This is a genomic window from Duganella sp. BJB476 (genome assembly GCF_003416895.1).
GTDB lineage: Bacteria > Pseudomonadota > Gammaproteobacteria > Burkholderiales > Burkholderiaceae_D > Rugamonas.
In genome coordinates this window covers 1-55,980 of record NZ_QVIO01000005.1, presented here as the reverse complement: position 1 = coordinate 55,980, position 55,980 = coordinate 1, and the positions used below count along the sequence as shown (strand labels likewise).

The 55,980-nt window shown below is 63.5% G+C and carries 53 protein-coding genes (1 of these 53 only partly in view); 33 read left to right on the top strand and 20 right to left on the bottom strand.

The genetic code is table 11. The annotated features are described in order from the left end of the window. From D0T21_RS20060 to D0T21_RS20050, 3 genes are all read left to right on the top strand, one after another. On the top strand, positions 1–176 hold the final stretch of the coding sequence (locus tag D0T21_RS20060) for an ABC transporter permease (protein WP_116991124.1). It extends 751 nt beyond the left edge of the window; 176 of the gene's 927 nt are visible here — the last part of the coding sequence; its start codon lies off the left edge, out of view; the stop codon is at positions 174–176. 196 nt (positions 177–372) lie between these two features. Further along, positions 373–2,019: a PAS domain-containing methyl-accepting chemotaxis protein gene (locus tag D0T21_RS20055; RefSeq protein ID WP_116991123.1), complete on the top strand. Its 1,647-nt coding sequence runs from the start codon at positions 373–375 to the stop codon at positions 2,017–2,019. A 42-nt stretch (positions 2,020–2,061) separates the two neighbouring features. Then, positions 2,062–2,376, top strand: coding sequence for a 2Fe-2S iron-sulfur cluster-binding protein (locus D0T21_RS20050; RefSeq protein ID WP_116991122.1), 315 nt, complete (start codon positions 2,062–2,064; stop codon positions 2,374–2,376). Here the strand turns inward: D0T21_RS20050 and D0T21_RS20045 are convergent. After that, positions 2,309–3,223 carry an AraC family transcriptional regulator gene (locus D0T21_RS20045; protein WP_116991121.1) on the bottom strand — a complete coding sequence of 305 codons (915 nt, stop codon included), beginning with the start codon at positions 3,221–3,223 and terminating at the stop codon, positions 2,309–2,311. The two genes, D0T21_RS20050 and D0T21_RS20045, sit on opposite strands and share 68 nt — an antisense overlap. A 110-nt stretch (positions 3,224–3,333) precedes the next feature. On the opposite strand from D0T21_RS20045, the gene D0T21_RS20040 reads away from it, so the two are divergent. Then, positions 3,334–3,870 (top strand): carboxymuconolactone decarboxylase family protein, encoded by a 537-nt coding sequence (locus tag D0T21_RS20040; protein ID WP_116991120.1) that lies wholly within the window; start codon positions 3,334–3,336, stop codon positions 3,868–3,870. On the opposite strand, the gene D0T21_RS20035 is transcribed toward D0T21_RS20040, so the two are convergent. Continuing rightward, positions 3,867–4,187 carry a hypothetical protein gene (locus D0T21_RS20035; protein ID WP_116991119.1) on the bottom strand — a complete coding sequence of 107 codons (321 nt, stop codon included), beginning with the start codon at positions 4,185–4,187 and terminating at the stop codon, positions 3,867–3,869. The genes D0T21_RS20040 and D0T21_RS20035 overlap by 4 nt on opposite strands. A gap of 88 nt (positions 4,188–4,275) precedes the next feature. Here D0T21_RS20035 and D0T21_RS20030 point away from each other — a divergent pair, with 88 nt between their 5' ends. Then, positions 4,276–4,545, top strand: coding sequence for a MoaD/ThiS family protein (locus D0T21_RS20030; RefSeq protein ID WP_116991118.1), 270 nt, complete (start codon positions 4,276–4,278; stop codon positions 4,543–4,545). A 1-nt stretch (position 4,546) separates the two neighbouring features. Then, positions 4,547–5,635 (top strand): exo-alpha-sialidase, encoded by a 1,089-nt coding sequence (locus tag D0T21_RS20025; RefSeq protein WP_116991117.1) that lies wholly within the window; start codon positions 4,547–4,549, stop codon positions 5,633–5,635. A 1-nt stretch (position 5,636) separates the two neighbouring features. Here D0T21_RS20025 and D0T21_RS20020 read toward each other — a convergent pair whose 3' ends face one another. Next, a complete protein-coding gene (locus D0T21_RS20020; RefSeq protein WP_116991116.1) occupies positions 5,637–6,242 on the bottom strand; it encodes a TetR/AcrR family transcriptional regulator in 606 nt (201 codons plus the stop codon). 87 nt (positions 6,243–6,329) lie between these two features. Here D0T21_RS20020 and D0T21_RS20015 point away from each other — a divergent pair, with 87 nt between their 5' ends. Beyond that, complete coding sequence (locus D0T21_RS20015; protein WP_116991115.1) at positions 6,330–7,394, top strand: MBL fold metallo-hydrolase; 1,065 nt, start codon at positions 6,330–6,332, stop codon at positions 7,392–7,394. Between the two features lie 3 nt (positions 7,395–7,397). Here D0T21_RS20015 and D0T21_RS20010 read toward each other — a convergent pair whose 3' ends face one another. Continuing rightward, the gene (locus D0T21_RS20010; protein ID WP_116991114.1) at positions 7,398–7,739 is read right to left on the bottom strand and encodes a hypothetical protein; all 342 of its coding nucleotides are present in this window, start codon (positions 7,737–7,739) and stop codon (positions 7,398–7,400) included. 134 nt (positions 7,740–7,873) lie between these two features. Beyond that, positions 7,874–10,348 (bottom strand): TonB-dependent receptor, encoded by a 2,475-nt coding sequence (locus tag D0T21_RS20005; RefSeq protein WP_116991113.1) that lies wholly within the window; start codon positions 10,346–10,348, stop codon positions 7,874–7,876. Positions 10,349–10,577: 229 nt separating this feature from the next. Between D0T21_RS20005 and D0T21_RS20000 the strand changes: the two genes are divergently transcribed. From D0T21_RS20000 to D0T21_RS19980, 5 genes are all read left to right on the top strand, one after another. Continuing rightward, positions 10,578–11,585, top strand: a complete 1,008-nt coding sequence (locus D0T21_RS20000) for a LacI family DNA-binding transcriptional regulator (protein ID WP_116991112.1) — start codon at positions 10,578–10,580, stop codon at positions 11,583–11,585. Positions 11,586–11,681: 96 nt separating this feature from the next. Continuing rightward, positions 11,682–14,006, top strand: a complete 2,325-nt coding sequence (locus D0T21_RS19995) for a glycoside hydrolase family 65 protein (RefSeq protein WP_229211568.1) — start codon at positions 11,682–11,684, stop codon at positions 14,004–14,006. Continuing rightward, positions 14,003–14,644, top strand: a complete 642-nt coding sequence (gene pgmB, locus D0T21_RS19990; RefSeq protein ID WP_116991110.1) for a beta-phosphoglucomutase — start codon at positions 14,003–14,005, stop codon at positions 14,642–14,644. The genes D0T21_RS19995 and pgmB overlap by 4 nt, the downstream gene beginning before the upstream one ends. 31 nt (positions 14,645–14,675) lie before the next feature. Then, positions 14,676–15,944, top strand: coding sequence for a sugar MFS transporter (locus D0T21_RS19985; protein ID WP_116991109.1), 1,269 nt, complete (start codon positions 14,676–14,678; stop codon positions 15,942–15,944). Positions 15,945–15,954: 10 nt separating this feature from the next. Beyond that, positions 15,955–16,962: a substrate-binding domain-containing protein gene (locus tag D0T21_RS19980; protein WP_116991108.1), complete on the top strand. Its 1,008-nt coding sequence runs from the start codon at positions 15,955–15,957 to the stop codon at positions 16,960–16,962. Here D0T21_RS19980 and D0T21_RS19975 read toward each other — a convergent pair. Beyond that, entirely contained in the window at positions 16,955–17,353 is a 399-nt protein-coding gene (locus D0T21_RS19975) for a RidA family protein (protein WP_116991107.1), read from the bottom strand. The two genes, D0T21_RS19980 and D0T21_RS19975, sit on opposite strands and share 8 nt — an antisense overlap. A 69-nt stretch (positions 17,354–17,422) precedes the next feature. On the opposite strand from D0T21_RS19975, the gene soxR reads away from it, so the two are divergent. Further along, on the top strand, positions 17,423–17,860 hold the full coding sequence (gene soxR / locus D0T21_RS19970; protein WP_116991106.1) for a redox-sensitive transcriptional activator SoxR: 438 nt from the start codon (positions 17,423–17,425) through the stop codon (positions 17,858–17,860). A 20-nt stretch (positions 17,861–17,880) separates the two neighbouring features. Here the strand turns inward: soxR and D0T21_RS19965 are convergent, their stop codons facing one another. Then, on the bottom strand, positions 17,881–19,767 hold the full coding sequence (locus tag D0T21_RS19965) for an NHL repeat-containing protein (RefSeq protein ID WP_158568027.1): 1,887 nt from the start codon (positions 19,765–19,767) through the stop codon (positions 17,881–17,883). Positions 19,768–20,007: 240 nt separating this feature from the next. On the opposite strand from D0T21_RS19965, the gene D0T21_RS19960 reads away from it, so the two are divergent. Both D0T21_RS19960 and D0T21_RS19955 read left to right on the top strand, forming a co-directional pair. After that, positions 20,008–20,739, top strand: coding sequence for an SDR family NAD(P)-dependent oxidoreductase (locus D0T21_RS19960; protein ID WP_116991104.1), 732 nt, complete (start codon positions 20,008–20,010; stop codon positions 20,737–20,739). Beyond that, the gene (locus D0T21_RS19955) at positions 20,739–21,386 is read left to right on the top strand and encodes a DsbA family protein (RefSeq protein ID WP_116991103.1); all 648 of its coding nucleotides are present in this window, start codon (positions 20,739–20,741) and stop codon (positions 21,384–21,386) included. Before D0T21_RS19960 ends, D0T21_RS19955 begins: the two co-directional genes overlap by 1 nt. A gap of 46 nt (positions 21,387–21,432) precedes the next feature. Here D0T21_RS19955 and icmF read toward each other — a convergent pair whose 3' ends face one another. The 3 genes from icmF to D0T21_RS19940 all read right to left on the bottom strand — a co-directional run bounded on the left by icmF (position 21,433) and on the right by D0T21_RS19940 (position 29,554). Beyond that, positions 21,433–24,720 carry a fused isobutyryl-CoA mutase/GTPase IcmF gene (icmF, locus tag D0T21_RS19950; protein WP_116991102.1) on the bottom strand — a complete coding sequence of 1,096 codons (3,288 nt, stop codon included), beginning with the start codon at positions 24,718–24,720 and terminating at the stop codon, positions 21,433–21,435. A 106-nt stretch (positions 24,721–24,826) separates the two neighbouring features. Next, complete coding sequence (locus D0T21_RS19945) at positions 24,827–28,393, bottom strand: indolepyruvate ferredoxin oxidoreductase family protein (protein WP_116991101.1); 3,567 nt, start codon at positions 28,391–28,393, stop codon at positions 24,827–24,829. 228 nt (positions 28,394–28,621) lie between these two features. Further along, positions 28,622–29,554, bottom strand: a complete 933-nt coding sequence (locus D0T21_RS19940; protein WP_116991100.1) for a LysR substrate-binding domain-containing protein — start codon at positions 29,552–29,554, stop codon at positions 28,622–28,624. Between the two features lie 132 nt (positions 29,555–29,686). Here D0T21_RS19940 and D0T21_RS19935 point away from each other — a divergent pair, with 132 nt between their 5' ends. Then, entirely contained in the window at positions 29,687–30,907 is a 1,221-nt protein-coding gene (locus D0T21_RS19935) for an HD-GYP domain-containing protein (RefSeq protein ID WP_116991099.1), read from the top strand. 12 nt (positions 30,908–30,919) lie between these two features. Here the strand turns inward: D0T21_RS19935 and D0T21_RS19930 are convergent, their stop codons facing one another. Next, positions 30,920–31,963 carry a GGDEF domain-containing protein gene (locus D0T21_RS19930; RefSeq protein ID WP_116991098.1) on the bottom strand — a complete coding sequence of 348 codons (1,044 nt, stop codon included), beginning with the start codon at positions 31,961–31,963 and terminating at the stop codon, positions 30,920–30,922. Positions 31,964–32,428: 465 nt separating this feature from the next. Here D0T21_RS19930 and D0T21_RS19925 point away from each other — a divergent pair, with 465 nt between their 5' ends. The 11 genes from D0T21_RS19925 (at position 32,429) to D0T21_RS19875 (ending at position 42,482) form a co-directional block, all read left to right on the top strand. Beyond that, entirely contained in the window at positions 32,429–32,608 is a 180-nt protein-coding gene (locus D0T21_RS19925; RefSeq protein ID WP_116991097.1) for a Flp family type IVb pilin, read from the top strand. Between the two features lie 55 nt (positions 32,609–32,663). Continuing rightward, a complete protein-coding gene (locus D0T21_RS19920) occupies positions 32,664–33,194 on the top strand; it encodes a prepilin peptidase (RefSeq protein ID WP_116991096.1) in 531 nt (176 codons plus the stop codon). Positions 33,195–33,294: 100 nt separating this feature from the next. Then, positions 33,295–34,659 carry an ATP-binding protein gene (locus tag D0T21_RS19915; protein WP_116991095.1) on the top strand — a complete coding sequence of 455 codons (1,365 nt, stop codon included), beginning with the start codon at positions 33,295–33,297 and terminating at the stop codon, positions 34,657–34,659. After that, positions 34,656–35,492, top strand: a complete 837-nt coding sequence (cpaB, locus tag D0T21_RS19910; protein WP_116991094.1) for a Flp pilus assembly protein CpaB — start codon at positions 34,656–34,658, stop codon at positions 35,490–35,492. The genes D0T21_RS19915 and cpaB overlap by 4 nt, the downstream gene beginning before the upstream one ends. Positions 35,493–35,499: 7 nt before the next feature. After that, the gene (locus D0T21_RS19905; RefSeq protein WP_116991093.1) at positions 35,500–37,005 is read left to right on the top strand and encodes a type II and III secretion system protein family protein; all 1,506 of its coding nucleotides are present in this window, start codon (positions 35,500–35,502) and stop codon (positions 37,003–37,005) included. Between the two features lie 13 nt (positions 37,006–37,018). After that, complete coding sequence (locus D0T21_RS19900; protein ID WP_116991092.1) at positions 37,019–37,297, top strand: hypothetical protein; 279 nt, start codon at positions 37,019–37,021, stop codon at positions 37,295–37,297. Positions 37,298–37,306: 9 nt separating this feature from the next. Continuing rightward, positions 37,307–38,479, top strand: coding sequence for an AAA family ATPase (locus tag D0T21_RS19895; protein ID WP_116991091.1), 1,173 nt, complete (start codon positions 37,307–37,309; stop codon positions 38,477–38,479). 23 nt (positions 38,480–38,502) lie between these two features. Next, positions 38,503–39,855, top strand: a complete 1,353-nt coding sequence (locus D0T21_RS19890; RefSeq protein ID WP_116991090.1) for a CpaF family protein — start codon at positions 38,503–38,505, stop codon at positions 39,853–39,855. A 4-nt stretch (positions 39,856–39,859) separates the two neighbouring features. Continuing rightward, positions 39,860–40,837 carry a type II secretion system F family protein gene (locus tag D0T21_RS19885; RefSeq protein WP_116991089.1) on the top strand — a complete coding sequence of 326 codons (978 nt, stop codon included), beginning with the start codon at positions 39,860–39,862 and terminating at the stop codon, positions 40,835–40,837. A 10-nt stretch (positions 40,838–40,847) separates the two neighbouring features. Then, positions 40,848–41,783, top strand: coding sequence for a type II secretion system F family protein (locus tag D0T21_RS19880; RefSeq protein WP_116991088.1), 936 nt, complete (start codon positions 40,848–40,850; stop codon positions 41,781–41,783). Between the two features lie 9 nt (positions 41,784–41,792). Continuing rightward, the gene (locus D0T21_RS19875) at positions 41,793–42,482 is read left to right on the top strand and encodes a LytR C-terminal domain-containing protein (protein WP_158568026.1); all 690 of its coding nucleotides are present in this window, start codon (positions 41,793–41,795) and stop codon (positions 42,480–42,482) included. A 57-nt stretch (positions 42,483–42,539) separates the two neighbouring features. On the opposite strand, the gene D0T21_RS19870 is transcribed toward D0T21_RS19875, so the two are convergent. The 3 genes from D0T21_RS19870 to D0T21_RS19860 all read right to left on the bottom strand — a co-directional run bounded on the left by D0T21_RS19870 (position 42,540) and on the right by D0T21_RS19860 (position 44,580). Next, positions 42,540–43,313, bottom strand: a complete 774-nt coding sequence (locus D0T21_RS19870) for a GIN domain-containing protein (RefSeq protein ID WP_116991424.1) — start codon at positions 43,311–43,313, stop codon at positions 42,540–42,542. A 36-nt stretch (positions 43,314–43,349) separates the two neighbouring features. After that, entirely contained in the window at positions 43,350–43,553 is a 204-nt protein-coding gene (locus tag D0T21_RS19865) for a hypothetical protein (protein ID WP_116991086.1), read from the bottom strand. Between the two features lie 124 nt (positions 43,554–43,677). Then, on the bottom strand, positions 43,678–44,580 hold the full coding sequence (locus D0T21_RS19860) for a LysR family transcriptional regulator (RefSeq protein WP_116991085.1): 903 nt from the start codon (positions 44,578–44,580) through the stop codon (positions 43,678–43,680). Between the two features lie 167 nt (positions 44,581–44,747). On the opposite strand from D0T21_RS19860, the gene D0T21_RS19855 reads away from it, so the two are divergent. Both D0T21_RS19855 and D0T21_RS19850 read left to right on the top strand, forming a co-directional pair. Continuing rightward, the gene (locus tag D0T21_RS19855) at positions 44,748–45,599 is read left to right on the top strand and encodes an alpha/beta fold hydrolase (RefSeq protein WP_116991084.1); all 852 of its coding nucleotides are present in this window, start codon (positions 44,748–44,750) and stop codon (positions 45,597–45,599) included. A 107-nt stretch (positions 45,600–45,706) separates the two neighbouring features. Then, positions 45,707–46,435: an ABC transporter substrate-binding protein gene (locus tag D0T21_RS19850; RefSeq protein WP_229211566.1), complete on the top strand. Its 729-nt coding sequence runs from the start codon at positions 45,707–45,709 to the stop codon at positions 46,433–46,435. Between the two features lie 9 nt (positions 46,436–46,444). On the opposite strand, the gene D0T21_RS19845 is transcribed toward D0T21_RS19850, so the two are convergent. Both D0T21_RS19845 and D0T21_RS19840 read right to left on the bottom strand, forming a co-directional pair. Further along, a complete protein-coding gene (locus tag D0T21_RS19845) occupies positions 46,445–47,329 on the bottom strand; it encodes a dienelactone hydrolase family protein (RefSeq protein WP_116991082.1) in 885 nt (294 codons plus the stop codon). A gap of 124 nt (positions 47,330–47,453) precedes the next feature. Next, positions 47,454–48,092, bottom strand: a complete 639-nt coding sequence (locus tag D0T21_RS19840; RefSeq protein ID WP_116991423.1) for a TetR/AcrR family transcriptional regulator — start codon at positions 48,090–48,092, stop codon at positions 47,454–47,456. Between the two features lie 54 nt (positions 48,093–48,146). On the opposite strand from D0T21_RS19840, the gene D0T21_RS19835 reads away from it, so the two are divergent. After that, positions 48,147–49,673, top strand: a complete 1,527-nt coding sequence (locus D0T21_RS19835) for an FAD-dependent oxidoreductase (protein WP_199538508.1) — start codon at positions 48,147–48,149, stop codon at positions 49,671–49,673. A gap of 12 nt (positions 49,674–49,685) precedes the next feature. Here the strand turns inward: D0T21_RS19835 and D0T21_RS19830 are convergent, their stop codons facing one another. The 4 genes from D0T21_RS19830 to D0T21_RS19815 form a co-directional block, all read right to left on the bottom strand. Beyond that, positions 49,686–50,462 (bottom strand): LytTR family DNA-binding domain-containing protein, encoded by a 777-nt coding sequence (locus tag D0T21_RS19830; RefSeq protein WP_116991080.1) that lies wholly within the window; start codon positions 50,460–50,462, stop codon positions 49,686–49,688. After that, positions 50,459–51,571: a sensor histidine kinase gene (locus D0T21_RS19825; protein WP_229211565.1), complete on the bottom strand. Its 1,113-nt coding sequence runs from the start codon at positions 51,569–51,571 to the stop codon at positions 50,459–50,461. The genes D0T21_RS19830 and D0T21_RS19825 overlap by 4 nt, the downstream gene beginning before the upstream one ends. 40 nt (positions 51,572–51,611) lie before the next feature. Continuing rightward, positions 51,612–52,022, bottom strand: coding sequence for a hypothetical protein (locus D0T21_RS19820; RefSeq protein WP_147328138.1), 411 nt, complete (start codon positions 52,020–52,022; stop codon positions 51,612–51,614). 66 nt (positions 52,023–52,088) lie between these two features. Continuing rightward, positions 52,089–53,123 (bottom strand): lipopolysaccharide assembly protein LapB, encoded by a 1,035-nt coding sequence (locus D0T21_RS19815; protein ID WP_116991078.1) that lies wholly within the window; start codon positions 53,121–53,123, stop codon positions 52,089–52,091. Between the two features lie 321 nt (positions 53,124–53,444). On the opposite strand from D0T21_RS19815, the gene D0T21_RS19810 reads away from it, so the two are divergent. Genes D0T21_RS19810 through D0T21_RS19800 form a run of 3 tightly spaced genes read left to right on the top strand, consistent with a single transcriptional unit; the run spans position 53,445 to position 55,681 of the window. Beyond that, positions 53,445–54,425 carry a PHB depolymerase family esterase gene (locus D0T21_RS19810; protein ID WP_116991077.1) on the top strand — a complete coding sequence of 327 codons (981 nt, stop codon included), beginning with the start codon at positions 53,445–53,447 and terminating at the stop codon, positions 54,423–54,425. Between the two features lie 40 nt (positions 54,426–54,465). Next, positions 54,466–55,209, top strand: coding sequence for a DUF2306 domain-containing protein (locus tag D0T21_RS19805; protein ID WP_116994467.1), 744 nt, complete (start codon positions 54,466–54,468; stop codon positions 55,207–55,209). 40 nt (positions 55,210–55,249) lie between these two features. After that, positions 55,250–55,681, top strand: coding sequence for a hypothetical protein (locus D0T21_RS19800; RefSeq protein ID WP_147328137.1), 432 nt, complete (start codon positions 55,250–55,252; stop codon positions 55,679–55,681). Positions 55,682–55,980: the final 299 nt, after the last annotated feature.

Sequence of the window (55,980 nt, the reverse complement as noted above, 5' to 3'; positions counted from 1 at the left end):
GCGTGACGGTGTTGCAGTTCCACGGGCAGGGCATGGGGCTGGACATCCCGTCGGAGTTTTTGTCGATGCTGCCCTACCTCGCTACTATCGTGGTGCTAGTCATCATTTGCCGAAATCCGCAAACAATCCTGCTGAATAAACCAATGTCTCTTGGCCAAAACTTCAAGCCGGACTGACAGTTGTTGCGTTCATGCACAGCAAAATTGATGTAGATCAAAAACGGACAATAAAAACCAGCAGTAAAAATTCCCTGCGACAATTGGTGACTTTGTTGCGGGGAAAACCTAACTATTCTGGACTCGTTGGCCACTGGCCGATGGCGCTCCCCAAACCCCGGCACGCCCTTTTCCCAAATATAAAAAAGGAACGGCCATGCGCATCAACAGTCCAATCACTCAAAACGAATACCTGATGGACGATGGCAAGACCATCGTCTCCAGCACGGATTTGCAGGGCAACATCAACTACGCGAATCCCTATTTCATCGAGGTCAGCGGCTTCACGGAGCAGGAACTGATCGGCGCGCCGCAGAACATCGTGCGTCATCCCGACATGCCGGTCGAAGCCTTTGCCGATTTGTGGCGGACCATCCGCGACGGCATGCCGTGGACCGGCCTGGTGAAGAATCGCTGCAAGAACGGCGACTACTATTGGGTGATGGCGAACGTCACGCCGGTGATCGAGCAGGGCAAGCCGGTCGGCTACCTGTCGGTGCGGACCAAGCCCAGTCGCGAGCAGGTGCGCGAGGCGGACGAGCTGTATCGCCAATTCAAGGCGGGCAATCCGCGCCGGTTGCGCATCGTCAACGGGCGCGTGGTGGCGACCGGCATTGTGGCGCGGCTGATGGGCATGCTGAAGATGCCACTGACGCGTCAGATCGGTGCGGCCACGCTGCTGACTGGCGGCGTGCTGGCCTTGCTGGCCTTTGCCTTGCTGGGTTTGGACGATGCGGGCATCAACGCGGCGCGCAGCTGGATGGGGGCGCTGGCGCTGGGCGCCATGCTGGGCATGGTGTGGTTTGGCCGCAGCCTGTATCTGAACCTGGCGCTGCCGCTGCGCGAGGCGACGCGCGCGGCGCGCATGATGGCGGGCGGCGACCTGACGGCGACTTTCGCGATCCAGCGCGACGACGAAATGGGACAGTTGTTGGCGGCGCTGCGGCAGACCAATATCAACCTGCACAGCATCATCGGCGACGTGCGCGCCAACTTCGACGAGATCTCGGTGGCGACCGGCGAAATCGCCGACGGCAATCTCGATCTGTCGGGGCGCACCGAGTCGCAGGCCTCCAGTTTGCAGCAGACCGCGGCCAGCATGGAGCAGCTGACGTCGACCGTCCAGCAGAGCGCCAGCAATGTGGCCAGCGCCAATGAACTGGCCGAGCGCGCGTCGGCGGTGGCGGCGCAGGGCGGCAGCATCGTGTCGCAGGTGGTGTCGACGATGGTCGACATCAGCGCCTCGTCGAACAAGGTGCTCGACATCATTGGCCTGATCGACGGCATCGCGTTCCAGACCAATATCCTGGCGTTGAACGCGGCGGTGGAAGCGGCGCGCGCCGGCGAGGAAGGACGCGGCTTCGCCGTGGTGGCCAGCGAGGTGCGCAACCTGGCGCAGCGTTCGGCCACGGCCGCCAAGGAAATCAAGGTGCTGATCGACCAGTCGATCCTGAAGGTGCAGGCCGGCACGGCACTGACCACCAGCGCCGGCATGACGATGAGCCAGGTGATCGAATCGGTGGACCGGGTGTCGCGCGTGATGGAGGAGATTTCGAACTCGACCCGCGAGCAGAGCGACGGCATCGTCCAGGTCAACCAGGCGGTGATACAGATCGACGACATCACGCAGCAGAACGCGGCGCTGGTGGAGCAGGCCGCCGCCGCCGCCGGCAACCTGGCGCAGCAGACGCGTTGCGTGTCGCAGGCGATGGCGGTGTTCAAGTTGCAGGGCGGGCTGGCGGTTCGGCGTCCCGCTGCGGCGCCGGTGAGCCAACCCAAGCCGAGGCTGAAGCTGCTGGCCTGAGGGTTTATCATGCTGGTTTGACACGGCAATTCGGGAACCAGCATGGAGCAAGCGGTACGGGTAACACTGGCGGGACAGGGATGGAGCTTCGACGCGCAAGCGCCGGCGACGGTGTTACAAAGCGCCGACCGCGCCGGCGTGCGCCTGCCCAGTTCCTGCCGCAACGGCACCTGCCGCACCTGCATCTGCCTGAGCACCAGCGGTACGGTGCGCTACCTGATCGAGTGGCCGGGCCTGAGCTTCGACGAAAAGCGCGAAGGCTACATCCTGCCGTGCGTGGCCATCGCCGTCACCGACCTGGTGATCGAGGCGCCCGCCGCCTCCAGGCTCCCGGCCCCACCTGATACTGGCGTTTGAAGGCGCGGCTGAAGGCCGCTTCCGATTGATAGCCCACCGCTTCGGCGACGTCGCCTGCCTGCCGGCCGGCGTCCAGCAGGCGCGCGGCTTGCGCCATGCGCAGTTGCGTCAGCACGGCGGCCGGTGGGGCGCCGGCCGCTTGTTTGAAGAGGCGCGCAAAGGTGGCGCGCGACATATGGCATGCCGTCGCCAGTTGGTCCAGCGTCCACGCCCGCTGTGGCGCGGACAGCATGCCGTCCAGTGCAGCCAGCAGGCGCCGTTCCCCCAGCACCGCGAATAATCCCGGTATCGTCATCGACTGCTCCAGCCAGCTGCGTATCAGCAGCGCAAACAACGCGGAGGCCAGTTGCCGCACGATGGCTTCCGAGCCTGCGCGCGGCGTCTCGGCTTCCGCCTGCAGCATGGCGATCAGGTGGTTCAGGCCTTGTGCGTCGGCGCGGTCGGCGCTGCGCACCACCAGCATCGGCGGCAGCGCGGCCAACAGGCCGTTGGCGCCGTCGTCATCGAAGCGGAATTCGCCGCACAGAATATCGGTGCTGGGACCGTCGCCGACGTTGCCTTCGTAGCGCAGCAGGCCCGGCGCGCTGTGCATGGCCGACGCCTGCGCGGGATCGCCGATGTAGAGGCGGTGCGCGCCGCCGTGCGGGAAGACGATCAGGTCGCCCGCTTGCAGCGTCAGGCCGTCGGCGCCGTCCACCAGCGCCGTGCCGCGCGCGATCAGGTGGTAGGGCGCGATGCCGCTGGCGGTCGCCGCGTGATCCAGCACCCACGGCGCGCCGAAGTGGCAGCGCGTGTCCAGTGCGGTGCGCATCGGGTACAGCGAGAGCAGGTGGCTGAGGGTATCCATGGCAAGCTTGGTTGAGACGAATAAGCAAATTATAGCGATGTTTGAGCATTCATCATCTCATCGGGTGGCCGTAGACTGTTTCCATACCAACTCACCTGAAAGGAAACATCATGTCCCGTCTGACCACTCAAGCTGTCTCGGAAGCCACCGGCCACGCTGCGCAATTGTTCACCGCCATCAAGGGAGCGATCGGCAAGGTGCCCAACGCCTATGTCACGCTGGGCACGAACAGCCCGGTCGCGCTGGAAACCGCGCTGAATATGGATGCCGCGCTGCGCAAAAGCAGTCTGGCGGCGAAGGAGGTGGAGGTGGTCAAACTGGCCGTGAGCCAGGATGCGCAGTGCGACTACTGCCTGGCCGCGCATACGCTGGCGGGAGGCAAGTCCGGCTTGAGCAGCGAGACGATGCTCAACGTGCGCCACCGTCAGGTCAGTGGCGACGCGCGCATCGATGCGCTGGCGGTTTTTGCGCATACCGTTTTCACCACCAGCGGCGAGGTGCCGGCGGAGGTGGTGGTGGCGGTCAGACAGGCCGGCTACAGTGACGCGCAGATCGTCGACACGCTGCTGGCGATTGCCACCATCACGTTCACCAACCTGTTCAACCGCGTCAACGCGACGACGCTGGATTTCCCTGCCGCGCCTTAAGTTTTTGGGCCGTCGTCGCGTTTGCGCAGGCGGCTCAGTAGCGCGTCGGTCGACTCGCTGAGCGGCACGCCGTGGCGCCGCATCAGCTGGATGTTCAGCACCATGTTTTCCAGCACCAGCTTGGCCGCCACGGCCAGCAGGGTCAGGTGTTTGTCTTCCTCGCTGAAGCTCTCCATCGCCTCGGCCATCTCGCACAGGTGGTTGGAGATCAGGCCGCGCAGATCGTGCTCGTCGAACGGCAGGTCGGCGAAATCGATCGGATCTTCCTTTTCCACTTCCTCCATCAGCAGTTCCAGCTCTTGCGGTGTGATCGTCATGCAGTGCTCCGTTAGTTGAGGCATTTTCATTTTAGGCCAAACCGGAATAGAATCGCTAATCCCGTCGATCAAACCAACAAGCATAACGATGGCGCAACTTGTTTTTACCCAGCAACTGGGCCGCTTCATGACCGTGCCGCAGGTGGAGACCAGTGCGGCCGATCTGCGCAGCGCCCTCGACGCCGCCTTTGCCGACCATCCCCGGCTGCGCGGCTACGTGCTCGACGAGCAGGGCCAGCTGCGCGAGAACGTCGTCATCTTCATCGACGGACAACGCACCCGTGAGCGAAAAATATTGAACGATGCGCTCGCGCCGCATTCCAAAGTCTATATCTTGCAAGCTCTTTCTGGAGGTTGACATGTCTGACCGCGCCTACATCGGCACTCGCAAAGGATTGTTTGAAATCTACCGTACGCACGAGGCGTGGCATATCGACCAGCAGCATTTCCTGGGCGATCCGGTGTCGATGGTGCTGTCGGACCGGCGCGACGGCACGTTGTACGCGGCCCTGAACCTGGGCCACTTCGGCGCCAAGCTGCACCGGCGCGATGCGGGCAGCGACAGCTGGGTGGAGGTGGCGGTGCCGGCGTTTCCCGTCAAGCCGGCGGAGTCGGCCGATCCGGTGGAGTGGACGATGAAGCAGATCTGGTCGCTGGCGGCGGGCGGGCCGGACCAGCCGGGCGTGCTGTGGGCGGGCACCTTGCCGGGCGGCCTGTTCCGCTCGAACGACCGGGGCGACAGCTGGCAGCTGGTGGAGTCGCTGTGGAACGTGCCTGAGCGCGCGCAGTGGATGGGCGGCGGCTACGACGTGCCGGGCATTCACAGCATCTGCGTCGATCCACGCGACAGCAAGTCGGTGCTGGTCGGCATCTCCTGCGGCGGCGCCTGGCTGACCACGGACGGCGGCGAAAGCTGGGCCATGCGCGCCAAGGGCATGGTCGCCAGCTACATGCCGCCGGAGCTGGCCGAGGTGCAGCAGGTGCAGGACCCGCACCGCATCGTGCGCTGCCCGGGCGAGCCGGACAAGCTGTGGTGCCAGCATCACAACGGCATCTGGCGCTCGGTGGACAACGGCGCCAACTGGACCGAGGTGCACAGCGCGCCGCTGTCGAATTTCGGCTTCGTGACGGCGGTGCATCCGCAACATGGTGAGACGGCGTGGTTCGTGCCGGCCGAGGCGGACAGCAAGCGCTTCGCCGCGCATGCGGCGCTGGCGGTCACGCGTACCACCGACGGCGGCAAGACTTTCACCGCCTGGCGCGGCGGCCTGCCACAGCAGCATTGCTACGACCTGGTCTACCGTCACGGGCTGGCCGTCAGCGATTGCGGACAGATCCTGCTGATGGGGTCGACCACTGGCGGCGCCTGGCTGTCGGAGGATGGCGGCGGCCAGTGGCAGACCATCTCCACCACCTTGCCGCCGATTTACTCGGTCAGTTTCGCCTAGCTTACCCGGCGTAGGCCAGGAACATATCGACGGTCGCTTCGACCACTTTTTTCTGCATGGCCGCGTCCAGCGGCGGCTGGTTCAGCGTCACTTGCGGCCAGAAGGCGAAGGTCTTCAACTGGCCGGTCAGCATTTGCGGGGCCAACACCGGGTCGGCCTTGAGCAGCTTGCCGTCGGCCTGGGCGGCGCGCAGCCAGACCACGGCTTCTTCTTCCTTGCGGGTCAGCCGCGTCACCATCTCCTGCGCCCGCTCGGGCGAGTGGATGGATTCGGCAATCGCCACCCGCGCCAGATCCAGGAAGTAACTGTCCTGGAGCATGGCCATCTTTTTCCACAGCAAAGCCAGTAACTGCTCGCGCATGGGCACGGCCGCATCGTAGGGCTGCTGTTCCTGCGCCATCGAACTATTCCACAACTCATGCAATATCTGCGCGAACAATTCGTCTTTACTGGGGAAGTGGTTGTACACCGTGCGTTTGGACACGCCGGCGGTGGCGGCAATCTTGTCCATGCTGGTCGATTCGAAACCGCTGACGCGGAATTCTGCGATGGCGGCTTCGACGATGGCCTGGCGTTTGCGGTCGGTCAGTTTGAGGGGCGTGTTCATGGCTTTATTTTACACCGACTAGTTTACTTTTCAAAAAATAAGAACTACACTGTGTAGTGTACATTCTAAACCCTGGAGTCGCCCATCATGACTTATCAATCCGTTATCGCCGAATCCGACCTCGACGGCCTGTCCGTGCCCAGCGCGCCGCGTACCCGCGACGGCAAGTTCCGCAATCCGGTCAAGATGCATCAGATGGGCTTCTTCAAGTCGCTGGGCGTCATGCTGCGCTTTGCTTTCGACAAACCCAAGGACACCGTGCCGCGCCAGGCCATCCCCGTTCATGCGATCACGCAGCAGCAGTTATTGGATGCTCCGGATCGCAGCCTGTTCCGCCTCGGGCACTCGACGGTGCTGCTCAAGCTCAACGGCCATTTCTGGCTGACCGATCCCGTGTTTTCCGAGCGCGCGTCGCCGGTGCAGTGGGCCGGGCCGCAGCGTTTCCACCAGACGCCGATCAGCATCGAGGAACTGCCACCGATCAAGGGCATCATTCTGTCGCACGATCATTACGACCATCTGGACTACGCCGCCGTGATGAAGCTGGCCGCCAAGACCGAGCACTTCATTACGCCGCTGGGCGTGGGCGACCGTCTGATCGCCTGGGGCATCCCTGCCGCCAAGGTGCAACAGCTGAGCTGGTGGCAGTCCACCCACGTGGCCGGGCTGAAGCTGGTGGCGACGCCGGCCCAGCACTTTTCCGGCCGTGGTTTGAGTGACCGCAACAAGACGCTGTGGGCGTCGTTTGTCATCGAAGACCGGGACGTGAAGGTGTTTTTCAGCGGCGATAGCGGCTATTTCGACGGTTTCAAGGAAATCGGCCGCCGCTATGGTCCGTTCGACCTGACGATGGTGGAGACCGGCGCCTACGATCCCCAGTGGCCGGATGTGCACATGCAGCCGGAGGAATCCTTGCAGGCGCACATCGACTTGCGCGGCAAGGTGATGCTGCCGATTCATAACGGCACGTTCGACCTGTCGCTGCACGCCTGGCATGACCCGTTCGACCGTATCGCCGAGCTGGCTGCGGAACGCCGCTTGCCACTGGCCACGCCGGAAATCGGCAAGGCGCTCGACATCCGCCTGCCGCTGGCAGATGGCCGCTGGTGGGATGGCGTGAAGGAACTGGAAGCGGCGATGCAGGCCGCCTGAGGCTCAGGCGACGACGTTGATCAGCTTGCCGATGGTCTCGCCCTGCGCGTTGATCTGCGGCTTGGGCGGCGCCTGCAGGTCGGCCGGCAGCACTTGCTCGGCGCGGGATGGTCTTTCAATCGCATTATTCAAATTCGGGGCTGGCGCCGCCTTCAACGGCGGCGCGGACGCCTGATCGCTCTCTTGCTGGCTATCGCTCAGCGTCTGCTTATCCTTGGTCAGCTGCACCCGGCTTTGTTCCAGCCGGCTGGCGTCCTGGTTCACGCGTGACTGGTCCGTTTGCACCTGCCTTTCGGCCTGTGCAATCGATGCTTGCAGCGCGCTGACGGACGTTACGGAAGCCACGATCTAACCCCTAAGCAATAATTCTAGGCATGATAAGGCAGGATCGTGATGAGCACGATCTGTTTCAGATTAGGCCAGAAAAACAAAAAAGGCAAGGCTAACTGCGCCTTGCCTGTGAGGGAGGGAACTACAGCTTAGAAGCGGTACAGCAACGACGCTTCCCAGGTACGGCCAAACAGCGGACGTGCGTTGATCGGACCGGTGCCGCCGGCGGTCAGGCGGGAGTTGCCTTCCGTCAGGCCCAGCGCGTTGTTGAGATTGGTGCCAGCCAGGCGCACTTCGATCTTCTCACCCAGCGAGAACAGCACGCCGGCATCGATGGTGCGGTAGGACGGCAGGTATTGCTGGTTGGCCTGGTCAGCCCAACGCTCGCCGATCGAAGTGTAGGTGCCGTAGATCTTGGCCGAGTTGCCGTCACCCAGAGGAATCTTGTAGGTCGGCGTGAAGCGGAATTGCAGCTTCGGCTGACGCTGGACGGTTTTGCCTGCGGTATCCGGATTGTCGCGGTATTCCGATTTCTGGTAATCGCCGGTCAAAGCCAGTTGCAGGTTGGCGATAGGACGCACCGCCAGTTCGAATTCCAGGCCATTACCCTTGGAGCCGCTGATCGAATGCAGCTCGCGGCCGTCGGCCAGCACCTGCGAGAAGGCGATGCCGTCGAATTCCGTGTGGAAGGCGTTGATGTAGGCGCTGTACATCTGGGTCGCCGTCTTGAAGCCGATTTCGTACTGGCTTACTTTCGGCGTCGGCAGGATGCCGCGGTCATCGACCGATTTCTGGTTGCCGGCGCCGCGCAGGTCGTCGAAGGAGATGAAGGTGTGGCCGCGGTTGGCGCGCACGAACACCGCCGTATCCTTGGCCAGCTTGTAGTTGCCGCCGATGGTGAAGGAGTTGGCGCTGTCGGTGCGGCTCAGGTAGGTGTTGGAGCCGTCCGGCATCGAGGTGCCGTTGTTGTACACGGTCAGCGGATTGTTGTCGGTGTCGGCCGAGGTCAGGTTGGAGATCGTGCCGCTGATCTTCTGCTGTTCATGGCGCATGCCGAAGTCGACCTTGATGCGGTCGTTGACCTTCCACTCGTCCGAGATGAAGGCGGCGGTGTTGCGGCCGTCATACGAAGCGACCGGCGCGTAGAACACATTGCCGTCGGTACCGTTCTTTGACACGATCACGCCGTTGTTCAGGGTCACGTTGATCAGGCTGGCTTGCGGCACGGCCGACATCAGGTGGCTGTTGCCCAGGTACCAGACATCGCGCGACGAGTAGTCGGCGAAGTAGCCGCCCACGGTGACCGTGTTGTCCTTGCCGATTTCCTTGCTGACGCGCAGTTCGTCGGTGAACGAGGTCAGTTTCTTTTCCACCGACCACAGGCCAGCTTGCACCACCTGCTGGTTGCCGTCGACCGCGCCGCCGTGCACATAGGTGGCGGTGCCGGCCGTGGCCAGCTTGCCGCCAGCCGCCGCGACGGTTGCCGCGTTGCCGTTGGCCGAGCTGATGGCCGCGTTCAGGTAATCGTTCATCGACAGCGGGTTGTTACCGGTGAACATGGCGTTGGTGTTCAGGTCGCCATCGAAGCGGTTGAACTTGTTCGATACGCTCCATTCGCCGATCTTCTGGTCGAAGTCCGCGCCGAACACGGTGGCTTTGAGGCCGCGGCCGTCCGCCAGGTCGCGGTTCAGCGTCTTGCCGGGCGCCGCTTCGATGGTGAAGTTGCGCATTTCACCGCTCATCAAGGTGCCGGTCAGCGGATTGAAGCCGGGGAATTCCGAGATCGTGTGGCCGCCATTGCTGGAGATCAGCGGTACGCCGGTGTAGAAGGCGTTCTTGTCGTCGGTGTTGCGGACGTACATGGTCAGCTTGCCGTCGTCGAGCTTGCGGGTCAGCGTGGCGGTCAGCTGGTGGCCGTCGTCCGCCGGGAAGCCGGCGTCGCGCACGCCGTCGGTCTTGCGGTAGAAGCCGCCGACCGAGCCGTACCAGCCGTCGCTGATTTTGCCGCCGTAGTACATGTCGACGCGGCGCAGGCTGCCAGTGCCGGTGGTGAAGCGCACCGAGCCTTCCGGCGTGTCGCTGCCTTCTTTGAGGATGAAGTTCATGGTCGCGCCGGGCTGGGCGTTGGACCAGATAGTGGACGGGCCGCCGCGCAGCACTTCAACCCGCTCGACGGTGTCGTCCAGGCGGAAGGCCGACGAGCCTTCGAAGAACGACAAGGTAGGCGGCGGGAAGATAGGGTTGCCCATCAATTGCACCGAGACGAAGGGTGAATCGCTGCCGGAAGGGAAGCCGCGCACTTCGATGTTGGCGCCGGACTGGCCGCCGGTCGATTCCGCATACACGCCCGGCACGAGTTTCATGATGTCGGCGGTGCTGCTTGGGGAGGCCTGCTTCAGCTGCTCTTCGTTGGCGGTGGTGATGGAGAAGGCCGAGTCGACCTTGCGCACGCCGCGCGCCGAGGCGACGCCGGTGACGACGACTTGCTGGACTTCGGCGGCGACTTCCTTGGAGGTGGAAGGTTCAGTTGGGGCGGCGCTTTGGGCTTGCGCGGCGGTCTGGTTGACGAGCGTGAGGACGGCAGCCGTGACTGCGGATAACAAGAACGGATTCTGGCTTTTCATGTGGTCTATGCTTTCTTATGGTGTAAATCGTCTCCTGGACGGCGCGCCACCAGCCAAAACAGCTTCCGGTAGTTCCATCCCCATCTTCCACGATTCGTGAAGATGGGTCATTGAAACAAGAAATGATATCGATGTCAATCGAAATGTTATCGATGTCATTTTTCGCGACAAACGAAAAATTTCTGTCATAATGCGTGCGCACCCCCTGTTTTCAACCTATGAGCGATCAATGCCTTCGAATAAGTCTGTAGCCCGCAAAGCCGAAACAGCATTGACGATGGAAGACCTGGCCAAGCTGGCCGGCGTCTCCAAGATCACCGTTTCCCGCGCGCTGCGCGATAGTCCGCTGGTGACGGCGGAGACGCGCGAGAAGATCCGCGTCCTGGCGAGCGAGCAGGGCTACCGCTTCAATGTGAGCGCGCGCAATCTGCGCATGGGCCGCAGTTATTCGGTGGCGGTTGTGGTGGAAATGACACCCGTGCGCGGCCGGCCGATGTCCGATCCGTATCCGCTGGAGCTGTTGGGCGGCATTACGCAGGAACTGACGACCGCCGGCTACAGCGTGGTGCTGACGTCCAAGCAGTTGATGAACACGGCGCCGGTGCAGGGCGCCGATGGGCTGATCCTGCTGGGCCAGGGCTCGCACGGCGAAGCGGTGCGCACCTTGCAGCAGACCGGCATGCCGCTGGTGGTGTGGGGAGCTCCGGAAGCCGACACCGACTACATCGTGGTCGGCTCGGACAACAGAAAGGGCGGCATCAGCGCCGCCGAGCGCTTCATCGCGCAGGGCCGGCAAAAGCTGGTGTTCCTGGGCGACGTCGACCACGCCGAGGTGCAGGAACGCTGCGCCGGTTTCATCGACGCGATGGGCGGGCGGGCGACGGTGCACATCATCCGTCCCAAAGCCTTCACCTTCGAGGCGGGCTTCGACAGCATCTCGGCGCTGTTGAAAAAGAAGGGCGCCAATTTCGACGGCGTGTTTGCCGCCAGTGACTTGCTGGCCATGGGCGCGATCCGCGCGCTGGCCGAGAAGAATTTGCGGGTGCCGGAGAATGTCTCCGTCATCGGCTACGACGATACGCCCGGCGCGGCCAGTTTCGTGCCGCCGCTGACCAGCGTGCACCAGTACCTGCGCGACGGTGGCGTGTTGTTGGCCAAGAAGATGTTGGGCCTGATCGAAGGCCACCCGGTCGCGTCCGAAATGCTGCCGACCACCTTGATGGTACGCCAGACCTAGTTTCCCCCGTTTCCCCTGAATAAAGCCAAAAACGTCAATAAATCGGCTTTTTTTAAAATTCAAACCGCTTTGAATCGCATTTTTAAGGAATACGCTGTGCAACAACACACCTATCCCCTCGAAGCCTGGTGCATCCGCGAGACCAGTTTCGACACCGACTCCCACTTTCTCGACGAGACCCTGTTCGCGCTGGGGAACGGCTACATCGGCCTGCGCGGTACCGGCGAGGAGGGCTACGGCGGCCCGGCCGGCACCTCGCTCGACGGCACCTACCTGAACGGCTTCTACGAATCGGAGCCTATCCAGTATCCGGAAGCGGCCTACGGCCTGGCCAAGGTGAACCAGTTCATGCTGAACGTGCCGAATGCGAAGGGCGTCGAGCTGTGGCTGGAGGATGAGCGCTTCGATTTGCTGAGCGGCTCCGTGCAGTCGTATGAGCGGGTGCTGGACTTCCGCACCGGCGTGCTGACGCGCTCCGTGGAATGGACCTCGCCGCAGGGCCGCAGCGTGAAGCTGCACAGCCGCCGCCTGGTGTGCTTCGAGAACAAGCATCTGTTCGCAATCGAGTTCGCGGTGACGCCGCTGAATTTCACGGGCCGCGTGCGGCTGGTGTCGGCGCTCGACGGCGCGGTGAAGAACCAGGAGGCCGGCGACGATCCGCGCGTGGGTTCGGCGGTGTCGGGCCAATCGCTGCACATGGTCGGCCACGAGCAGAACGTCGGCTTTGCGGCGCTGGTGCAGCGCACGCACAACAGCGGCTTCATGCTGGTCAGCGCCACCGATACCGAACTGACTGGCGCCGATGCGACCATCGAGATCGCGCAGGTGGAGCAGCGCCTGACGCAGACATTTGAACTGCAAGCGCAGGCCGGCCAGACCATCACGCTGAACAAGTACGGCAGCTATTTCTCGTCGCGCGACTACGCCGAGGCGGAGCTGATGTGGCGCAGCAAAGACACGCTGGCCACCGCCAAGGCGGCCGGCTTCGACGACCTGCGCCTGGCGCAGGAGCAGTACCTGGCCGATTTCTGGCAGCAGGCCGACGTGCAGATCGCCGGCGACGACGCGCTCCAGCAAGGCATCCACTTCAACCAGTTCCACCTGCTGCAATCGGTGGGCCGCGACGGCAAGACCAACATCTCCGCCAAGGGCGTGACGGGCGAGGGCTACGAAGGCCACTATTTCTGGGACACGGAGATCTACATCTTCCCGTTCTTCCTGTACTCGAAGCCGGAAATCGCCCGCAAGCTGCTGGAGTACCGCTACGCCGGCCTGCCGAAGGCGCGCGAGCGCGCGCGCCAGATGTCGCATGCGACCGGCGCGCTGTACCCGTGGCGCACCATCGCCGGCGACGAATGCTCTGCCTACTTCCCGGCAGGGACGGCGCAGTATCACATCAACGCTGATATCGCTTACTCCATCAAGCTGTACATGGAAGCGACCAACGACCAGGAATACCTGGTCAAGCATGGCGCGGAAATCGTCATGGAGACGGCGCGCATCTGGATGGGCATCGGCAGCTACGACCGCGAAGGCCGCTTCTGCATCAACCAGGTGACGGGGCCGGACGAATACACGGCGCTGGTCAACAACAACTACTACACCAACGCGATGGCGCAGATGCACCTGAACTTTGCGGCCTCGATCGCGGAGCAGTTGCAGGCGCGGGAGCCGGCGGAGTTTGCGCGCATCGCCGCAGCCACGGTGTTGGATGTGAGCGAGCCGGCCGCATGGCGCCGCGCCGCATCGCTGATGAATCTTCCTTACGACAAGGCGCTGCAAATCCACGCGCAGGACGACAGCTTCCTATCCAAGAAAGTGTGGGATTTCGCCAACACGCCGAAAGAGAACTACCCGCTGCTGCTGAACTACCACCCGATGGTGATCTACCGCCATCAGGTGTGCAAGCAGGCGGACGTGGTGCTGGCGCTGTTGCTGCTGTCCGACCAGTTCACGCTGGAAGACAAGCGCCGCGACTTCGACTACTACGAGGCGGTGACGACGCACGATTCGTCGCTGTCGTCCTGCATCTTCAGCATCATCGCGGCGGAAGTGGGCTATCAGGACAAGGCCTACGACTACTTCATGGAGACCGCGCGCCTCGACCTGGACGACACCCACGGCAATACGCATTACGGCGTGCACACGGCGGCGATGGCCGGTACGTGGATGGGCGTGGCGTATGGCTTCGCGGGCATGCGCGTGGTGGGCGGCGAACTGCATTTCGCGCCGTCGGTGCCGAAGCAGTGGCAGCACTACACGTTCAAGATTCATTTCAAAGGCGCTCTGCTGGAGGTGCACGTGGAGCCGGGCCGCGCGGACTATCGCCTGCTGCAAGGCGAAGCGCTGAACTTTACCCACGGCGGCGAACCTGTCGCACTGACGCTGTCGCAACCGACGCAATCGAGGAGTTTTGCATGAGCCGCTTTAAAGCCGTTATCTTTGACCTGGACGGCGTCATCACCGACACCGCCCACTATCACTACCTGGCCTGGAAGCGCCTGGCGGAATCGCAGGGCGTGCATTTCGACCACGCCTTCAACGAGAACCTGAAGGGCATCGACCGCATGGGGTCGCTGGACCTGATCCTGGCGTCGTCCAAGCGGGCGTACACTAGGGAGGAAAAGCTGGCGCTGGCCGACGAAAAAAACCTGCATTACCAGGAGCTGATCTCCACCATGTCCGCAGCCGATCTGCTGCCGGGCGCGGTGCGGGCGCTCGATACGGTGCGCGCGCGGGGTTTGCGCATCGGCCTGGCGTCGGTCAGCAAGAACGCCTTTACGGTATTGGGCCGCCTGGGCATCACCGATAAATTCGATTACGTGGTCGATGCGGCGACCATCGCGCGCGGCAAGCCGGACCCGGAGATCTTCCTGAAGGCGGCGCGGGAACTGGGCGTGGCGCCGGAGGACTGCCTTGGCGTGGAGGATGCGGTGGCGGGCGTGGCGTCGATCAAATCGGCCGGCATGTTCGCACTGGGGATAGGCCATCCCTTTGTGCTCACTCAGGCCGACGTGGTCATCACGAGCCTGAGCGACTTCAATCTCGAATCATACTAAATAATATAAATTATAAAAATTCGGAGACAGTATGAAGAACAATCGCATTCTATTTGCGCTATTTCTGATTTACTTTGTTTTTGCGATCCTGCTCAATAGCGTGGGCACGGTCATCCTTCAGGTCATCAACAACTACGGTATCAGCAAATCCAGCGCCAGCGTGCTGGAAGGGTTCAAGGACTTGCCGATTGCGGCGGTATCCTTCCTGATCGCGTCCTTCCTGCCGCGCCTTGGCTACAAGAAGGCCATGCTGACCGGGCTGGCCATCGTCACCGCCGCCTGCGTGGCGATGCCGGTGCTGCCGTCGTTCGCCACCACCAAGCTGCTGTTCTTCTGCGTCGGCGTGTCGTTCGCGCTGGTGAAGGTGTCGGTGTATTCGACGCTGGGACTGATCGCCGCCGACCGCAAGCAGCACGCCAGCATCATGAACCTGCTGGAAGGCTTCTTCATGGTCGGCGTGTTGAGCGCCTACTGGGTGTTCGGTTACTTCATCGATTCGTCCGATCCCTTGTCGCGCAGCTGGTTGCAGGTGTACTGGGTGCTGGCCGTGCTGTGCGCGGTGACGTTCGCGCTGTTGCTGACGACTCCCTTCAACGAGGATATGGCGGCGTTGCCGCAGGGCCGCAGCATCGCGCAGGATTTCGCCGCGATGCTCAAGCTGTTCTTCAAGCCGCTGGTGTGCGTGTTCGTCATCACGGCATTTTTGTATGTGCTGATCGAGCAAAGCGTGGGCACCTGGCTGCCGACGTTTAACAATGAGATTCTGAAACTGCCGGCGGCGATGAGCGTGCAGGTGACCAGCATCTTTGCCGCCTGCCTGGCGATCGGGCGTCTGTCGGCCGGCGTGTTGATGCGCAAATTGAACTGGTATCCGGTGATGAATGCCTGCGTGATCGGCATGGCGGCGATGGTGCTTCTTGCGCTGCCGTTGACGCACAACGTGGTGGCCGATCCGAACATCAGCTGGTCCAGCGCGCCGTTGGCGACCTTCCTGTTCCCGCTGATCGGATTGTTCATGGCGCCGATCTACCCCGGCATCAATTCGGTGATGCTCAGCTCTTTGCCGAAGAACCAGCATTCGGCCATGACCGGCCTGCTGGTGATTTTTTCGGCACTGGGCGGCACCACCGGCTCGCTGATCACCGGCTACGTATTCGGCAACTTCAGCGGCCATTTCGCCTTCTACCTGACCCTGGTGCCCATTTCTATCGTCTTGATTATGTTGTATTTTTTCAAAAAAGCAGTAGATGACGGTGGTGGTGGTTTCGACCCGTCCGCTATAATCAGCGGTCAACATTGAGCACTTGTCTATGAACCTGGAGCGTCTCGCGAACTTACTCGGCATGTCGAAAACCACGGTAAGCCGGGCGTTAAACGGTTACCCCGAGGTCAACGGCCGGACCCGCGAGCGTGTGCTGAAGGCGGCCAAGGAGAACGGCTACCAGGCCAATCCGATGGCGCGCTCGCTGGCGCTGGGGCGCACCAATGTGTTCGGCATCATCTATCCGCTGCTGCCGGCGGACCTGGGCGATCCGATGTTCCTCGACGTGGTGGCCGGCATGTCGGCCGCGCTGGAGCAGGTCAGCAAGAACCTGATCATCGCGCCGGTGTCGCCGGCGGCGGAGCAGCCGTCGTACCAGCAGATCGTGCGCGGACGGCGCGTGGATGGCCTGGTGGTCAGCCGCACGCTGGTGCGCGACGAGCGCATCGCGTTTCTGAGTAAATCAAAATTCCCCTTTGTCGCGCATGGCCGCACGCAGCTTGATGCGCCGTATGCGTGGTTCGACTACGACAATGCGGCGGGCATCCGCATGGCGATGGAGCGCTTGCTGGGATTGGGCCATCAGCGTGTGGCGCTGGTCAGCGCGCCGCTGGAATTGAACTTCGCCCGCCAGCGCAAGGACGCCTTTGTGGCGGCGATGGCGTCGGCCGGGCTGGAAGTGGATACGCGCTACCTGATCGACAACACGCTGGACCGCCGCAGCGGCTACCAGGCGATGCAGCAGTTGCTGGCGTGTTCGCCGCGTCCAACTGCGGTTATCGTCGACAATCATCTGTCCGGCGTTGGCGCCGTGCGCGCGCTGCTCGATGCGGGCATCGATATCGGCAAGGAGATGTCGGTCATCGTCTGGGGCAGCATGGCCGACACGCTGGCCGGCGTCGACGTCACCACGATAGACCAGCCAGACGCGCACAAAGCCGGCGCCCGCATGGTCGAGATGCTGCTGGCGCTGGTGGACGGCAAGCCGGCCGGCGAACTGCAAGAGCTGTGGCAGCCGGTGCTGCTGGCGGGATCGACCGTCGGCGCACCTACTTAGCAATAACCGCTGTTGCTTCGATCTCGAACAGCATGCCGTCCAGCGCCAGGCGTGGCACAGGGATCAGCGTGCAGGCCGGGGTGGGATGCTCGCCCCAGGCGGCGCGCAATGCGTTGCTGAAGATGCCCAGGCGTTCTTCGTTGTGATCGACGATCAGTGCGGTGACTTTGGCGACGTCGCTCAGGCGTGCATCGGCGGCGGCGAGGGCGGTTTGCAGATTGGCCAACGCCTGCCGGACCTGCGCTTCAAAACTTTCCGACAGTACGCCATCGATATTCTCGCCGCCCTGGCCGGCGATGTAGATGATGCGCGCAGGTGCTTCGGCGACGACGACGTGGCTGTAACCGTTGGGGCGGGGATCGTATAGACCGGTGGGGTTGATGAATTTCATGGTGTCCTTCAGGTGGTGTGTGTGAAGACACTATAAAATCTCAACTTAACTTGAGGTCAAGGATTTTATATGGCATCTCCTCCGAAAGAACTCGGCGTCGGCGAGCTGGCCGAGCGGGCCGGCGTGGCGGTATCGGCGTTGCATTTTTATGAGGCCAAGGGACTGATACATTCGGTCCGCTCCAGCGGCAATCAGCGCCGTTATGCGCGTTCGGTGTTGCGTCGCCTTGCGGTGATCAAGGTCGCGCAGCGCGTCGGCCTGCCGCTGGCGGCGATCGCGCAGGCATTGGATGCCCTGCCGTCAGGGCGAACGCCCACCGTGGCCGACTGGCGCCGTCTGTCGGCTGCGTGGAAACTGGAACTGGAAGAGCGCATCAAGACGTTGACGCAGTTGCGCGATCAGCTCGACGGCTGCATCGGCTGCGGATGCCTGTCGCTAAAGGCCTGCCCGCTGCGCAACGCGCAGGACGCGCTGGCGCAGGCAGGCGCGGGTCCACATTTCAGATAGCGCCGGCAGCGACCTGACGCTCAGGGCTGCTCGATCTTCAGCACGGCCTGGGGCGTCGACACGTAGAGCACGCCGTCCGGGCTGGAGGCGATCTGCCGCGGGTTGTCCAGTGTGCCGGGCAGCACGCCCAGGCTGATGCCGAGCACACCGCTTTTGCCCGCCACCGTCGTGACGACCCCGGCCGCGCTGATCTTGCGCACGGTTTGATTGTCGACATCGGCCACATAGAGGTTACCGTTCTTGTCGATGGCAATGCCGCGTGGATGGTTGAATCTGGCGCTGGCGCCGCTGCCGTCCTGATAGCCCGAAGCCGCATCTCCCGCCAGAGTACTGACCTTGCCATCCGAACTGACCTTGAACACGCGGTTATCACCGGTGAAGAACAGGTTGCCGGCGGCATCGCGCGCAATGCCGACCGGATAGGGCGCCTGGCCGGACGATGGACTCACCACGGTCGTCACCACACCCGCAGGGGTCACTTTGCGGATGGCGTTATTGCCGCTATCGGCGACATAAAGGTTGCCGGCAGCATCGATGGTGAGCGCCTGCGGATAGTTGAACGCGGCGTCGGCGCCGACACCGTCGCGATAATTGAGCCGGTCGTTGCCGGCCAGCGTAGTGATCGTGCCGTCAGTCGCGACTTTGCGGATGAGGGTGCCGGTGATCATCAGAACATTGCCGGCCTGGTCGACAGCGATGCCCTGGGCGCCGCTGTTGCCGGTATTTGCTATCGTGGCGGTCACGCCGGCAGGCGTAATCTTGCGCACCCCATTGCCGCCGTTGGTGACGAACAGATTGCCGGCGGTGTCCAGCGTGATGCCGCCGATATAGTCGAAGCGGGCGGCGGCGCCGGTGCCGTCGGCGCTACCGGATTCGCCGGCCATGCCGGCCAGCACGGTCGCGACGCCCGCCGTGACGCGGCAGACCACATTGCCGGCGCCGATCACCAGCTTGCCCGCGCCATCCAGGCCCACGCCAGTCATGCCGGTGGCGCAGCTGCTGGCGCTCTGGTCGGCGGGTGTCAAGGCCATCGCCGATACGCTGCCATCGGCGGAAATTTTGCTAATGCCGCTGGCGGACGTGGCGAGCAGCGCGCCGGATGCATCCAGCAGCAGCGCGTTCGGCTTGGGGAGCCGCGCATACACGCTCGCCGTGCCGTCGGGGGCGATTTTACGGATGCGGTCATCGGCTGTTTCGGCCGCATAGACGTTGCCGGCGGCATCGACCGCCACGCCGCGCTGGCCGTTGTAGTTATAGCCTTCGCCGATCGTCACCACCGTATCTGGCGAACCCAGCGAAACAGGGAGAGTGCTGGCTACACCGGCCGGCGTAATCTTGTGGATGTGATGGGCGCCGGTATCCGACACGTACACATTATCGTCCTTGTCGATGGCGAGGTTGTTGGCAATACTGAACTGGAAAGCGGTATTGTTGCTGGCGAATAAGGTGCTGACGTTGCCGGCCGGGGTGATCTTGCGGACGCTCTGCGGTTCAAGGACCAACAGGTTGCCCTTGCTATCTATCACCAGATCGCTCGGATAGCTCAAGCGTGCTGCATCGCCGGCGCCGTCTGTGCTGCCGCTCTGGCCCGCTTTGCCGGCGAGGGTGGTGACATCGCCGCCAGGCGATATTTTTCGGACGGTGTGGTTGCCGAGGTCGGTAACGTAGATGTTGCCGGCGCTATCAGCGACCGAGCGGTTGGCAAAACTAAAACGCGCTGCCGTTCCTTTGCCGTCCAGCGTACCGCCGCCGCCGATGCTGCCGGCCAGCAGGGAAAGGCTGCCCAGTTTGACTGATGGCACATCAGGAAGCGGCGGCGTGACAGCGCCACTGCCGGAACCGCCGCCGCAAGCCGCCACCATTAAGACCATCGCCAAGGCACCAGCTGCCAACAGTCGTTTTTTCATAACCATCTTTCACAAAAATGTAATATGAGCAAAGATATCATATTTAGAACTTTCCAAGGGGCGAAGAGAACTAATGTGTCGCAGAAGGTAATAATTTACTGTTATTTCAGGTTTATTCATTACATTATGTAACTACTTTCTGTCCACCATCCGTATTTATCTGCCTCCACCTCCAGCGTACAGTGCCTCCATCCGATCGACAGAGGTCGGATTAAACCGACCACTTACTTGGAGAGCATCATGAGCCAGCAACAACAAAAAACCATCATCGTCACCGGCGCGTCGCAGGGCATAGGCGCGGGTGTCGTCAACGCTTTCCTGGCACGCGGCTACAACGTCGTCGCCACCTCGCGCAACATCAGCAAGAGCGCGACGTTTGCGCCCTCGGACCGGCTGGAGCTGGTCGATGGCGATATTGCCGAACGAGCGACCGCGGTCAGCATCGTCGATATCGCCATGAAAAAATTCGGCGGCATCGATGGTCTCGTCAACAACGCCGGCATCTTCATCGCCAAGCCCTTCCTGGAATACACCCAGGATGATTTCAACGCGCTGGTACGCACCAACCTGGATGGCTATTTGCACATCAGCCAGTTGGTGATCCAGCAGATGCTGGCCCAGAAGCGCGGCGGCAGCATCGTCGGCATCAGCAGCACGCTGGTTGATGCGCCCAACGCGGCCCTGACGGCGGCCGTGCCGATGATTACCAAGGGCGGCATCGATGCCATCAGCCGCAGCCTGGCCTCGGAGTTCGCCAAGGATGGCATCCGCGTCAACGTAGTGTCGCCCGGCTCGGTCGACACGCCGCTGTTGAAAGGCATTCCGCAAGACTTCCTGAAGTCGCTGCACCCGATGGGAACCATCTCCAACGTCGAGGACATCGCCGATGCGGTGGTGTACCTGACCGAGGCCAAGCAAGTCACCGGCGAAGTGCTGCGGGTGGACGGCGGCGCACACAACGGCAAATGGTAATGAAGCTGCTCTTTGTTGGTGATCCCATGTGCTCGTGGTGCTACGGCTTCGGCAAGGAAATGACGGCCTTGTCGGAACGCCACCCGGAACTGCCGGTGGAGATCCTGGTCGGCGGCTTGCGCGCCGGCGCCACCGATGTGCTGGACGACAGCGGCAAGCAGTTCCGCCTCACGCACTGGGCGCGCGTCGAGGAAAGCAGCGGTTTGCCGTTCAACCGCAAGGCCTTGATGGCGCGTGAGAACTTCGTCTATGACACTGAGCCGATTTGCCGCGCGGTCGTGACGGCGCGCCGTGTGGCGCCGGGCGCTGATCAACTGGCGGTGTTTCGCGCGCTGCAAAGGGCGTTCTATGTCGACGGCCAGGACACCACCGACGGCGCGGTGCTGGCCCAGGCGGCCGTGGCCGAACTGCAGGGGCAGGGCGTTGCGATGGAGGCCGCCGCCTTCCTGGCGGCGTGGTCGCATCCCGCGACGATCGCCGATGCGCAGGCCGAATTCGCCGCAGTACGGGCGATGGGCATCCGCAGCTTCCCGGCGCTACTGCTCGAAGCCGATGGCCGGCGGATCGGCATCAGTCCCGGTTATGCAAACGTGGATCAACTGGAGCGCCAGCTTGATGAGGTGCTGCGGACGCTGGCGGAGGCCTGAGGTAGAAGCAAACAAGGGGGCGATGATCCGCCCCCTTGTCGCAGTCTTACATATTGCGGCGGTACTGGCCGCCGACTTCGAACAGCGCCGTCGTGATCTGGCCCAGCGAGCAGACGCGCACGGCGTCCATCAGCTTTTCAAACACGTTGGCGTTGTCGATGGCCGCTTGCTGCAACGCTGCCAGCGCTTGCGGCGCGTGCTCCGCATTGCGAGCATGGAAGTCGTCCAGGCGCGTGAGCTGCGACTGCTTCTCGTCGTCGGTGGAGCGCGCCAGTTCGATCTTCTGCGGCTCGCCGGTCGCCTTTGGATTGCGGAAGGTGTTGACGCCGATGATAGGCAGCGTGCCGTCGTGCTTCTGGTGCTCGTACAGCATCGACTCTTCCTGGATCTTGCCACGCTGGTAGCCGGTCTCCATCGCGCCCAGCACGCCGCCACGTTCGGCGATGCGTTCAAACTCCTGCAACACCGCTTCTTCCACCAGGTCGGTCAGCTCTTCCATGATGAACGAGCCCTGGTTCGGGTTCTCGTTCTTGGCCAGGCCCCATTCGCGGTTGATGATCAGCTGGATCGCCAGCGCGCGGCGCACCGATTCATCGGTCGGCGTGGTGATCGCTTCGTCATAGGCGTTGGTGTGCAGCGAGTTGCAGTTGTCGTAGATCGCGATCAGCGCCTGCAGCGTGGTGCGGATGTCGTTGAAGTCGATCTCCTGCGCGTGCAGCGAACGGCCCGACGTCTGCACGTGGTACTTGAGCTTTTGCGAACGGTCGTTGGCGCCGTATTTGTCGCGCATCGCCACCGCCCACAGGCGGCGCGCCACGCGGCCCAGCACCGTGTATTCCGGGTCCATGCCGTTCGAGAAGAAGAACGACAGGTTCGGTGCGAAGTCGTCGATGTGCATGCCGCGCGCCAGGTAGGCTTCCACAAACGTGAAGCCGTTCGACAGCGTGAACGCCAACTGCGAGATCGGGTTCGCGCCCGCTTCGGCGATGTGGTAGCCGGAGATCGACACCGAGTAGAAATTGCGCACCTGGTGGTGGACGAAGTATTCCTGGATGTCGCCCATCACCTTCAGCGAGAACTCGGTCGAGAAGATGCAGGTGTTCTGGCCCTGGTCTTCCTTCAGGATGTCGGCCTGCACGGTGCCGCGCACGTTCTGCAGTACCCAGTCCTTGATCTTGGCCGCTTCGTCGGCGCTAGGCTGGCGCTTGTTCTCTTCGACGAATTTTTCAACCTGCTGGTCGATGGCGGTGTTCATGAACATCGCCAGGATGGTCGGCGCCGGGCCGTTGATGGTCATCGAGACCGAGGTGCTCGGGCTGCACAGGTTGAAGCCGTCGTACAGCACCTTCATGTCGTCCAGCGTGGCGATCGACACGCCGGAGTTACCGACCTTGCCGTAGATGTCAGGACGCAGCGCAGGATCGGCGCCGTACAGGGTTACCGAGTCGAACGCGGTCGACAGGCGCTTGGCGTCCATGCCGGTGGAGACCAGCTTGAAGCGGCGGTTGGTGCGGAAGGCGTCGCCTTCACCGGCGAACATGCGGGTCGGGTCTTCACCTTCGCGCTTGAAGGCGAACACGCCGGCCGTGAACGGGAAGGAGCCCGGCACGTTTTCCAGCATCAGGAAGCGCAGCACTTCGCCGTGGTCCTCATAGCGCGGCAGGGCGACCTTGCGGATCTTGGTGCCGGACAGCGTGTGCTGGATCAGGCGGGTGCGAATTTCCTTGTCGCGGATTTTGACGACGTAATCGTCGCCGGCATACGCGGCCTGCATGTCCGGCCACTGGGCCAGCAGCTTCTTGGCGCCACCGTCCATCTCGGCATCGCGTTCGGCGATCAGGTCGTCGAAGTCGGCGGTCTTGTGGGCGATGGCCAGCATGCGTTTCGATTCGGTCAGCTGCTGGCGTTCGCGCGCCAGCGTGACCTGCTTGCGCGTGAAGCGGTGGTAGCCGCGCACGGTGTCGGCGATCTCCGCCAGGTAGCGCGCGCGTGCCGGCGGCACGATCACGTGTTTGCCGCTGGAGAAGCGCACATCCACCGGCGCCAGCTTGCCTGGCTTGGCCTTCAGGCCGAATTGCTCCAGCTTGGGCAGCAGGCCCTGGTACAGCGAGGTGACGCCGTCGTCGTTGAAGCGCGATGCCTGGGTGCCGTAGACCGGCATTTCTTCCGGCCGCTTGCTCCACATTTCGCGGTTGCGCTGGTACTGCTTGGCGACGTCGCGCAGCGCGTCCTGCGAACCCTTGCGGTCGAATTTGTTGATGGCGATGAAGTCGGCGAAATCGAGCATGTCGATTTTTTCCAGCTGCGATGCGGCGCCGAATTCCGGCGTCATCACGTACATCGACACGTCGACGTGCGGCACGATGGCGGCGTCGCCCTGGCCGATGCCGGAGGTTTCGACGATCACCAGGTCGAAGCCCGCCACTTTGCAGGCGGCGATAACGTCAGGCAGCGCCTGCGAGATTTCGGAGCCCGCTTCGCGCGTGGCCAACGAGCGCATGAAGACGCGGGTCTGGCCGTTCCATGGATTGATCGCGTTCATGCGGATACGGTCGCCCAGCAGCGCGCCGCCGGATTTGCGGCGCGACGGGTCGATCGAGATGATGGCGATGTTGACGGCGTCGCCCTGGTCGAGGCGGATGCGGCGTATCAGTTCATCGGTCAGCGAGGATTTACCGGCGCCGCCGGTGCCGGTGATACCCAGCGTCGGCACGGCCAGGCCTTCTGCGGCGGCCAGCAGTTCGGCGCGCAGGGCAGGGGAGGCTTTATCGTTTTCCAGCGCGGTGATCAGCTGGGCCAGCGGGCGGTGGCGGGCGGCGATGTCGCCGTCTTTCAATGGCGCCAGCGTGGTAGGCGAATAGTTGGACAGGTCGATGTCGCACTGCTGCACCATCCACTGGATCATGCCGACGAGGCCCATGCGCTGGCCGTCTTCCGGGCTGAAGATCTTGGTGACGCCGTAGGCATGCAGGTCGGCGATTTCGTCGGGGACGATGACGCCGCCGCCGCCGCCGAATACCTTGATGTGCGCACCGCCGCGCGCGCGCAGCAGGTCGATCATGTATTTGAAGTATTCGACGTGGCCGCCCTGGTAGCTGGAGATGGCGATGCCTTGCACGTCTTCGGCCAGCGCCGCGGTGACGACTTCGTCGACCGAGCGGTTGTGGCCGAGGTGGACCACTTCGACGCCGTTCGATTGCAGGATGCGGCGCATGATGTTGATCGAGGCGTCGTGGCCGTCGAACAGCGAGGCGGCGGTGACGAAACGGACTTTATTGTTCAGGCGCGGTTGATCCGGCACGGCTACAACTTTCGGAGCGGAGAGGTCGTTCATGGTGTCCCTTGGGCTTTTTTGCTTTGTTCGGTTCATTATATGACGTTTACGTTAACGTCAAGTCAAGCGAATTGTTGGGGCAGGCCGCAGCCTGCCCCAGGTTGCCTTACGCTGCGCGCTGTTGGCTGAATTGCGCCAGCAGGCGCGCCTTCTCGGTACGGAAGGTGGCGACGGCCTTTTCCTTCACGTGGCCGAAGCCGCGCACTTTCTCCGGCAGGCCGGCCAGTTCCACAGCGGTGGCGTGGTTTTCCGGCGACAGCTTGTCCGTCAGCGCGGTGACCATTTCACGGTACTCGACGATCAGCGCGCGCTCCATCTTGCGCTCCTCGGTGTAGCCGAAGATGTCGAACGCGCCACCGCGCAGGCCTTTGAACTTGGCCAGCAGCTTGAACGCGCTCCACATCCACGAACCGAATTCCGCCTTGACCAGGTGGCCCTTGGCGTCCTTCTTGGCGAACATCGGCGGCGCCAGGTTGAACTTGACCGAGAAGTCGCCTTCGAACTGCTGCTTGAGCTGCTCGACGAAACGGCCGTCGGTGTACAGGCGCGCCACTTCGTATTCGTCCTTGTAGGCCATCAGCTTGAAGGCGTACTTGGCGACGGCGGTGGACAGCTTGTTGCCCAGGCCCAGAGCGGTCTCCTTCGCGCGCACCTGCGACACCAGCTGCTCGTAGGTGGTAGCGTAGGCGGCGTTCTGGTACGCGGTCAGGAACTCGACGCGCTTGTTGATGACGTTCTCCAGGCTTTGCGGCATCTGCATCACGATCGCTTGCGTAGGCGTGGCGACGCGCTCGACGCGCTTCAGGTCCACGGCGGCGCGGCGGCCCCACAGGAAGCTCTTCTTGTTGGACGCGATGCCGACGCCGTTCAGCTCAATCGCGCGCAGCAGCGATGCTTCGGTCAGCGGGATGCGGCCCTTCTGCCATGCATAACCCAGCATGAACAGGTTGGCGGCGATGGAGTCGCCCATCAACGCGGTGGCCAGCTTGGTGGCGTCGATGAAATCGGCGGCGCCGGCGCCGACCGATTCCTCAATCAGCGCGCGTACTTCTTCCACCGGATACTGCCAGTCGGCGTTCTGCGCGAAGGTGCCTGGCGGCTGTTCGTGCAGGTTGACGATGGCCAGCGTGCGGCCCGGACGCATTTTCGATACCGCGTCGGCGGCGCCGGCGGTCAGCATGTCGCAGCCGAGGATAACGTCCGCTTCGCCGGTGGCGATGCGTTGCGCTCGCAGGTGGGCCGGGGTCTTGGCGACTTTGACGTGCGACGTGACCGAACCGTTTTTCTGCGACATGCCGGTCATGTCCAGCACCGAAGCGCCTTTGCCTTCCAGGTGAGCGGCCATGCCCATCAGCGCGCCGACGGTGATCACGCCGGTGCCGCCGATGCCGTTGATCAGGATGTTGTACGGCTGCTCGCACGATGGCAGCGCCGGTTCCGGCAGGGCGCCGAAGCCGTCGTGGGCGTTATCTTTCGTCACGCCGGTCTTGGTCTTCTTCAGCGATCCGCCTTCGACGGTGACGAAGCTCGGGCAGAAGCCTTTCACGCACGAGTAGTCCTTGTTGCAGGACGACTGGTCGATGGTGCGCTTGCGGCCAAACTCCGTTTCCTTCGGCAGGATGGAGGTGCAGTTGGACTGGATGCCGCAGTCGCCGCAGCCTTCGCACACGGCTTCGTTGATGACCATGCGCTTGGCCGGGTCGGGGAACTCGCCTTTTTTCCGGCGACGGCGCTTCTCGGCCGCGCAGGTCTGGTCGTAGATCAGCACCGATACGCCGCCGATTTCGCGCAGCTCGCGCTGGACTGCGTCCATGTCCTTGCGGTCGTGAAGGCTGACGATGGATGGCAGGGCGCTGCGGTCGGTGTAGCGGCCCAGGTCTTCGGTGACCAGCGCGATGCGTTTGACGCCTTCGGCCGCCATCTGCTGTGCGATCATCGGCACCGAGGTGATGCCGTCGACCGGCTGGCCGCCCGTCATCGCCACCGCGTCGTTGTAGAGGATCTTGTAGGTCATGTTGACCTTGGCCGCCACGGCTGCGCGGATCGCCAGGTAGCCGGAGTGGAAGTAGGTGCCGTCGCCCAGGTTCTGGAACACGTGCGGGATCTTCGAGAACGCGGCCTGGCCGATCCACGGTGCGCCTTCGCCACCCATGTGCGTGGTCAGCTTGTTGAACTCTGGGTAGATCGAGGTCGCCATCACGTGGCAGCCGATGCCGGCCAGCGCCAGGCTGCCCTCAGGGACTTTGGTCGAGGTGTTGTGCGGGCATCCGGAGCAGTAGAACGCTGGACGGAACGGGGTGTTGATGGCTTTCTTCAGCACCGCGTCTTTGGCGTCGAGGAAGGTCAGGCGGGCCTTGATATGGTCGCAGGTGACCGGGTCCGAGATCAGGCGCTTGACGCGCGAGGCGATCACGCGCGCCACTTGCGACACCGAGAAGTCGGCCTTGGAAGTCAGCAGCCATTCGCCGCGAGGGGCGACCCATTCGCCTTTTTCATCGAACTTGCCGATCACGCGCGGACGCACGTCGTCGCGCCAGTTGTACAGCTGTTCCTTCAACTGGTACTCGACGATCTGGCGCTTTTCCTCGACCACCAGGATCTCGTCCAGGCCCTGCGCGAATTCGCGCACGCTGTCCGGTTCCAGCGGCCATGGCATCGCGACCTTGAACAGGCGCAGGCCGACGTCGGCCGCCATCTTCTCGTCGATGCCCAGTTCTTCCAGCGCTTCCAGCACGTCCAGGTAGGACTTGCCGGAGGCGATGATGCCCAGCTTGGCGTTCGGGCTGGTGATGGTGGTGTGATTCAGTTTGTTCTCGCGCGCATAGGCCAGCGCGGCGTAGATTTTGTAGTCCTGCATCAGCGCTTCCTGATTGCGCGCCTGCTGGCCCAGCGGGATGCTGGACAGGCGTGCATTCAGGCCGCCTTCCGGCATGACGAAGTCCTGCGGGATCTTGACCTCGACGCGGAACGGATCGGCGTCGACCGAGGCCGACGATTCGACCGTATCGGCCAGCGCCTTGAACGCCACCGTGCAGCCGGAGAAGCGCGACATGGCCCAGCCGTGGATACCCAGGTCCAGGTATTCCTGCACATTGCATGGATACAGCAGCGGGATCATCGAGGCCGAGAACAGGTGGTCCGACTGGTGCGGCAGCGTCGACGAATAGGCGCCGTGGTCGTCGCCGGCCACCAGCAGCACGCCGCCGTGCTTCGAAGTGCCGGCGTGGTTCATGTGCTTGAAGACGTCGCCGCAGCGGTCCACGCCCGGGCCCTTGCCGTACCACATGGCGAACACGCCGTCGTACTTGGCTTCGCCGATCAGGTCGACCTGTTGCGAACCCCAGACGGCGGTCGCGGCCAGATCCTCGTTCACGCCCGGCACGAATTGCACGTGGTGCGCTTCCAGGTGCGGCTTGGCTTTCCACAGGTTTTCATCCAGGCCGCCCAGCGGCGAGCCGCGGTAGCCGGAAATGAAACCGGCGGTGTTCAGGCCGGCCGCCTGGTCGCGCACGCGCTGCATCATCGGCAGGCGCACCAGGGCTTGGATGCCGGACAGGAAGATGTCGCCCTTGATGGCTGTGTATTTGTCGTCGAGGCTGACGGTGGTCAGGCGGGATGGGGCGGTGGCGTCTCTGGTGGACGTTGCTGGGCCGTTTGCCGTGGTATCGGGCATGGTGGTGTCTCCGGTTTTGTGTCAGATCGCGCCCAAACTTGGTGGCGCCGGGTAGGCGCGCCAGGATCAGGCCATGGGCCGCATGGTTAGCGGCGTTGCAGGTATTTTAGGCTTAAAAAACCCGCTTTGTAGCAGAGTATGGGCGCTAGTTGACGTATACGGAAATACGGATTGCCGATGGGGGTATAAGAAAAAGTGATGACTAAGGCGAGGTACGTGGGCGATGAGTCAGCCGATGGCGGTCGCGCCCGGCCAGGTGTCGCCGGCGCACAACTGCGCGCTCACTTGCTGCACCAGCCGGCTGACCGCCGCCGCGGCATTGGTCAGCGGAATGTTCTTGGAGGCGCACAACACCACCGTGCGCGAAATCGACGGGCTGTGGATGCGGTGGGAGCGCATGGCGCCGCGCTCCAGCTCGTCCAGGACAGGCGCCGACGGCAGGATGGTGGCGCCCATGTCGGCCAGGATGGCGGACTTGAGGATGGCGATGGAATTGATCTCGATGACGTTTCCCAGCGTCAGCCCGGCCTCGCGCGCCACGCTTTCGATGCGCGGGCGCACGCCGTGTTGCAGGCCGGGCAGGATCAGCGTGGTTTTCAGCGTCTGCGTCAATGTGAGTGCCTGCTCACCTTGCGCATAAGTCGCATCGGCGCGACAGATGAAGCGCAGTTCCTCCTCCACCAGCGGCGTGGTGGCGAACTGGGCCAGTTGACCGTCATCGAACAGCACGGCCAGGTTGACGCGGCCGGACTTGAGCTGCTCGCTCAGGTTGCCGGTCAGTTCTTCCGTCAGTTGCAGGGTAATTTCAGGATATTGGGCACGTGTTGCCGTCAAAAGCGGCAGCGCCAGCGCGCCGGAAATGCTGTGCGGCAGCCCCAGCGTGACGGCACCGCTGGGGCGCTCGGCCGACTGCGCCACGGCCGAGCGGGCGTCCGCCACCTGCTTGAGGATGGCTTGCGCATGTTCGTAGAAGATCTTGCCGGCATCCGTGCTGAGCACGCCTTGCGCCGAGCGGTGCAGCAACTGCACGCCCAGCTCTTCTTCCAGTTGCCGTAACTGTTGCGTTAGTGCCGGTTGCGCAACATGCAGCACCACGGCCGCCCGTGACAGCGAACCGTGGTCTACTATGGCTACAAAGTAACGAAGTTGGCGTAATTCCATAGTTTTTTGGGGTAGTGTTAGCCTAGACAAACAAATGGTAGCACCTGTAAATCTAATCCTGATGGGAAACTATTTGCTATACTGGCATCAGCGCTTTCCGCTGCTTCCAGCCTTTGAAAAGTGGGTACCAGTATGTTAAAGAAAGTCGACTCTTCGCAGCTAAAAGTGGGCATGTACATTCATGACCTGAGCTGCGACTGGATGACCCATCCGTTCGTCCGCAATCGTTTCCTGATCTCCAGCGAAGATGAAATCCGCAAGATCATCAACGCCGGGATCCATGACGTTGTCATAGACAGCGGCAAGGGACTGGACGTGCAGGACGCACCGACGCTGGACGAGGCGCAGGCGGCCACCGAACGCGAAATCGTCGAAATCGTCGCCAAGGCGCCCGTGATCACCCGCGTATCGCTGGGTGAGGAGATGAAGCGCGCGGTTCAGATCCGTCACCAGGCATCGACACTGGTACGCACCGTGATGCAGGATGCGCGCCTGGGCAAAGCCATCGAACTCGATCAAGTCCAGCCAGTGGTGCAGAATATCACCGAATCCATCTTGCGCAATCCGGGTGCGCTGGTCGGTTTGCTGCGCATCAAGAACAAAGACGATTACACCTTTTTGCACTCGGTTAGCGTCTGTACGCTGCTGGTTGCGTTCTGTCGTTCGCGAGGCTTCGATGCCGAAACCACCCACCAGGCCGGCCTCGGCGGCTTGCTGCACGACACCGGCAAGGCGCTGGTGCCGGACGCCATCCTGAACAAGCCCGGTCCGCTGACGGACGAGGAATTCGCCATCATCAAGCGCCATCCCCAGGATGGCTACAACATCCTGCTGCAATCGCCGGAAGTCGGGCCGATTCCGCTGGACATCACGCTGCACCACCACGAACGGCGCGACGGCAGCGGCTATCCGAACAAGCAAGCCAACGATGAAATCAGCGAATTGGCGCAGATGGCTGCGATTGTCGACGTGTACGATGCCATTACGGCGGACCGCTGCTATCACAAGGGCATGTCGGCGGCGGCGGCCTTGCGCAAGATCTATGAATGGAGCAAGTTCCACTTCAATCCGCAGTACGCGCAGGAATTCATGCGCTGCGTAGGGATCTATCCGGTTGGAACCATGGTGATGCTGGAGTCGGGACGCCTGGGTGTGGTGATTGAACCACACGAGACCAACTTACTGGCGCCCAAGGTCAATGTTTTCTTTAACACCAAGAAAAATCTCTACATCAAGCCGGAAACCATCGATTTGTCGCGTGGTCTGGGCTTTGGCGGCGGCGACAAGATCGTCGGCCACGAATCGCCCAGCAAGTGGAATGTCGATCCGATGCGTTTCCTGACCCTGGCCTGAGGCCGGGGGTTTTTAGAAGAACTCGGCGGTATCGTTGGATTCGATGGCTTGCAACATACCGCCATCGACCAGCTCGTCGTAGTGGCAGGCCAGGTTGCGGCCGTGGCTTTTCGCGTAGTACAGCGCCTGATCGGCGTGTCCCAGGATGATCACCGGCGCCTCCAGCGCGCTGATGCTGACAAACCCCACACTCACAGTCACCTTGCCCACTTGTGGGAAATCATGCGACGCCACGTTCATGCGGAAGCGGTCGATGATCTTCTTGGCGTTGTCCAAGGTGGTCGAACGCAGCAGTACGACGAATTCCTCGCCGCCGAAACGGAATACGCGGTCTTGCGCGCGGAACGAGGAGGTGAGCAGGTTGGCGATCAGGATCAGGACCTCATCGCCGTATAAATGGCCGAAACGGTCGTTAACGTGCTTGAAATGGTCGACATCGACCACCGCCAGCCATTGCTTTTCCTGCTCGTGGTGGCTGCGCCGCTCCGGCTCGCCCGGCAAGGTGAGGGCATCCTGCTCGGTGCTGGCGGCCAGCATCTTGGCCAGCTGGTCGTCGAAGGTCTTGCGGTTGAGCAGGCCGGTCAGCGAATCGCGTTCGCTGTAGTCCAGCAAGTTCTGGAAGTTGCGGTAGACGCTGACGATGCCGCCGATGACGTGGATGGTGTCGCTGGTGTACGGGGTCGGGTTGACGATTTCCAGGCAGGTGTCGGCCTTGTCGCCCAGCCAGATTGGCAGCCACAGCGTGTGCTCGCCCGCCTCGTTGGCGACGTCGGCGCCCGATTCGTGGGTGGCGATGCAGTGGGCCAGGGCCGGGAAGTTCTCGATGGGTTCGCCGGGATTGTGCAGGTCCGTGGTATCGACCATGCGCGCCGCTTCGCCGGCGCAGATGATGGCGCGCGGCCGCACGAAGGTCTTGCCCCTGACTGTGGCCAGCGTCAGTACGCGGGCCTGGCTGGCGCGGGCAAGCTCCTGCACCGCCGAGATCACGGAGATGTCGAGCATCGTGTGATCGCGGTGGCCGGTCATGTCCACCATGTGTTTCAGTAGGGAATCCATTTTCTTCTCTGGAAAATAATCACACAACCTTGTGTCTAGCCACGTTTGGTTCACGCCTATCAAGCCAATCTCTTTGATAGTCAGGCGCACAGTGAAGCTGCAACACGGGGCCTTTCCAAAGAACAGCTAAGCAGGATAATAGCTTTTTGCAATCAAGGCAATTCATGTGTGCGAAAAAAAACATTCCTTGCAACTGTATGCGACCTTTTTCCGACAGCTGGAACAGCCCTTCCAGCTTATCGGCCGGGAAACTGATGCAGTTTGACATAAGCCAGCCGTGAAGTGTGCTTCGCACGCACATTTTCATCATACCCGTAAAATAAATGCCGCATGGAAAACTTGCGTCACGTCAACTCTCGGAAAACTCCGATCCGTATAGTAGGCCTTAATGGCAGGGCACTGGCGATTTGATAGTCCGCCAACCGCGCCAGGGGTACTTTTTTGACTTAATCCAAGGAGTAAATCATGAACTCGCTTATTGCAGCTGCAAAGGTGTTTGCGCACGACGAAGACGGGATTACCGCCATTGAATATGGCTTGATCGCGGCGACGATGGTAACGGCGGTCAGCGCCGCCTTTGTCTTGTTGGGGCCGGCACTGCTCGCCGCGTTCACCAACATCGCGGCCAAGATCACCGTGCCTTAAGCAGCAGGCTTTCCAGCCGTAGTCGGCTGGAAAGCCTTTCATCGGAGAGACCGTCATGTTGAATGCGATCGAAGTGATATTGATCTGCCTGGTTGCGCAGGCGGCCGTGACCGATCTGGCCTTGCGCAAGATCCCGAATGTGCTGATCCTCAGCGGCCTGCTGCTGGCATTGATGCTGCACATGTTGGGTAACCAGCACTGGGCGCCGCTGACGCAATGGGTGGCCGGCAGCGTGGCCGGCCTTTTTTTATTCCTGCCCCTGTATCTGCTGCGCGGCATGGCCGCCGGCGACGTCAAGCTGATGGCCATGGTCGGCAGCTTCGTCGGGCCGCTGATGGCGCTGAAGGTGGCGGTGCTGGCCACGCTGATCGGCGGCTTGATGGGCCTGCTGATGCTGTTGTTTAACGGCCGCTGGCGCGACGGCTGGCGCAACGTGGTGACGATCTGCAAACCGCTGCTGCTGCGCAGCCTGGGCATGCCCTTGCAAGCGGTGCCGCTGGCGCCGGGCGCCAGCGTCGGCGGCATTCCCTATGGCCTGGCGATCGCGCTGGCCACCATGGCGATGCTGGCGTTCGCACATCGCTAATCGCTTGCTAGCCACGAATTTGCTGCGCGTCAATATCCACAAAACGTGGGCCGATAGACTTGATTCCTCAACGTAACTAATTCCACCGCTGGAGATCGCCATGCTCGCCGTAGAATCGCCTTCCACCGCCATCCATGCCGATCCCGCCGAGCTGTTGCCGGCCCAGCCCAAGACGGTGCGCGACAGCGGCTTGTCGCAACAGATCATCGTCGAACTGATCGCCAAGACCATCTTCATCAACGGAAAAATCCACCTGCCGGTGCTGACCACGCGGCTGCACCTGTCGATCAATGTGCTGCGCGAAGCGCTGGAGTTCATGGTGGCCGAGCATGTGGTCGAAGTGGCCTGGCGCGGCGAGTCGGACATTGACGTGCAGTACCAGCTGACGTCGGCCGGCCGCCTGCGCACCAGCGCCTGGATGGACCGCAGCCCCTACGTCGGCCCGGCGCCGGTGACGCTGGATGCCTACCGCGCCGTGGTCGAACGCCAGGCCGGCCAGGCGCCGCAGCTATGTGCCGAAGAACTGGCCGCCGAATTCGCCGACGACTTCCTCAGCCCCGCCGTGCAGCGCATGCTGGGCGCGGCCATGCATGCGGGCCGCACGGTGCTGCTGCATGGTCCATCGGGCAGCGGCAAGTCGGTGCTGGCGCGCCGGCTGGGGGACCTGCTGCAAGGCGTGATCGCGGTGCCGCATGCGCTGGTGGTGGGGCAGGAGATCATCCAGGTCTACGACGCGCTGGTGCACCGCGCGCCGGCGCCGCCGCATCTGCGCCAGCTGCGGCAGGCGCAGGAACGCCGCAGCAGCGATCCGCGCTGGGTGCTATGCGCGCGGCCCGTGGTGGCGCTGGACGCCGACCTGAGTGCCGACATGCTGGAGCTGCAGGCGGACAGCCATAGCGGCTGTTATCGCTCGCCGCCGCAGCTGAAGGCCAACAACGGCTTGCTGATCGTCGATGACCTGGGCCGGCAGCGCATGGCTGCCGCCGATCTGCTGAACCGCTTCTCGCAGGCGCGGGAACTGGAACGCAGCCAGCTGGCGCTGGCCGGCGGCTATCACTTCAGTGTGCCGTGCCGCATGCAGCTGGTGTTCGCCACCAGCCTGGCGCCGGAGGCGCTGCTGGACGCGCCGGCGTTGCGCCGGGTCGGCTACAAGATTCCGGTCGGGCCGCTGGATGTGGCCAACTACCGCACCTTGTTTCGCCAACAGTGCGTAGCCGCCGGCGTGGCGTTCGACGAGGCAGCGCTGCGCTACCTGATCGAAGAGCTGCATGCAGGCGCCGGCCTGCCGCTGCTGGCCTGCTACCCTCGCGAGATCATCGGCCGCATCAATGATTTCGCCGGCTTCCTCGGCGAGTCCGCGCGCGTCAGCGTGGAGACGTTGGAGCAAGCCTGGATCAGCATGTTCGCCACCGGCGTTGCGGCGCCGGCCGACGCCATCGACCAACTGCAACGGCACATAGCATGAACAACCGTCGCGCACTGATGATGATGGCGCTGGCCATCGTACTGGGACTGGTGGCGGTGGTGCTGGCCTCGCGCTGGCTGCTGCGCCAGACGCCGGCATCGGCCAACAAGATCATTGTCGCCGCCACCGATGTGAACCTCGGCCAGCGGCTGACGCCTGAGATGTTGAAGGCGATCGACTGGCCAGCCGACAACCTGCCTCGCGGCGCCATCCGCGACGGCTCCAAGCTGGTGGGACGCGTGCTGAAAACCAGCGTGCTGCGCGACGAGCCTTTGAGCGAGGCCAAGCTGGCGCCGGCCGGCACGCTGGGCGGCTTGTCGGCGCTGATCTCGGAAGGCAAGCGGGCCATCACGGTGCGCGTCAATGACGTGGTGGGCGTGGCCGGCTTTGCGCTGCCGGGGAATTTTGTCGACATCCTCGTCAACACGCAGGCCGCCGCCACCGGCAACGAGAACGCGATTTCCAAGATCGTGCTGGAACGGATACTGGTGCTGGCAGTGGCGCAGGAAGTGGGACGCGACGAAACCAAGCCGCGCGTGGTCAACGCCGTCACGCTGGAGGTGACGCCGGCGCAGGCCGAGAACATCGACCTGGCGCGCAGCGTGGGCACCTTGTCGCTGGTGCTGCGCAACCAGGTCGATCCGCGTCCGGGCGTGACGGGCGGCGCGACCAAGACCAGTTTGCTCGGCATCGCCAGGCCGCCGGTGGCGCCGCCGGCGGAGACGCCCGCCGCCGTCGCCAAGCCGCGCGCGCAGTTGGCGCAGGCCGCGCCGCGTGCCCGCGCCTGCGTCGGCGTGATCGCCGGCGTGCAGCGCACGCAGGAATGCTTGTGAGCCGCCCATGACGACGCTACGACGCGCGGCGCTGTTGTTGGCGATGGCTAGCTTCGGGCCGGCCGCCATCGCCGCCGCACTGCCCTCCGCAGCCGTGCCGGCTGTGGCGCCGTCCGGCGCCGCCCCCGTCCGCGCCGGGACGGAGGCGGCGCAGCCAGTGCAGGGTCGCGACACCGGAAACCTGCGGTGCAGCGGCCAGGCCGCCACGCCGGGCAGCCTGACGCTCGCGCTGGGCAAGTCGACGCTGATGCGCATGCCGGAAGCGGTGCAGGCGCGCAGCGTCGGCAATCCTGCCGTGCTGCAGGCGATGCTGGTGGCGCCGGACACGCTGTATGTGGTTGGCGTCGACATCGGCAGCAGCAATATGATCGTGCGGGGCCGCAGCGGCGTATGCAATGTTATCGAGGTGGTGGTCGGCGTCGATCCGGTGGCGCTGCAAAGCGCGCTGGCCGCGCTGATGCCCACGCAAAAAGACATCCAGGTCAGCGCCGCCGGCGATACGCTGGTCCTCAGCGGCACGGTCGACGACGCGCAGACCGCCGCCCGCGTGCTGGAGCTGGCGGCCGCATTTGTGCGGCGTCCGGCGCAGGCGCTGGAGGCGGCCAAGGGCGACAAGGGCGGCGCGGCGACGCCAACGCCGCCGGCATCGGCATCGGCGGCCGGCGGCGCCGCGCGCATCGTCAACTTCCTCAACGTCGGCGCGCCGCAGCAGGTGATGTTGGAAGTGAAAATCGCCGAGGTCTCCAAGACGCTGCTGGACAAACTGGAGACCGGGCTGTCGCTGAGCTTTGGCGGCGGCAGCTGGAGCACCACGCTGGCGTCGAACTTCATCAGCGGCACGCTGAAAGGCCTGCTCAGCGGCGGCAAGGCCACGGGCAACCACGTCGGCATCTCGGCCGAAAAGCAGGATGGCCTGGTGCGCATCCTGGCCGAGCCGACGGTGATGGCCATCAGCGGCCAGGAAGGCAGCTTTCTGGCGGGCGGCAAGATCTTCATCCCGGTCGCGCAGGACAACAACAAGATCACGCTGGAGGAAAAGGAGTTCGGCATCGGCCTGCACTTCACCCCCACCGTGCTGGCCGGCGGCCGCATCAACCTGCGCGTGGCGCCGGAGGTGTCGGAGCTGTCGCGCGAGGGCATCGGCATCTCGGCAGCCGGCTTCTCCGGCGGCGCCATCCTGCCGCTGATTACCACGCGCCGCGCCGCCACCACGGTGGAACTGTTCGACGGCCAGAGCTTCGCCATCGGTGGCCTGATCCGCAACACCCAGACCACCAACATCCACGGCCTGCCGGTGCTGGGCGAGCTGCCGGTGCTGGGGGCGCTGTTCCGCAGCAGCGACTTCCAGCAGGACCGCACCGAGCTGCTGTTCGTGGTGACGCCGCACCTGGTCAAGCCACTGCCGCCGAACTACCAGCTGCCGACCGACAGTGTCACCACACCGAGCCGCGCCCAGCTCTTCCTCGAAGGGCGCATGGAAGGGCCTCCGGCCCAGAGTACCGAGCACAAATAAACGGGATACGACGATGCGATACCTACTTAGCCTGCCGCTGGCATGCACGCTGGCCTCCTGCGCCCTGCCATTCACGCCCACCACGCCGCAATGGGATCGGCACTTCGGCGACGTCGCCCGCGCCACGCTGGCGCAGCAGGTGATCGACGCCGACGCCGGCCGCAACCGCGACCCGGTGGCCGGCATGGACGGCCGCGCCGCGCACGCCGTTTTTGAGCGCTACCAAAAGGCCAGCAGCGATCCCGCGCCGCAGCCGTCGGCATTTACCATCGGCGTCAGCGGCGCCAAGTGAGGAGCGACCATGAAAGCACTGATGATCAGCAGGGACAGCCTGTTGCACGCCGAAGTCGCCGCGCAAGGCTCCGCGCGCATGCCCGCCGTGCAGCTGGTGGCGTCGCGCAACGGCCTGCGCGATGCGGTGGAACGCCAGCTGCCGGAGCTGCCGGAGCTGGTGATCGTCGACGCCAGCGATGTGGCGCCGGACGAGGCGGAGCTGGTCGAGCGCCTGAGCAAGCTGTATCCATCCTCCTCCTTCATGCTGCTGACGCGCGAGCCGCAGCAGGACCTGCTGATCCGCGCCATGCGCGCCGGCATACGCGAAGTGCTGCAGCTGCCGCTGGTGCACAGCGCCTTCCATGAAACGATGAGCCGCATCGAAGTGGCGGCCGGCGTCAGCCAGATGCGCGAGGGGAAGGTGCTGGCCTTCATCTCCTGCAAGGGCGGCAGCGGCGCGACCTTCCTGTCGACCAACTTCGGCTACGCGCTGGCCGCGCTGGCCGACAAGAAGGTGCTGCTGATCGACCTGCATGGCCAGTTCGGCGACGCCACGCTGTATGTGTCGGACCAGAAGCCGGCGATGACGCTGTCCGACATCTGCGCGCAGATCAGCCGCATGGACGGTTCCTTCCTCGATTCCTGCCTGGTGCACGTGGCGTCCAACTTCGGCGTGCTGGCGGCGGCCGACGATCCCAATCACGCGGTCGACATGAAGCCGGAGCACATGGACACCATCCTGCGCGTGGCGCGCCAGCACTACGACTTCATCGTGCTCGATGTGGGCCGCCAGATCGACGCCATCTCGCTGCGCGCGCTGGACCAGGCCGACACCATCCACCCGGTGCTGCAACTGGCGCTGCCGGACATCCGCGACGGCCGCCGCCTGCTGGACATCTTCCGCTCGCTGGGCTATCCGAGCGAGCGTATCCGCCTGATCGTCAACCGCTACGAAAAGGGCGGCAAGCTGCGGCTGATGGACCTGGAGCAGGCGCTGGGCGCTGAGGTGGTGCACACCGTGCCGAACGATTATCTGTCGGCCACCGATTCGGTCAACCAGGGCATCCCGGTGCTGCAGCTGTCGCGCAGCAGCGCGGTGGCGCGCAGCCTCGCCGAGCTGGTGGAACTGGTGACGGCGCGCCGGGTGGCCGAGAGCAAAGGCCTGTTCGACCGCCTGTTCGGCCGCAACGAGAGCGAGTAGGAACAACCACAGCGGAGAATGACATGAGCTTACGCGAACGACTGGCGACGGCGGACGACAACCGCCAGGGCATGATTATCGGCGGCCTGCCGGGACTGGCGGCATCGGCCTACCAGGAGCTGAAGAAGAGCATGCACCAGACGATACTTGACCGTATCGACCTGGAACGCCTGAAGCGGCTGACGCCGGAGCAGTTCAAGCACGAGCTGGCGCTGCTGGTCCAGCGCATCATCGAGGAAGAGCGCATCGTGCTCAATCAGCACGAGCGGCATAGCCTGGTGCTCGACATCCAGCACGAGATGCTGGGCTTCGGGCCGCTGGAGCCGCTGCTGGCCGATCCCGGCGTGTCCGATATCCTGGTCAACACCTGCGCCAAGGTCTACGTCGAACGCGCCGGCCGGCTGGAGCTGACCGACGTCACCTTCAACGACAACGCCCACCTGATGAAGATCATCGAGAAGATCGTCTCGCGCGTGGGCCGCCGCGTGGACGAATCCAGCCCGATGGTCGATGCGCGGCTGCCGGACGGCTCGCGCGTGAACGCCATCATTCCGCCGCTGGCGATCGATGGCCCCATCCTGTCGATACGGCGCTTCGCGGTCAATCCGCTGACGGTGCAGAACCTGCTCGACTACCGCAGCCTGACGCCGCCGATGATGGAGGTGCTGAAGGCGCTGGGCCAGGCCAAGGTCAACATCCTGATCTCCGGCGGCACCGGCAGCGGCAAGACCACCATGCTGAACGTGCTGTCCGGCTTCATCCCGGTGGCGGAGCGCATCGTTACCATCGAGGATGCGGCGGAGTTGCAGATGCGCCAGCCGCATGTGGTGCGGCTGGAGACGCGGCCGCCCAACATCGAAGGCAAGGGCGAGGTCAATCAGCGCTCGTTGGTGCGCAACGCGCTGCGCATGCGGCCGGACCGCATCATCCTCGGCGAGGTGCGCGGGCCGGAGGCGCTGGACATGCTGCAGGCGATGAACACCGGCCACGAAGGATCGCTGGCCACCATCCATTCGAACACCCCGCGCGACGCCTTGTCGCGGCTGGAGAACATGGTCGGCATGACCGGCTTGAACCTGACCCCGCGCGCTACGCGGCAGCAGATCTGCTCCGCCGTGACGGTGGTGATGCAGGTGTCGCGGCTGACCGACGGCACGCGCAAGCTGGTCAGTCTGCAGGAGATCACAGGCATGGAGGGCGACGTGATCGCCATGCATGAGATCTTCCGCTACGAGCAAAAAGGCGTGGATGCGAACGGCAAAGTGTTGGGCCACTTCTCCGCCACCGGCGTGCGGCCGCGCTTCGCCGACCGCTTGCGCATGTTCGGCGTGCCAGTGGCCGATTCGGTGTTCGACCCCGACAAGATCTACGAGTAGCGGCATGGATGCGATCTTCTCCGCCTTTGCGGTGCTGCTGTTCGCCGCCGTGATCCTGATGATCGAAGGCGCCTGGCTGTGGTGGTCGGGCGCGCACGGAAGCGGCGCGCGGCGCATCTCCAAGCGCCTGCGGCTGATGGCGGCGCGCGGCGAGCGCGGTGGAGAGCGGATCGATATCCTCAAGCAGCGCAGCTACAGCCGCAATCCGGCGCTGGAAAAAATCCTGCGCCGCTTCCGGCACCTCGCTTTGCTGGACCGCCTGCTGCTGCAAGCGGGCGTGCGCTGGTCGGTGGCGCAGTTCCTCGGTTGCGTGCTGGTGTTGCTGGCGCCGGCGCTGATGCTGCCGGCCATGCTGGACTTGCCCGCGCTGGCGGCGAGCGGCATGCTGGCGATGATACTGTCGCTGCCCTGGGCGCTGTTGATGCGCACGCGGCGCGCGCGCCTGGTCAAGCTGGAGGAGCAATTGCCGGAGGCCGCAGATTTTCTCGGCAGGGCGCTGCGCGCCGGCCACTCCTTCGCCAACGTGATGCAGATGGTGGGCGAGGAAATGCCGGAGCCGATCGCCGGCGAATTCAAGTTCGCCTACGAAGAGATCAACTACGGCGTGCCGATGAACGAAGCCTTGCACAACCTGGCGATGCGCGTGCCGCTGACCGACTTGCGCTACCTGGTGATCGCGGTGCTGATACAGCGTGAGTCCGGCGGCAACCTGGCCGAAGTCCTGGGCAACATCAGCCGCCTGATACGCGCCCGCCTGCGGCTGCTGGCGCAGGTGCGCGTGATGTCGGCCGAGGGACGGATGTCGGCGTGGATACTGGGCTTGCTGCCGCTGGGCGTGCTGGCGCTGATGATGGTGACCAACCCCGCCTACGTGAAGGTGCTGTGGACCGATCCGGCCGGCGTGACGCTGACGTGGTACGCGTTGACGATGGCGGCGGGCGGCGTGCTGTGGATGCGCAAAGTGATACGCATACGGGTTTGAGGAGCGCGGCATGGATATCCGGCAGATAGGTTTTCTCGTTATCGTGTTCGCGGTGGTGGTGGGCGTCGCGCTGGTGGCGCTGCTTGGTTTTTCATCGGTGCCGATACGCGAGCGGCTCATTGATTTTATCGGCAAGTCGGAATCGTCGGCGCCGGTCGAAGGGGGCTGGATAGAGAAGGTCGCGCAGGCGGCGCAACCGTTTTCGCGGCTGTCGCTGCCGGAGGAGGGTTGGGAACGTTCGCCGCTGCGCACCCGCTTCATGAACGCCGGCTGGCGCGGCGCGTCGGCGCCGTCGCTGTACTTCGCCGCCAAGACGCTGTTGGCGTTGGGGCTCCCGGTGTTGCTGGCGGGGCTGGGCGCCGCGGCGCTGGAGCACACGCTGAACCGGGGCTTCATCTACCTGCTGCTGATGACGGCGGCCATCGGCTACTACCTGCCGAACGTCATATTGACGCGCAAGGCGGCTACCCGCTGCCGGGACATCTTCGAAAACTTCCCCGATGCGCTGGATTTGTTGACCGTCTGCGTGGAAGCGGGCCTGAGCCTGGAACGCGCCATGGCCAAGGTGGCCGGCGAGATCCACATCAAGAGCGCGGCGCTGGCGCAGGAGCTGCAGCTGGCGTTGATGGAAATGCGCGCTGGCTTCAGCAAGGAGAAGGCCTTGCGCAACCTGGCCTTGCGCAGCGGCGTCGACGATGTCGATACGCTGGTGGCGATGCTGATACAGTCGGAACGCTTCGGCACCAGCATGGGCGAATCCCTGCGGGTGCACTCGGACAACCTGCGCGCCAAGCGCAGCATGATCGCCGAGGAAGCCGCCGCCAAGATCGCGTTGAAGCTGCTGTTCCCGCTGATCTTCTGCATTTTTCCGACCTTGATGCTGGTGCTGATCGGCCCCGCCGGCATACAGATTTACCGCACGCTGCCGAGCATATTGGGAAAATAGGAGGCGATGATGAAACGTACACTGGGCGCCGCATGCACCGGCGCGTTGCTGATGGCGTGCGGCGGCATGGCCCCGGCGCCCGCGCCGGTGGTGGAGCAGCAGACCAGCGCCGTCACCGCGCTGGAGCAAGCCTGCCTGCTGGAGCCGACCGACGCCTCGCGCTGGGAGCAGCTGGGCGCGGCGCTGGAGGCGGGCGGCGAACGCGAACGGGCGGTGACCATGTTCCGGCAAGCCGCCACGCTGCGCGCGCATGACGTGCGGCGCGACTACGCGCTGCTGAGGGAAGGCGCGGCGCAAGCCAGGGCCGTCGTCGACGCCTCGATGCCGCGCACGGAAGTGAGGAAGATCGGCGCGGCGCTGGTGGAAGTGCTGCGCGTGGCCGCAAGCGTTGAAACGGCGCCTGCGGCGCAAGGCGTCAAACTGGAAATCAGCAACGGCAACGGCGTTGCCGGCGCCGCCGCGCGGCTGGCACGCACGCTGGACGCGGAAGGCATCAAGGCCACGCGCCTGACCAATGTGAAGCCGTTCGTGGTGCCGACCAGCCGCATCGAATATCGGCGCGACCAGCTGCTGCTGGCGCAGACGCTGGCGCAGCGACTGGGCCTGGCGCTGCAAGCGCAAAACGGCAAGCCGGTCTACGCCGACATGCGTATCGTGCTGGGACGCGACGCCATAAAAAAAACCGTCCGGGAGGAGTGAGCCTCGCGGACGGTAAAAACACACCCATGTGTTTCCTGCTGCGGACTACCGCATTCCTTACTGCCAGCTGATGCTGCCCATGCCGTGGGCGCTGGCGCTACGATTGGCCGGGTTGCCGTACACCTTGGCCGAACCCATGCCCGATAACTTCATATTCGCGCTGGTCTTCGCGTACACCGACGCGCTCCCCAGTCCCGACATATTGACTTCCACCGTGTCGGCGCGCAGCTGCTCTGCATCGAGGCCGCCGACGCCGCCAAGGCTGGCGTGCAGCTGCTTGGTCTGGCCGGTGATTTCGATGTGGCCGGTGCCGCGCAAATTCAGGTCGACGTTGTCGCTGTTGCCGGCGTTGACGGTCATGCTGCCGACGCCGCCCAGCTTCACATCGACGTTGCGGTACTGGGCGTTGACCTTGACCGAGCCGGCGCCGTCCAACGCCAGGCGCAGGTTGTCGCCGCTGAAGCCATACACTTCGGTGGAACCGACGCCGCCCGACACCACCTGGCGCAGATTCGGCAGCGTCAGCTCCGCCCGCAGGTCTTGCTTTCTTCCGAAGCCGAAGTTGAAGCCGCGGGTCTTGCTGGTGCCGATGTGCAGGGTATCGCCCGTCTGCTCCACCGTCACTTTTTTCAGCGCGTCAGCCTCTCCGTATAGAGTCAGCGACGCGACTGGACCTTGCCGGACCTTGAGGCTGATGACGCCATCCAGGTCGATGTTGACGGCGCGCGCATCGACGCTGCGGTTCTCGCTGATCACATCGGCGGCCAGCGCGGCGCTGGCGCCGCTGCTGAGTACCGTGGCCAGCATCGCAGCCTTCAGATATTTTTTCATCATGCGCTCCGTCGTTCAGCGTGAGTTAAGTATCGATTACAGTGCGGCTTTTTCAGCGGCGGTCAGGCGCTTGGCGCTGACGGTCACCACTTGCATTTTCGTGGTGTCGGCCTTGGCGGCGACTGCTGCCACTGGGGCGGCGCTGTGCATTGCCGGTACGGCGGCGGTGGCGAACGAGGTAGCGCTGGCGACGACGATTGCGGCTACGAAGATGGCTTCCATGTTTTTAGCGATGTTCATTTTGAGCTCCTTGGGTTGTGTGGTTCACTGCGTTTTGTCTTGCGTTGAGTGAACTATAGACAAGGGCCCCCTGTACATCCACCGGGATGTGACGAACTGCAAAAACGAGGGGTCAGAATGCGGATTAGCGGTGTGAAACCGTGCCGCACAACAGGTCCTGGCTGCTGGCGTAGAGCTGCGACAGCCAGGCGGAGACAGTTTTGAAGCGGGCGATGGAGCCGGCGTCGCGATGGCTGAGCAGCCAGATGTCGCGCTGTACCTCGACGCCGCCGCCGATGCGCACCAGTCCCTCCTGTTGCCCCATGATGCAGGGCAGGAGCGCCATGCCGACGCCGGCGCGGCAGGCGCGCACCATCGTGCTCAGGCTGTTCACCCTCAGGGCGATGCGCGGCTGCGGCTCCATCTGCGCCAGCCAGCGCATCTCGCCGGTGGCGGCCAGCGCCTCGTCGTAGGCGATCCAGGGCTGAGTGCCCCAGCAGGCGCGCGGTGTGTCGGCGAAGCGGGCGTGGCCGTAGACGGCGAAGCCCAGGTCGCCCAGCTTGCGCATCACCAGCGCCGCGTCCTCGCCCGGCTGGCCCAGGCGCAGGGCGAAATCGGCCTCGCGGCGGGTGAAGGACAGGTTCTGGTTTTCCGCCTGCAGCGTCAGTTGCAGTTGTGGATGCTCGGCGTGCAGCGCGGGAACGTGTTCCAGCAGCCAGTAGTCGAACAGGAAGTCGATGGAGGTGATGTTGACCGGACCGGCGGTGGCGTCGGCCTCTAGCGACGAGGCTTGCAACATGCTCTGGACGTTGCCGTACACCGCTTCGCCGTGCTGGACGAAGACTTGGCCGGCGTCGGTCAGCTGGTAGCCGGTGTTATCGCGGATGAACAGGCGCAGCTTCAGCGACTTTTCGGCGGCGGCGATGCGGCGGCTGATGGTCGAGGCGTCCACGCCCAGCTGGCGGCCGGTGGCGCTCATGCTGCCGCTGCGGGCCAGCGCCAGGATCAGCGGGATGTCGTTCCAGTCGAAGTCGGTACTTGAGGGCATGGGCGATGTCGGGTTGGGGGCCTGCATTTTTGCAAAGCGACCTTGCAAGGTTGTCTGTTCCGCAAACCCGCTGGCAGGCCTAAGATTCACTCCATCGCAAGGCCAAACTTGCCGGGAACTGTAGCACAACACTTGATATCCACACATCGACTAAAAGGAAGAAGATCATGACCAACGCTATTCAAACTACCAGCACCATCACCACCCGCGACGGCGTCGAGATCTACTACAAGGATTGGGGCCCACGCACCGGCCAGCCGGTCGTGCTGAGCCACGGCTGGCCGCTGAATGCCGACAGCTGGGAATCGGCCGCCTTCCACCTGGCCAACAACGGTTTCCGCGTCATCACCCACGACCGCCGCGGCCACGGCCGTTCGAGCCAGCCTTGGGACGGCAACGACATGGACCACTACGCCGACGACCTGGCGCAGCTGATCGAAGCGCTGGATTTGAAAAACATCATCCTGGCCGGCTTCTCGACCGGCGGCGGTGAGGTGGCGCGCTACGTGGGCCGCCACGGTACCCAGCGCATCGCCAAACTGGGCCTGATCTCGGCGGTGCCGCCGCTGATGCTGAAAACCGAGACCAATCCGGGCGGCCTGCCGATGGAAGTGTTCGACGGCATCCGCGCCGGCTCGGTCGCCAATCGCGCCCAGCTGTACCTGGATATCGCCTCGGGTCCGTTCTACGGCTACAACCGTCCGGGCGCCAAGCCTTCGCAGGGCCTCATCCAGGCTTGGTACTCGCAGGGCATGCAGGGCGGCCACAAGAACACCTATGACTCGATCAAGGCCTTCTCGGAAACCGACTTCCGCGACGATTTGAAGAAATTCGACAAACCGACGCTGATCATCCACGGCGACGACGACCAGATCGTGCCGATAGCCGCCGCCGGCAAGGCTTCGGCCGCCATAGTCCAGCACGCCAAGCTGATCGTCTACGCCGGCGCGCCGCACGGGCTGACTGACACCCACAAGGACCAGTTCAACGCCGACTTCCTGGCCTTCGCCCAGTCCTAAAACGAAGAAAGGGCCCCGCAGGACCCTTTCACGGGCTGCAAGGTGAGGATGGGCTTAAATCGGACCGTGCTGTGGCATGCTATATTTCAACCATGAAGAAGTTCCTGATGGCAATGACGATGCTGTGCTTGTGCGTGCTCCATGGAGCGGCGCGGAGTGAGGTCGTCAACGTCTACACCAGCGCCCGTGTCGCGCCCTTGATGATAGTCGACGGCAGCGGCATCTATCCCGACCTGGTGGATTACCTGAACCGTAAAAAACTCGGCCAGCTGAGTTTCAAGTTGATCTATCTGCCGCGCAAGCGCTTGCAGCTGCAAGTGGAGCGGGGCGAGCTGGACGGCATCGTCATCGGCATGATGCCGCACTGGTTCAACGACGTCGCCCAGAAAAAATACCTGTGGACCGTGCCATTCGACATCGACCGCTATGTGATCGTGCTGCCGGCGGGGCAGGCCTTTAATGTGTCCAAGCCTGGCGCGCTGAGCGGCCGCACGGTCGGCATGGTGCTCGGCTACAGCTATCCCGACCTGGAAGCGTGGATGCGCCTGCAGGGGCTGGTTCGCAGCGACGCCATCAGCGACGACAACAATCTGGACAAACTGCGGTTTGGACGGGTGGACAGCGTGACTGCCGCCGAGTCGGTGGTGCGCTACTACATGAAAGTGCATGCGGTGGAGGCGGACAAATTCCAGCTGCACGAGCTGCCGTCGCGCGCCACCGAGCGGCGCTTTCTGGTGCCGCTCGCCAAGGGGGCGATCTATGAAAAGATCGCCCCGGTGATCCGCCAGCTCAAGGACGATCCCGAGTGGCAGCGGCTGGCGGCCAAATACGAATAACTGAGCGCGTCAGGCCAGCCGTGCGCGGAAGAAGTCGGTCGTGCGCTGCCAGGCCAGCTTGGCGGCGGCGGCGTCGTAGCGCGGCGTGGTGTCGTTGTTGAAGCCGTGTTCCACGCCGGGGTAGACGTGGTACTGGTAGGCCGCGCCGGCATCCTTCAACGCCTGCTCGTAGGCGGGCCAGCCGGCGCGGATGCGCTCGTCGTTGCCGGCGTCGTGGATCAGCAGGTGGGCCTTGATGCGCGCCGCGTCCGCCGCCGCCGGTTGGCCGCCGTAGAAAGGCACGGCCGCCGCCAGTTCCGGCAACTGCGTGGCCAGATAGTTGGCGATGCCGCCGCCGAAGCAGAAGCCGACCACGCCGAGCTTGCCGTTGCCTTCCGGCTGTTGCTGCAGCCAGCGGGCGGAGGCGACGAAGTCGGCGCGGGTCTTGGGCTGGTCCAGCTTGCTGAACAGGGCGCGCGCCTTGTCCTCGTCGCCGGGGTAGCCACCCAGGGTGAACAAGGCGTCCGGCGCGAAGGCGATGAAACCGTCCAGCGCCAGGCGGCGGGCGATGTCTTCGATGTGCGGATTCAGGCCGCGATTCTCGTGCACCACCAACACCAGTGGCAGCTTGCCCTTGGCGTCTGCCGGCGAGACCAGGTAGCCGCGCACGGTGCCGTTGCCCTGCGGCGAAGGCAGTTCGAGGTAGCGTGCCTTGATGCGGCGGTCGTCCGGGGTGACCAGCGGTGCGGCGAAGCTCGGGCTGAGTGCGCCGAGCAGGCCGGCGGCAGTCGTGCCGCCCACGGCATAGCGTGTCGCCGAGGACAGGAAATCACGACGCGTGATGCCGCCGTGTACGTACTGGTCGAACAGCTTCAATACTTCCGGGTCAAAATCGGCAGCGGTTTTGCGTGTCATGTCTCGATTCCTCAGGCAGGTGGGCGAGCGGCTAGTGTAGCGCAGCGCCGTTCCGCTGGCGTTTCGCGCAGGCGGAATATTTCTGCATATCCAAGTGCGGGTTTTAGCGTACGAAATGGCTCGATCAGATGTAAAGCGTGCCGGCCATGGCGGCATGCAGGCCCGTGCTTCCTTTGTCTACGACGGCGAGAAAGACGGCTTTCGCTTGCTCGGTATCGCGCCCTTGCCGGAAGGTCTGGTGAGCCTGGATGAGGGCGACGGTCCATGTCGCCAGCAGCAGGCTGGCCGCCAGATGAGCGTCGGGATCGCTGGACTCTCGCCCCGCGCTTTCGGACAGCGCCACTGCCACCACTTGCGCGATCTCGTCGCGGATCGCCCTGGCCCGCGCCTTGAGGGTTGCGCTGCCTTCGATCGTCTCGATGAAGCCCTGGCTTGCTGCGGAAAACCTGGTGTAAGGGCTTTGTTCCTCAGCCAGTCGATGGGCGAGCAGGCGCAATGCCTCGATCGGAGCGACATGCGGGTCACGCTCCCGCAGGGCCAGGCGCAGCATTTCGCGGCCTTCCTCGTCGCGATCAAAGAACATGTCCTCCTTGCGGGGGAAATGGTTGAACACCGTCATCCGCCCGACGTCGGCCGCTGCCGCAATGTCGTCCACCGTCACATGATCGAAGCCCCGTTCAAGGAACAGGCGCGTGGCGGCATTGGAGATGCCTTGTCGCGTGGCGAGGCGCTTGCGGGATCGGAGATCGGCTGGGATTGACATGTGGCGGATGATAGCATAGTTTACATATACTAAGTACATATTGGGATTGAGTATATGATTGATGTTGTCGTTGTGGGCGCGGGACCGGTCGGACTGCTGACCGCCATTGAACTGACCCTGGGAGGCGCGCGCGTTCTCGTGCTGGAACGCCTTGCCGCGCCGAGCACGGCGATGAAGGCATTTGGCATCGGACCGCCAGGCGTGGAAGCGTTAATGCGTCGCGGCATGTCTGAGGCGATTGCCGCGGCAGAGGCGCGCAGCTTCGCGGAGATGGAACAGGCCGGAGCGGTATTGCGGGGCCGGGCATCCAAGTTCAGCGGCCATTTCGCCGGCCTGTCCTTGATACGCAAGGACGCCCAGAAAGAGCCGGAACGACGCCCCCGTCCAGTGGATCAGCAAGCCCTTGAAGCCATGCTGGCCGAGCGCGCGCAGGCACTGGGCATCGAGGTGCGCCGCGAGTGCGACGTCGCCGAATTCGTCCAACAGCCGGATGGCGTCGAAGTTGAATGGACAGCGCCGGGAGGCGCCGGCCGTATTCGTTGCGCCTATCTCGTGGGTTGCGACGGCGGGCGCAGCCTCGTCCGCAAGATGGCTGGGTTTGATTTTCCCGGCACACCGCCGACGCTGACCTTTTATCAGGCCGTCGCCGAGATCGACCAGCCGGAGCGCCTATTGCCGCTCGGCTGGCACCGCACATCGGGCGGCATGTTTTCCTTTGGTCCTGCGCCGGGCCGGTTGCTGATGTTGGATTTCAGTGGGCCGCCCGAAGACCGGCAGGCTCCGGTTACGCGGGAGGAGGTCGAGGCCGTACTCCGCCGCGTCAGCGGTGCCGACGTCCGGGTGAGGGCGCTCGAAAGCGGCAGCCGGTGGACGGACCATACCCGGCTGGTCGATACATATCGCCGAGGCCGGGTGCTGCTTGGCGGCGATGCGGCGCATGTCCATACGCCATTTGGTGGACAGGGCCTGGGTCTTGGCCTGGTGGACGCGGCCAACCTCGGCTGGAAGCTTGCGGCGGTGATCCGTGGCGAGATGCCCGATAGCCTGCTCGATACCTACACAACCGAACGGCGGCCCGTGGCCCAGGCGGTGCTGGCCAATACCTTGGCCCAGGTCGCCATCATGCGGCCCGATCCGCAAGCGGGGGCGATGCGGGAGCTGATGGCGGATCTGTTGCAATTCGATGATGTCAACCGGCTCATCGGCGCGATGACGAGCGGGTTGGCCACGCGATACGATCTTGGGTCGGAACTGGATGAGGTGGGGCGCCTGGTGGGCGACCGGCCGGTCGCCGGCAGCACAGGCGGCGCCTCGCTTTACGATCTCATGCAGGACGGAAGGGGCGTTCTGCTCGATGCTTCAGCTGGGAGGACGGCATCGATGATGGTCGCTGCCGCGACGCAGAGAATACGTTGCGTGGGCGTCGATACTGGGCCGACGATGCTGATCCGTCCCGATGCGTGCGTTGCCTGGATAGGGACGGAGAACGACACCTGCGGATTGAAGCAGGCGCTCCGGCGCTGGTTCGTATCGACGACACAAGCCGAGGCGCAGACTGGCAGTCCCGCAGGTGGTTTTTGATGGCGGGCAGGCTTACATCTCTTTGAAGAACTGCAAGTAGCTGCGGCTGACTGGCAGGCGCTCGTTACGTCCCTTGAGCTCGATGTCGGCGGTCTCGTTTTCGCCTCGGGTGACGCAGCGTATCGCCCGCAGATTGACCGCCACCGAGCGGTGTACCTGCGCAAACAGCTGCGGGTCGAGTTGCGCAATCAGCTCCTTTAGCGGCATGCGTATCAGCGCTTCGGCGGGGTGCCCTTCGTCGCGGAAGGCGACCAGGGTGTATTTCGTATCGCTCTTCAGATAGTCGATATCGTCGACCGGTATCATCCGCAAGGAGCCGCCCACCGTCGCGCGCAGCCAGCGCAGCGCTTCGGGCTGGCCGAGCTTGAGCCGCTCGGCCAGTTGCGCCAGCAGCGCCTCGGTGTGCACGGCCGGTTGCGCCGTTTGGGTGCGCGCTTTCAGGCGCTCCACCGTTTCCGCCAGGCGGGCGGCGGTGACGGGTTTGACGAGGTAGTCCAGCACGCCATGTTCGAAAGCATCCAGCGCGTACTGGTCAAAGGCGGTGACGAACACCAGATGCGAACGTTTGCCGATGTGCCGCGCGACTTCGATGCCGTTCAGGCCCGGCATATGCATGTCCAGAAAGCATATCGTCGGCAGATGTTGCTCGAACAGTTCGATCGCCTGGCGGCCGTTGCGCGCCTGCGCGACGATCTGCAATTCAGGCCAGGCGGCGGCCAGCCGGGCTTCAAGAATCTCGCGCAGCAGCGGTTCGTCGTCGGCAATCAGGGCGCTGATGGTGGAGGTCATGTAGTCTCGATTTGGAATTCAATAGTCACTTGTACACCGTGCGGCTCCACTTCGACCAGGTCGAGCGTTGCGGTGCCTCGGTAGGCCCATTGCAGCCGTTCGCGCAGCGCCGCCAGCCCGGTGCCGAGGCCCCGGCCGGTCGCCTGCAGGCCGATGCCGGTGTCGATGACGGTCATGCGGCAACGCGGCGTGTCGCCTTCACCGGTGAGCAATTCGGTATGCACATCGATACGGCCGCCTTCTTCGCTCGGGTCGATGCCATGCTGGACCGCATTCTCAACCAGGGTCAGCAGCGTCATCGGCGGGCAGTGCAGCAGATGCCCGCCGCTGCCGATGTGCAGCTCGAAGGCGAGCCGGTCGGGCATGCGCATCTGCATCAACTCCAGATAGGCGCGCACCAGTTCGAGTTCCTGGCCCAGCGTGTTGGTCGAGCCGTCGAGCCGGGGCACGGCGGCGCGCAAATAGGCCGTCAGGCTTTGCAGCAGTTGCGGCGCGCGCGGCGAGCCGGCCTCCACCAGGGCCTGTACATTGGCCAGGGTGTTGAACAGGAAATGCGGCTGCACCTGGGCGGTGAGCAGGCGCATGCGAGCATCGAGCGCGGCCCGCGCCATCTCGCTGCGCTCCAGCTCGAAGCCGATGGCCTGTTCTTCCACCGTCGCTTCGCGCTGGCGCAGCAGGGCCGTCAGCGCGGTCCAGGGCGCGAGCAGCATGCCCAGCAAAGTGAAGGTCACGAAGCCTTCCAGCCGGGCCGGCTCGTTCCAGAACATCGGCGCGCCCGGCGCGGTACTCCACATATAGGCGATGAACATGGTGATCGGCACCGTCACGCCGACTGCCGCGACTTGCAGGACCCAGCGGGCCATCCACTTGGGCAGGCGGCGCGGCCATTGCTCGAACAGGCCGAAGACCAGCAGCAACGCCAGGCCGACGCAGAATATCCTGGTCACGAGAACGGACAGGCCCGCCTTCCAGCCAAAGCTGAACAGCAGAATGATCAGCGTACAAAGGATGGCGACGGTGCGCAGCCGGCGCCAGCCGAACATGGCGCGCCAGTTGGCGGGCGCGGCGGGATCGTTGAAGCGGGCTGATTGGTCGGATGGCATGTCCATATGATACTCGATGGATGTATGGTCGAAGGGCGGCAGCGGCTTAGCGCCAACGCTGCGCCGGCTTGGCGAAATAGTGATGCGCGATATGGCGCCATGGCAGCACCAGCGGCGTCAGCACGATGGCCACCAGGCAGGCAAAGGCGGTCCCTTCCACGCCCGGCGTCATGGCGCCACCCAGCCACAACGGCAAGGCGATGGCCAGCAGCCAGAGCGTTTTCCAGACCAGCTCGAATATCAGCAGCGGCAGCATTTGCAGCGGATAGCGCAGCCCCCACAGGCAGAGGATCGCCAAGCCGCTCAACAGCGCCGCAGTTTCGCCCTTGCGCTGCGCCCAAACGTCGCTGTGCTGCAGCATCAATGGGCCGAAGCTGAGTGCCAGCCCCACCGTCACCAGCAAATAGAAGGCGCGCAGCAGGTTCAAGCGCCAGAGTGGGAGATCGTCGTTGTGCATATGAGTACACCTTTCGTGGATGAGTTTGTCGGGCCTCGCCGAGGCCGCCTTGATGCAGGGATACGTTCAGCCGAGCTTGGACAGGCTCTTGCGGGCGTCGTCCAGATTGGCCGGATTGGAGCGTTTGTTGGCGATGAAGCGTTCATAGGCCGCCTTGGCCTGCGCCTTGTCTCCTTTGGCCAGATAGGCGTCGCCCAGGCGGTGGTCGATCGGGAAGCCGTCGGCGCCGGTCATGGTCTTGGCGCGCTCAAAGTTGCGAATCGCCTCGTCCGCCTGGCCCATCTGGGTATGGACCCGGCCGAGCCCGTAGTAAGCGGCGGCGTGGTCGGGCTGGTCGCGCAGCAGGGTCGCATACAGGTTCTTGGCCTTGGCCAGGTCTTTGCCGTCCGTCAGGAAGACCTGTGCCAGCTGCATGGTGGCGTCGCGAATTTCCTCCCGCATGGCGGCATCCTTGGCCGGTTTGAGCGCCGACAACTCGCCCTCCATCGCGCCCCATTGCTTGGCTTCGGCAGCGATGTTGACCCGGATGATGCGCGCCGTTTCAGGTTGGCTGGCGTGCACGGCGGCCTCCAGCTCCTTGGCCTTGGATACGCTGCCGCCCATCATGCCGGGCACTGTCAGATAGAGCTTGGCCAATTGCACACGGGCCACGAAGCTGTCGGGGGCCAGTTCCAAGGTGCGGCTCCAGGACGCTTTCAAGGTATCGAGCATGCGCATGGCCTTGAACATGCCGACGTTGAGCATCTGCATGCTCAGGTTCTGCGCCGTCGCCAGATGACACACCGCTGCCGTCGGATGCTGTTCGACGCATCGTTTGGCCTGCTTGGCGCCGGCTTCGAGCCGTTTTGCATCGCCGGCGTCGACAAAGGTCAGCGCCAGCGACCAGGCCGCGCTGGCCTCGGCGTCGCCGGCATCGGCCTGCAAGCGGGCTTGCGCCTGCCGCTCCAGTTCGACGTAGTTGCCAGCGTCTTGCAGCGACTCAAACTGCGCATCCTTGAAGATGGCGGCCTGGGCTGTGCCCATGCCGGCCAACAGCGCCAGCGTGGCGATTGCGGTGGCGATTGAATGGGTGTTGCGTGGACGATTGCATTGAGTTTTCATGGTCGGCTTTGTCTTAAGTTAGGCGGTTGAAGAAGCGGGAAGCAGAGCGGCGCGGGGCGGATCCTGCAAGGACAGCACCATGGTATTGCGCTGCCGCCCCACCCAAACGGCGTATCGGACGAACGACGGCGCGCGGGTATTCAGCCACGGCCTGGCGGGATGAGTGAGTCTGGAGGGGCTCTGCGCGGGCGCCGGCGTCGTTCGTCGCGCCAGGACGTGGTTTGTGCCGGCGGAGGCGTAGCCGGTCGCTTGCGGCTTGGCCCGTCTGGGTCATGCTGGTAAGGTGAACGTTTTCGCAACAACAACAACGAGAGCCTTGCCATGAAAAAAGTTCTGCGCTTCCTGATGTTCACCTTCTTGGGCCTGCTCGCCCTGGTGGCTGTGCTGGCCGGTCTGCTCGGCTATTTTGTCTACACCCCCGATCCCGAGAAGCCGCAGCTATCCGGTACGCTGAGCCAGGGCACGATCGAAGTAGCCGGCTTGACACGCAGCTACCGGACGTATGTGCCCAAGGGCTTGCCCAAAGGCGCGCCCCTGGTGGTGGTAATGCATGGTTCCGGAGAAGGCATCCAGCAAGTTCGCGTCGGCACCGGTTATAGCTTCGAACGCTTGGCCGACCAGCATGGCTTCGCCGTTGTCTACCCGAAGTCCTACGCATTCGACTGGAATGACTGCAGTTCGATCGGTGACGCCAAGGTGAACGGCGTCAGCGCCGACGATGTACGCTTTCTGGACGCCATGGTCGACAAGCTGGCCGGCGAAATCGGACTCGATCCGACGCGTGTGTTTGCCGCCGGCGTGTCGAACGGCGGCTCGATGGCGATACGCCTGGCGCTGGAACAACCAACCCGGTACCGCGCGGTGGCCGCAGTGATCGCCAATCTGCCGGCGGCGCAGAATTTCCAATGCAAGCCTGTGGCGCAGACCACTTCGGTGATGATCATGAACGGCACCAAGGATCCACTGGTGCCCTACGCAGGCGGCGAGATCAACCTGTTGGGGCTGTTCTACAAGGGCGGGCAGGTCATTTCCTCGATCGCATCGGCGCAGTATTTCGCGGATCGCAGCCAGCTTGTCGGTGCGCCACAGACCAGCCGGACACCAGCGGCAGAGGGCGTCAGCGTCGAGCAGTCCCGCTGGCGCAACGACGGCAAGACCGAGGTCGAACTGGTGACCATACATGGCGGCGGCCACGGCCTGCCACAACCCTATGCGCGCCGCCCGCGCCTGTTGGGTCCTTCGCCGATGGAGCCCAACGGGCCGGCCATGATCTGGGCCTTCTTCGAGCGGCAGCGGCCATAAATTTTTTCGCGCTATCCACATTACTTCGGAGTTATTGAAAATGACCATACTGTATGTTGATCCCGCCAGCTCTGTCCTGGTTCACGTTGCCGCTGCGGCGGTCTTGTACCTGCACATCGGCGCCGGCAGCGTCGGCATCCTGTCCGGCGCGGCCGCCTTCGTGTTCCGCAAGGGCTCCGATCTGCACCGCATGGCGGGAAAAATATTTGCCGTGGCGATGATGCTGATGTCCGGGATCGGTGCCTGCGTGGCGCCGTTCTTGCCGACGCCCGAGCGCGCTTCGGTAGTGGCCGGCGTGTTGACCTTCTACCTGGTCTTGACCTCGTGGACCGCCGTCAAGCGCAAGCCCGGCCAGGTCGGCCGCTTCGACTACGGCGTGCTCTTGACGTCGTTGGGCATCACCATTGCCGGCACCTATTTCTTCTGGCTGGCCGCACAGAGCGCGACTGGCAAACTGGATGGCCAGCCGGGCGCCGCCTTTGTCTTATTCGTGATCATCGGCAGCGTCGCTGCGGTGGGCGATCTGAGATTGATCTTGAACCGCGGCGTCACCGGTGCGATGCGCGTGGCCCGCCATCTGTGGCGCATGACCGTCGCCTTTTTCATTGCGGCCAATTCACTTTTCCTGGGGCAGCAGCAGGTCTTTCCGAATGCGGTGCGGGATTCGGGTGCGCTGAATGCACCGGCGCTGCTGATTCTGGCTTTGCTGGTGTACTGGCTTTGCCATGTCGGTTACGGCGCCTATCGGCGCAAGCGGGTTCGCCATGTTATAACGCCGTCGTAAATCAGCGAGCTACAAACGACCGGTAATCAAAGCGGCAGAAATGTACGACCCACCACACCAATTTGAACCACTCTTGTTAAACGAGCGACAACTGGAAGAGGTTGGCGCCTTGGGCGAGAGCGTTGTTCTGGGATCAGTGAAGCTAGCGTCTGCCGCGCATGAAACAACGCGGGCCACGTTGCGCCAGTTGGTCAGAAAAATGAATTCCTTCTATAGCAATCGGATAGAAGGGCAGAGCACTCATCCACGGAATATCGAGCGGGCACTGCAAAACGATTTTTCCCAGCAGCCGGCTGAGGCCCGATTACAACGGATAGCGCTCGCGCATATCGCCGCAGAAAAAGAATTGGAAGGATGGGCCGAAGTTCGCTCGGCGTTAAGGTCGAACTTTCTGACCGATGCACATCGCGCGCTTTATGAGCGACTGGAACCGGGCGACCGGCTACCTGTGTCCGTCAATGCCATCGCCTAACCCTTTGTTGGTATGCTGTTTTTTGTACTTCAGTGATACCAACAAAAATCCCATCATTTTGTTGGTATCGCATGCTATTGCATAACTTGGGGTGAGACAACAAAAAACCCGCTTCACCTATGAGGCGAGCGGGTTTCGAGACTGCGTAATACAGGGTGATACATGTTGCTGGTGCCTGTTAAGTTGCACTGAAAATTGACCCACGTTCCCCACGAATTTGCAACGGAATCTGACCCACGTTAGTAGCACAATTCCACCTGTCTCATCGGCAGGAGATCGGAGTGATCAACGTGGCTTTA

Excerpts from the sequence above, each read along its gene's own strand:
- D0T21_RS19955 (WP_116991103.1), top strand. The coding sequence starts at position 20,739 with ATGAAGCTGCTCTTTGTTGGTGATCCCATGTGCTCGTGGTGCTACGGC.
- D0T21_RS19960 (WP_116991104.1), top strand. The coding sequence starts at position 20,008 with ATGAGCCAGCAACAACAAAAAACCATCATCGTCACCGGCGCGTCGCAG.
- D0T21_RS19820 (WP_147328138.1), bottom strand. The coding sequence starts at position 52,022 with ATGCACAACGACGATCTCCCACTCTGGCGCTTGAACCTGCTGCGCGCC.
- D0T21_RS19840 (WP_116991423.1), bottom strand. The coding sequence starts at position 48,092 with ATGTCAATCCCAGCCGATCTCCGATCCCGCAAGCGCCTCGCCACGCGA.
- D0T21_RS19985 (WP_116991109.1), top strand. The coding sequence starts at position 14,676 with ATGAAGAACAATCGCATTCTATTTGCGCTATTTCTGATTTACTTTGTT.
- D0T21_RS20040 (WP_116991120.1), top strand. The coding sequence starts at position 3,334 with ATGTCCCGTCTGACCACTCAAGCTGTCTCGGAAGCCACCGGCCACGCT.
- D0T21_RS19975 (WP_116991107.1), bottom strand. The coding sequence starts at position 17,353 with ATGAAATTCATCAACCCCACCGGTCTATACGATCCCCGCCCCAACGGT.
- D0T21_RS19945 (WP_116991101.1), bottom strand. The coding sequence starts at position 28,393 with ATGCCCGATACCACGGCAAACGGCCCAGCAACGTCCACCAGAGACGCC.
- D0T21_RS19825 (WP_229211565.1), bottom strand. The coding sequence starts at position 51,571 with ATGGACATGCCATCCGACCAATCAGCCCGCTTCAACGATCCCGCCGCG.
- D0T21_RS19920 (WP_116991096.1), top strand. The coding sequence starts at position 32,664 with ATGTTGAATGCGATCGAAGTGATATTGATCTGCCTGGTTGCGCAGGCG.
- D0T21_RS19900 (WP_116991092.1), top strand. The coding sequence starts at position 37,019 with ATGCGATACCTACTTAGCCTGCCGCTGGCATGCACGCTGGCCTCCTGC.
- D0T21_RS19810 (WP_116991077.1), top strand. The coding sequence starts at position 53,445 with ATGAAAAAAGTTCTGCGCTTCCTGATGTTCACCTTCTTGGGCCTGCTC.
- D0T21_RS19865 (WP_116991086.1), bottom strand. The coding sequence starts at position 43,553 with ATGAACATCGCTAAAAACATGGAAGCCATCTTCGTAGCCGCAATCGTC.
- D0T21_RS19835 (WP_199538508.1), top strand. The coding sequence starts at position 48,147 with ATGATTGATGTTGTCGTTGTGGGCGCGGGACCGGTCGGACTGCTGACC.
- D0T21_RS20015 (WP_116991115.1), top strand. The coding sequence starts at position 6,330 with ATGACTTATCAATCCGTTATCGCCGAATCCGACCTCGACGGCCTGTCC.
- D0T21_RS19815 (WP_116991078.1), bottom strand. The coding sequence starts at position 53,123 with ATGAAAACTCAATGCAATCGTCCACGCAACACCCATTCAATCGCCACC.
- D0T21_RS20050 (WP_116991122.1), top strand. The coding sequence starts at position 2,062 with ATGGAGCAAGCGGTACGGGTAACACTGGCGGGACAGGGATGGAGCTTC.
- D0T21_RS20045 (WP_116991121.1), bottom strand. The coding sequence starts at position 3,223 with ATGGATACCCTCAGCCACCTGCTCTCGCTGTACCCGATGCGCACCGCA.
- D0T21_RS19930 (WP_116991098.1), bottom strand. The coding sequence starts at position 31,963 with ATGGATTCCCTACTGAAACACATGGTGGACATGACCGGCCACCGCGAT.
- icmF (WP_116991102.1), bottom strand. The coding sequence starts at position 24,720 with ATGAACGACCTCTCCGCTCCGAAAGTTGTAGCCGTGCCGGATCAACCG.
- D0T21_RS19925 (WP_116991097.1), top strand. The coding sequence starts at position 32,429 with ATGAACTCGCTTATTGCAGCTGCAAAGGTGTTTGCGCACGACGAAGAC.
- D0T21_RS19870 (WP_116991424.1), bottom strand. The coding sequence starts at position 43,313 with ATGAAAAAATATCTGAAGGCTGCGATGCTGGCCACGGTACTCAGCAGC.
- D0T21_RS19935 (WP_116991099.1), top strand. The coding sequence starts at position 29,687 with ATGTTAAAGAAAGTCGACTCTTCGCAGCTAAAAGTGGGCATGTACATT.
- D0T21_RS19980 (WP_116991108.1), top strand. The coding sequence starts at position 15,955 with ATGAACCTGGAGCGTCTCGCGAACTTACTCGGCATGTCGAAAACCACG.
- D0T21_RS19845 (WP_116991082.1), bottom strand. The coding sequence starts at position 47,329 with ATGACACGCAAAACCGCTGCCGATTTTGACCCGGAAGTATTGAAGCTG.
- D0T21_RS19965 (WP_158568027.1), bottom strand. The coding sequence starts at position 19,767 with ATGAAAAAACGACTGTTGGCAGCTGGTGCCTTGGCGATGGTCTTAATG.
- D0T21_RS20025 (WP_116991117.1), top strand. The coding sequence starts at position 4,547 with ATGTCTGACCGCGCCTACATCGGCACTCGCAAAGGATTGTTTGAAATC.
- D0T21_RS19805 (WP_116994467.1), top strand. The coding sequence starts at position 54,466 with ATGACCATACTGTATGTTGATCCCGCCAGCTCTGTCCTGGTTCACGTT.
- D0T21_RS19850 (WP_229211566.1), top strand. The coding sequence starts at position 45,707 with ATGGCAATGACGATGCTGTGCTTGTGCGTGCTCCATGGAGCGGCGCGG.
- D0T21_RS19855 (WP_116991084.1), top strand. The coding sequence starts at position 44,748 with ATGACCAACGCTATTCAAACTACCAGCACCATCACCACCCGCGACGGC.
- D0T21_RS19890 (WP_116991090.1), top strand. The coding sequence starts at position 38,503 with ATGAGCTTACGCGAACGACTGGCGACGGCGGACGACAACCGCCAGGGC.
- pgmB (WP_116991110.1), top strand. The coding sequence starts at position 14,003 with ATGAGCCGCTTTAAAGCCGTTATCTTTGACCTGGACGGCGTCATCACC.
- D0T21_RS20030 (WP_116991118.1), top strand. The coding sequence starts at position 4,276 with ATGGCGCAACTTGTTTTTACCCAGCAACTGGGCCGCTTCATGACCGTG.
- cpaB (WP_116991094.1), top strand. The coding sequence starts at position 34,656 with ATGAACAACCGTCGCGCACTGATGATGATGGCGCTGGCCATCGTACTG.
- D0T21_RS19940 (WP_116991100.1), bottom strand. The coding sequence starts at position 29,554 with ATGGAATTACGCCAACTTCGTTACTTTGTAGCCATAGTAGACCACGGT.
- D0T21_RS20055 (WP_116991123.1), top strand. The coding sequence starts at position 373 with ATGCGCATCAACAGTCCAATCACTCAAAACGAATACCTGATGGACGAT.
- D0T21_RS20035 (WP_116991119.1), bottom strand. The coding sequence starts at position 4,187 with ATGACGATCACACCGCAAGAGCTGGAACTGCTGATGGAGGAAGTGGAA.
- D0T21_RS19905 (WP_116991093.1), top strand. The coding sequence starts at position 35,500 with ATGACGACGCTACGACGCGCGGCGCTGTTGTTGGCGATGGCTAGCTTC.
- D0T21_RS20005 (WP_116991113.1), bottom strand. The coding sequence starts at position 10,348 with ATGAAAAGCCAGAATCCGTTCTTGTTATCCGCAGTCACGGCTGCCGTC.
- D0T21_RS19880 (WP_116991088.1), top strand. The coding sequence starts at position 40,848 with ATGGATATCCGGCAGATAGGTTTTCTCGTTATCGTGTTCGCGGTGGTG.
- D0T21_RS19800 (WP_147328137.1), top strand. The coding sequence starts at position 55,250 with ATGTACGACCCACCACACCAATTTGAACCACTCTTGTTAAACGAGCGA.
- D0T21_RS19830 (WP_116991080.1), bottom strand. The coding sequence starts at position 50,462 with ATGACCTCCACCATCAGCGCCCTGATTGCCGACGACGAACCGCTGCTG.
- D0T21_RS19860 (WP_116991085.1), bottom strand. The coding sequence starts at position 44,580 with ATGCCCTCAAGTACCGACTTCGACTGGAACGACATCCCGCTGATCCTG.
- D0T21_RS19895 (WP_116991091.1), top strand. The coding sequence starts at position 37,307 with ATGAAAGCACTGATGATCAGCAGGGACAGCCTGTTGCACGCCGAAGTC.
- soxR (WP_116991106.1), top strand. The coding sequence starts at position 17,423 with ATGGCATCTCCTCCGAAAGAACTCGGCGTCGGCGAGCTGGCCGAGCGG.
- D0T21_RS19915 (WP_116991095.1), top strand. The coding sequence starts at position 33,295 with ATGCTCGCCGTAGAATCGCCTTCCACCGCCATCCATGCCGATCCCGCC.
- D0T21_RS19875 (WP_158568026.1), top strand. The coding sequence starts at position 41,793 with ATGAAACGTACACTGGGCGCCGCATGCACCGGCGCGTTGCTGATGGCG.
- D0T21_RS20020 (WP_116991116.1), bottom strand. The coding sequence starts at position 6,242 with ATGAACACGCCCCTCAAACTGACCGACCGCAAACGCCAGGCCATCGTC.
- D0T21_RS19885 (WP_116991089.1), top strand. The coding sequence starts at position 39,860 with ATGGATGCGATCTTCTCCGCCTTTGCGGTGCTGCTGTTCGCCGCCGTG.
- D0T21_RS20000 (WP_116991112.1), top strand. The coding sequence starts at position 10,578 with ATGCCTTCGAATAAGTCTGTAGCCCGCAAAGCCGAAACAGCATTGACG.